Source organism: Ignisphaera cupida, assembly GCF_030186535.1.
GTDB lineage: Archaea > Thermoproteota > Thermoprotei_A > Sulfolobales > Ignisphaeraceae > Ignisphaera > Ignisphaera cupida.
Genome location: NZ_JASNVW010000001.1, coordinates 576,715 through 626,169 on the forward strand (window position 1 = coordinate 576,715; position 49,455 = coordinate 626,169).

At 34.3% G+C, this 49,455-nt stretch carries 50 protein-coding genes (1 of these 50 only partly in view); 18 read left to right on the forward strand and 32 right to left on the reverse strand.

Annotated features, from left to right (window positions below):
• The 9 genes in view from hisI to QPL79_RS03255 are tightly spaced (each overlapping or abutting the next) and all read right to left on the reverse strand, a layout consistent with a single transcriptional unit that may run on beyond the window.
• On the reverse strand, positions 1-194 hold the 5' portion of the coding sequence (hisI, locus tag QPL79_RS03215) for a phosphoribosyl-AMP cyclohydrolase (protein WP_285273336.1). Its footprint begins 163 nt before the window's first position; 194 of the gene's 357 nt are visible here — the first part of the coding sequence; the start codon lies at positions 192-194; the stop codon falls past the left edge of the window.
• Positions 191-799 carry an imidazole glycerol phosphate synthase subunit HisH gene (hisH, locus tag QPL79_RS03220; protein WP_285273337.1) on the reverse strand — a complete coding sequence of 203 codons (609 nt, stop codon included), beginning with the start codon at positions 797-799 and terminating at the stop codon, positions 191-193. The genes hisI and hisH overlap by 4 nt, the downstream gene beginning before the upstream one ends.
• Positions 796-1,080: a phosphoribosyl-ATP diphosphatase gene (hisE, locus tag QPL79_RS03225; protein ID WP_285273338.1), complete on the reverse strand. Its 285-nt coding sequence runs from the start codon at positions 1,078-1,080 to the stop codon at positions 796-798. The genes hisH and hisE overlap by 4 nt, the downstream gene beginning before the upstream one ends.
• Positions 1,073-2,272: a histidinol dehydrogenase gene (hisD, locus tag QPL79_RS03230; protein ID WP_285273339.1), complete on the reverse strand. Its 1,200-nt coding sequence runs from the start codon at positions 2,270-2,272 to the stop codon at positions 1,073-1,075. Before hisD ends, hisE begins: the two co-directional genes overlap by 8 nt.
• Positions 2,269-3,021 carry an imidazole glycerol phosphate synthase subunit HisF gene (gene hisF / locus QPL79_RS03235; protein ID WP_285273340.1) on the reverse strand — a complete coding sequence of 251 codons (753 nt, stop codon included), beginning with the start codon at positions 3,019-3,021 and terminating at the stop codon, positions 2,269-2,271. The genes hisD and hisF overlap by 4 nt, the downstream gene beginning before the upstream one ends.
• Complete coding sequence (gene hisBd, locus QPL79_RS03240; RefSeq protein ID WP_285273341.1) at positions 3,018-3,602, reverse strand: imidazoleglycerol-phosphate dehydratase; 585 nt, start codon at positions 3,600-3,602, stop codon at positions 3,018-3,020. Before hisBd ends, hisF begins: the two co-directional genes overlap by 4 nt.
• On the reverse strand, positions 3,595-4,290 hold the full coding sequence (gene hisA, locus QPL79_RS03245; RefSeq protein ID WP_285273342.1) for a 1-(5-phosphoribosyl)-5-((5-phosphoribosylamino)methylideneamino)imidazole-4-carboxamide isomerase: 696 nt from the start codon (positions 4,288-4,290) through the stop codon (positions 3,595-3,597). Before hisA ends, hisBd begins: the two co-directional genes overlap by 8 nt.
• Positions 4,287-5,153, reverse strand: a complete 867-nt coding sequence (gene hisG / locus QPL79_RS03250) for an ATP phosphoribosyltransferase (protein WP_285273343.1) — start codon at positions 5,151-5,153, stop codon at positions 4,287-4,289. Before hisG ends, hisA begins: the two co-directional genes overlap by 4 nt.
• Positions 5,150-6,160 carry a pyridoxal phosphate-dependent aminotransferase gene (locus QPL79_RS03255; RefSeq protein WP_285273344.1) on the reverse strand — a complete coding sequence of 337 codons (1,011 nt, stop codon included), beginning with the start codon at positions 6,158-6,160 and terminating at the stop codon, positions 5,150-5,152. The genes hisG and QPL79_RS03255 overlap by 4 nt, the downstream gene beginning before the upstream one ends.
• A gap of 162 nt (positions 6,161-6,322) precedes the next feature.
• Here QPL79_RS03255 and QPL79_RS03260 point away from each other — a divergent pair, with 162 nt between their 5' ends.
• Complete coding sequence (locus QPL79_RS03260; protein ID WP_285273345.1) at positions 6,323-6,607, forward strand: hypothetical protein; 285 nt, start codon at positions 6,323-6,325, stop codon at positions 6,605-6,607.
• Between the two features lie 71 nt (positions 6,608-6,678).
• Here QPL79_RS03260 and QPL79_RS03265 read toward each other — a convergent pair whose 3' ends face one another.
• The 3 genes from QPL79_RS03265 to QPL79_RS03275 form a co-directional block, all read right to left on the reverse strand.
• On the reverse strand, positions 6,679-6,909 hold the full coding sequence (locus QPL79_RS03265) for an ATP-binding protein (RefSeq protein ID WP_285273346.1): 231 nt from the start codon (positions 6,907-6,909) through the stop codon (positions 6,679-6,681).
• A 3-nt stretch (positions 6,910-6,912) separates the two neighbouring features.
• Complete coding sequence (locus tag QPL79_RS03270) at positions 6,913-7,848, reverse strand: DUF362 domain-containing protein (protein ID WP_285273347.1); 936 nt, start codon at positions 7,846-7,848, stop codon at positions 6,913-6,915.
• 101 nt (positions 7,849-7,949) lie between these two features.
• Complete coding sequence (locus QPL79_RS03275; RefSeq protein ID WP_285273348.1) at positions 7,950-10,127, reverse strand: DEAD/DEAH box helicase; 2,178 nt, start codon at positions 10,125-10,127, stop codon at positions 7,950-7,952.
• A 148-nt stretch (positions 10,128-10,275) separates the two neighbouring features.
• On the opposite strand from QPL79_RS03275, the gene QPL79_RS03280 reads away from it, so the two are divergent.
• Entirely contained in the window at positions 10,276-11,781 is a 1,506-nt protein-coding gene (locus QPL79_RS03280) for an ArsB/NhaD family transporter (protein ID WP_350309059.1), read from the forward strand.
• Here the strand turns inward: QPL79_RS03280 and QPL79_RS03285 are convergent.
• Both QPL79_RS03285 and QPL79_RS03290 read right to left on the reverse strand, forming a co-directional pair.
• Positions 11,776-12,180 carry a hypothetical protein gene (locus QPL79_RS03285; protein WP_285273350.1) on the reverse strand — a complete coding sequence of 135 codons (405 nt, stop codon included), beginning with the start codon at positions 12,178-12,180 and terminating at the stop codon, positions 11,776-11,778. The genes QPL79_RS03280 and QPL79_RS03285 overlap by 6 nt on opposite strands.
• Before the next feature lie 10 nt (positions 12,181-12,190).
• Positions 12,191-12,523, reverse strand: a complete 333-nt coding sequence (locus QPL79_RS03290; protein ID WP_285273351.1) for a hypothetical protein — start codon at positions 12,521-12,523, stop codon at positions 12,191-12,193.
• Positions 12,524-12,595: 72 nt separating this feature from the next.
• On the opposite strand from QPL79_RS03290, the gene QPL79_RS03295 reads away from it, so the two are divergent.
• The 4 genes from QPL79_RS03295 (at position 12,596) to QPL79_RS03310 (ending at position 17,232) form a co-directional block, all read left to right on the forward strand.
• Entirely contained in the window at positions 12,596-12,913 is a 318-nt protein-coding gene (locus tag QPL79_RS03295; RefSeq protein WP_285273352.1) for a hypothetical protein, read from the forward strand.
• A 48-nt stretch (positions 12,914-12,961) separates the two neighbouring features.
• On the forward strand, positions 12,962-13,420 hold the full coding sequence (locus QPL79_RS03300) for an Lrp/AsnC family transcriptional regulator (protein ID WP_285273353.1): 459 nt from the start codon (positions 12,962-12,964) through the stop codon (positions 13,418-13,420).
• Between the two features lie 62 nt (positions 13,421-13,482).
• Positions 13,483-16,584 carry a DEAD/DEAH box helicase gene (locus tag QPL79_RS03305; RefSeq protein ID WP_285273354.1) on the forward strand — a complete coding sequence of 1,034 codons (3,102 nt, stop codon included), beginning with the start codon at positions 13,483-13,485 and terminating at the stop codon, positions 16,582-16,584.
• A gap of 75 nt (positions 16,585-16,659) precedes the next feature.
• A complete protein-coding gene (locus tag QPL79_RS03310) occupies positions 16,660-17,232 on the forward strand; it encodes a hypothetical protein (protein WP_285273355.1) in 573 nt (190 codons plus the stop codon).
• On the opposite strand, the gene QPL79_RS03315 is transcribed toward QPL79_RS03310, so the two are convergent.
• The 4 genes from QPL79_RS03315 to QPL79_RS03330 all read right to left on the reverse strand — a co-directional run bounded on the left by QPL79_RS03315 (position 17,229) and on the right by QPL79_RS03330 (position 19,074).
• Complete coding sequence (locus tag QPL79_RS03315) at positions 17,229-17,684, reverse strand: Lrp/AsnC family transcriptional regulator (protein WP_285273356.1); 456 nt, start codon at positions 17,682-17,684, stop codon at positions 17,229-17,231. The genes QPL79_RS03310 and QPL79_RS03315 overlap by 4 nt on opposite strands.
• Positions 17,665-18,003, reverse strand: coding sequence for a hypothetical protein (locus tag QPL79_RS03320; protein WP_285273357.1), 339 nt, complete (start codon positions 18,001-18,003; stop codon positions 17,665-17,667). The genes QPL79_RS03315 and QPL79_RS03320 overlap by 20 nt, the downstream gene beginning before the upstream one ends.
• A 235-nt stretch (positions 18,004-18,238) precedes the next feature.
• Positions 18,239-18,517, reverse strand: a complete 279-nt coding sequence (locus tag QPL79_RS03325) for a hypothetical protein (RefSeq protein ID WP_285273358.1) — start codon at positions 18,515-18,517, stop codon at positions 18,239-18,241.
• Positions 18,514-19,074, reverse strand: coding sequence for a hypothetical protein (locus QPL79_RS03330; RefSeq protein WP_285273359.1), 561 nt, complete (start codon positions 19,072-19,074; stop codon positions 18,514-18,516). Before QPL79_RS03330 ends, QPL79_RS03325 begins: the two co-directional genes overlap by 4 nt.
• A 287-nt stretch (positions 19,075-19,361) precedes the next feature.
• Here QPL79_RS03330 and QPL79_RS03335 point away from each other — a divergent pair, with 287 nt between their 5' ends.
• On the forward strand, positions 19,362-19,730 hold the full coding sequence (locus tag QPL79_RS03335) for a hypothetical protein (RefSeq protein ID WP_285273360.1): 369 nt from the start codon (positions 19,362-19,364) through the stop codon (positions 19,728-19,730).
• A gap of 51 nt (positions 19,731-19,781) precedes the next feature.
• Here QPL79_RS03335 and alaS read toward each other — a convergent pair whose 3' ends face one another.
• The 4 genes from alaS to twy1 form a co-directional block, all read right to left on the reverse strand.
• Positions 19,782-22,523 (reverse strand): alanine--tRNA ligase, encoded by a 2,742-nt coding sequence (gene alaS, locus QPL79_RS03340; protein WP_285273361.1) that lies wholly within the window; start codon positions 22,521-22,523, stop codon positions 19,782-19,784.
• Positions 22,524-22,610: 87 nt separating this feature from the next.
• Entirely contained in the window at positions 22,611-22,937 is a 327-nt protein-coding gene (gene rpl12p / locus QPL79_RS03345; RefSeq protein WP_285273362.1) for a 50S ribosomal protein P1, read from the reverse strand.
• A 101-nt stretch (positions 22,938-23,038) separates the two neighbouring features.
• The gene (locus QPL79_RS03350) at positions 23,039-24,043 is read right to left on the reverse strand and encodes an MBL fold metallo-hydrolase (RefSeq protein ID WP_285273363.1); all 1,005 of its coding nucleotides are present in this window, start codon (positions 24,041-24,043) and stop codon (positions 23,039-23,041) included.
• A gap of 50 nt (positions 24,044-24,093) precedes the next feature.
• Positions 24,094-25,152 (reverse strand): 4-demethylwyosine synthase TYW1, encoded by a 1,059-nt coding sequence (gene twy1, locus QPL79_RS03355; protein ID WP_285273364.1) that lies wholly within the window; start codon positions 25,150-25,152, stop codon positions 24,094-24,096.
• 168 nt (positions 25,153-25,320) lie between these two features.
• Between twy1 and QPL79_RS03360 the strand changes: the two genes are divergently transcribed.
• The 5 genes from QPL79_RS03360 to QPL79_RS03380 are packed head-to-tail and all read left to right on the forward strand — an operon-like array spanning position 25,321 to position 29,150.
• Complete coding sequence (locus QPL79_RS03360; RefSeq protein ID WP_285273365.1) at positions 25,321-26,316, forward strand: hypothetical protein; 996 nt, start codon at positions 25,321-25,323, stop codon at positions 26,314-26,316.
• 5 nt (positions 26,317-26,321) lie between these two features.
• Positions 26,322-27,086 carry an endonuclease NucS gene (nucS, locus tag QPL79_RS03365; RefSeq protein ID WP_285273366.1) on the forward strand — a complete coding sequence of 255 codons (765 nt, stop codon included), beginning with the start codon at positions 26,322-26,324 and terminating at the stop codon, positions 27,084-27,086.
• 27 nt (positions 27,087-27,113) lie between these two features.
• Entirely contained in the window at positions 27,114-27,527 is a 414-nt protein-coding gene (locus QPL79_RS03370; protein WP_285273367.1) for a hypothetical protein, read from the forward strand.
• 2 nt (positions 27,528-27,529) lie between these two features.
• Positions 27,530-28,450, forward strand: coding sequence for an MBL fold metallo-hydrolase (locus QPL79_RS03375; RefSeq protein ID WP_285273368.1), 921 nt, complete (start codon positions 27,530-27,532; stop codon positions 28,448-28,450).
• Positions 28,443-29,150, forward strand: a complete 708-nt coding sequence (locus QPL79_RS03380) for a metallophosphoesterase family protein (protein WP_285273369.1) — start codon at positions 28,443-28,445, stop codon at positions 29,148-29,150. The genes QPL79_RS03375 and QPL79_RS03380 overlap by 8 nt, the downstream gene beginning before the upstream one ends.
• Here QPL79_RS03380 and QPL79_RS03385 read toward each other — a convergent pair.
• The 4 genes from QPL79_RS03385 to ppdK all read right to left on the reverse strand — a co-directional run bounded on the left by QPL79_RS03385 (position 29,134) and on the right by ppdK (position 37,308).
• Positions 29,134-29,523, reverse strand: a complete 390-nt coding sequence (locus QPL79_RS03385; RefSeq protein WP_285273370.1) for a hypothetical protein — start codon at positions 29,521-29,523, stop codon at positions 29,134-29,136. The two genes, QPL79_RS03380 and QPL79_RS03385, sit on opposite strands and share 17 nt — an antisense overlap.
• Before the next feature lie 5 nt (positions 29,524-29,528).
• Positions 29,529-32,000, reverse strand: a complete 2,472-nt coding sequence (locus QPL79_RS03390; protein WP_285273371.1) for a tRNA(Met) cytidine acetyltransferase TmcA — start codon at positions 31,998-32,000, stop codon at positions 29,529-29,531.
• A gap of 120 nt (positions 32,001-32,120) precedes the next feature.
• On the reverse strand, positions 32,121-34,334 hold the full coding sequence (locus QPL79_RS03395; RefSeq protein ID WP_285273372.1) for a CDC48 family AAA ATPase: 2,214 nt from the start codon (positions 34,332-34,334) through the stop codon (positions 32,121-32,123).
• A 115-nt stretch (positions 34,335-34,449) separates the two neighbouring features.
• Complete coding sequence (gene ppdK, locus QPL79_RS03400; protein WP_285273373.1) at positions 34,450-37,308, reverse strand: pyruvate, phosphate dikinase; 2,859 nt, start codon at positions 37,306-37,308, stop codon at positions 34,450-34,452.
• A 198-nt stretch (positions 37,309-37,506) separates the two neighbouring features.
• Here ppdK and QPL79_RS03405 point away from each other — a divergent pair, with 198 nt between their 5' ends.
• The 4 genes from QPL79_RS03405 (at position 37,507) to QPL79_RS03420 (ending at position 42,098) form a co-directional block, all read left to right on the forward strand.
• Positions 37,507-38,253, forward strand: coding sequence for an N-acetyltransferase (locus QPL79_RS03405; RefSeq protein ID WP_285273374.1), 747 nt, complete (start codon positions 37,507-37,509; stop codon positions 38,251-38,253).
• 102 nt (positions 38,254-38,355) lie between these two features.
• Positions 38,356-41,190, forward strand: coding sequence for a DNA-directed DNA polymerase I (locus QPL79_RS03410; RefSeq protein WP_285273375.1), 2,835 nt, complete (start codon positions 38,356-38,358; stop codon positions 41,188-41,190).
• A 160-nt stretch (positions 41,191-41,350) separates the two neighbouring features.
• Positions 41,351-41,599 carry a hypothetical protein gene (locus QPL79_RS03415; protein ID WP_285273376.1) on the forward strand — a complete coding sequence of 83 codons (249 nt, stop codon included), beginning with the start codon at positions 41,351-41,353 and terminating at the stop codon, positions 41,597-41,599.
• Positions 41,600-41,666: 67 nt separating this feature from the next.
• Positions 41,667-42,098, forward strand: a complete 432-nt coding sequence (locus QPL79_RS03420) for a DUF2286 domain-containing protein (RefSeq protein ID WP_285273377.1) — start codon at positions 41,667-41,669, stop codon at positions 42,096-42,098.
• A 5-nt stretch (positions 42,099-42,103) separates the two neighbouring features.
• Here the strand turns inward: QPL79_RS03420 and QPL79_RS03425 are convergent, their stop codons facing one another.
• From QPL79_RS03425 to eno, 3 genes are all read right to left on the reverse strand, one after another.
• Positions 42,104-42,415: a hypothetical protein gene (locus tag QPL79_RS03425; protein ID WP_285273378.1), complete on the reverse strand. Its 312-nt coding sequence runs from the start codon at positions 42,413-42,415 to the stop codon at positions 42,104-42,106.
• A 58-nt stretch (positions 42,416-42,473) separates the two neighbouring features.
• Positions 42,474-43,631 (reverse strand): OBG GTPase family GTP-binding protein, encoded by a 1,158-nt coding sequence (locus tag QPL79_RS03430; protein WP_285273379.1) that lies wholly within the window; start codon positions 43,629-43,631, stop codon positions 42,474-42,476.
• Between the two features lie 209 nt (positions 43,632-43,840).
• A complete protein-coding gene (gene eno / locus QPL79_RS03435) occupies positions 43,841-45,130 on the reverse strand; it encodes a phosphopyruvate hydratase (protein ID WP_285273380.1) in 1,290 nt (429 codons plus the stop codon).
• Positions 45,131-45,253: 123 nt separating this feature from the next.
• On the opposite strand from eno, the gene QPL79_RS03440 reads away from it, so the two are divergent.
• Positions 45,254-45,574 (forward strand): chromatin protein Cren7, encoded by a 321-nt coding sequence (locus QPL79_RS03440; RefSeq protein WP_285273381.1) that lies wholly within the window; start codon positions 45,254-45,256, stop codon positions 45,572-45,574.
• A gap of 9 nt (positions 45,575-45,583) precedes the next feature.
• Complete coding sequence (locus QPL79_RS03445; protein WP_285273382.1) at positions 45,584-46,102, forward strand: signal peptidase I; 519 nt, start codon at positions 45,584-45,586, stop codon at positions 46,100-46,102.
• Here QPL79_RS03445 and QPL79_RS03450 read toward each other — a convergent pair.
• The 3 genes from QPL79_RS03450 to QPL79_RS03460 form a co-directional block, all read right to left on the reverse strand.
• Positions 46,092-48,170, reverse strand: a complete 2,079-nt coding sequence (locus QPL79_RS03450) for a DNA topoisomerase I (RefSeq protein WP_285273383.1) — start codon at positions 48,168-48,170, stop codon at positions 46,092-46,094. The two genes, QPL79_RS03445 and QPL79_RS03450, sit on opposite strands and share 11 nt — an antisense overlap.
• A gap of 114 nt (positions 48,171-48,284) precedes the next feature.
• Complete coding sequence (locus QPL79_RS03455) at positions 48,285-48,659, reverse strand: DNA-directed RNA polymerase subunit K (protein WP_438839344.1); 375 nt, start codon at positions 48,657-48,659, stop codon at positions 48,285-48,287.
• Between the two features lie 114 nt (positions 48,660-48,773).
• Positions 48,774-49,455 (reverse strand): TCP-1/cpn60 chaperonin family protein (locus QPL79_RS03460; RefSeq protein ID WP_285273385.1); only part of this gene is annotated, 682 nt, incomplete at its 5' end.

Genomic DNA, 49,455 nt, shown 5'->3' on the forward strand with positions numbered 1-49,455 from the left:
TTTTTTCTAGATGTTGACCAAAGGTGAAGATATCCTGTTGTAACTGTTTTTATCAAAGCTTCTCTATTCATAAATGCAACTGATAAAACCTCTTTTGTTTTATAGTCTTGCACAACAGCTATTACAGTATTATCCTCATGTCTAAACTTCAATTTATTAGCTAGTTTCTCTGCCTCTTCAATACTAAGTCTCATGTTTTCAACCACTTGGCTATTCTCTTAAGAAATTCAATACCATTTTTACTACTTTTCTCTGGATGAAACTGTACACCTATAACTCTATCCTTTAATATCATTGAAGGAATTATAGCAGAGCCATATTCGCTAATGAAACATATATTGTTATACTCATCAATGTAAGCTGTGTAGCTATGCATAAAGTACATGTATTTTCCATCGAAATCGAGAAATGGTCTGCATTTCTCATTATTCACATACCTTATTTTATCCCAGCCTATGCGAGGCAACTTTGAATTTGTTTTAATTTTGTCTATATAGCCTTTAAACCATCCCAAGCCCTTATTTTTTTCTCCACCTTCCAGGCCATACTCGAACATTACCTGCATTCCTATGCAAATACCTAAGAATGCTACACCACTTTTCTTAAGCTCATTTATAACATCAACATATCTTGTCATATATGTTGAAACAGCCTTGAAAGTACCAACACCTGGAAAAACAATTATATCAGCATGTCTTTTAGGCTCGAGCTCTATGGAAACTTCGAATCCTACTTTCTTCAATGCATTGTATATGCTATATATGTTTCCAACACCATAATTTATTACTACTGCCTTCATTTTTTCATCCTCGCCTCAAGCTCCGTACAAACATCATCTATAGAAACGTTGTTTATAGCCATGAATACTAGCATGTGGTATATAAGATCTGCTAATTCTTCAACAATCCTTTTCCTATCTTCCGATAGAGATGCCACTATTGCTTCTACAGCTTCTTCTCCAAGCTTTCTAGCAACATAGCCTCTGCCTTTACTAGCCAGTTGAGCAGTATAGCTTCCAACAGGTTTCTTCTCTAACCTGTCTAATATGATTTTGTATAGTTTTTCAATTGTTTCACACATGTCTCATCACAATACTTTTTGCATGAAAATCAAAACCCTCATACCTGGCCAGAGTTTCTGCAGCTCTTAGAATCTTTTTATCAATGTTTTTATCATCAAATAAAATAGCTATTGGCTTAAGAAAATCATAAACTGTTAAAGCTCCTCTAACTCGTGACCATCTATTCGTTGGTAGAATGTGATTAGGACCTATATAATCTATTAGTGCTGGTGGAGAGGTTCCAGCAGAAATAGCACCTGCATTATCAATACTACTAAGAACCTTGTATGCCTCATTTATATGCAGAGATAGATGCTCTGGCGCAAGTTCATTCGCAATTGCAAGTGCTTCTTCAAGTGATTCAACAACATGTATATAGAAAGTCCCTTTAGAATCTTTAATCAAATTTTCAACAGCTAATGCTAGTTTCTGCGATGTTGTTATAAGCACTATTGGGCTTTCTAAACCATGTTCAGATTGTGCCATCATGTCTAAGGCAACTTGATTTGGATCGGCAGATTCATCAGCAATAATAACAAGTTCTGTAGGACCCTCAACACCATCTATTCCAACAACATCTCTAACTATTATTTTTGCTGCTTGAACATATATGTTTCCGGGTCCAACAATCTTGTCTACTTTCTTTACGGTTTCAGTGCCATAAGCCATAGCAGCTATTATTTGAGCTCCACCAACTCTGTAAATGCTTTGAGCATTTATCAACTGAGAAACGTATATTATGGCAGGATCTACGCAACCAATTTTATTTGGGGGCGAAGCAACATATATTCTATGTACCTTTGCTACTTGAGCTGGAACACCAGCCATTAAAAGAGTTGATGGATAGGGCTTTCTACCTCCTGGAACATATATTCCGACACTACCAATAGGTTTCCACATTATCCCTAGCTTTACACCACCTAATTCTACCTGAAAATCCCTTGGCTTAAACTCTTCATAAAATTTTGTGAGAAGCTCATATACCGTATCTATAGCGTTTTTTACTTCATTATCTAAACCTTCAAGGCATTTAATCTTTGCATCAGAGCCTAATTCAACACTATCAATGTCAACTCCATCAAATTTCTTTGTGTACTCAATTAATGCTGTATCACCTCTCCTCCTAACATCATCCACTATCTGCCTAACATAACTTAAAACACTACTAACATCGTACTGACTTTGCTTTGGAATACCATGAACAACAGTCATAGTCTCACCTCAACACCTTTTCCATGAAGATACATTTTCAAGTCCCTAATTCTTATAACACCATCGTGAAAAACTCCTGCAGCCAAAGCAGCATCGGCTTTACCAATTGTTAAAACCTCGTAGAAATGCTCCATGACTCCAGCACCACCACTAGCTATAACGGGTATTGAAACAGCTTCTGCTACTTGCTTTGTCAACTCTATTTCGTAGCCGATACGAGTTCCATCTCTATCTATACTTGTTAATAGAATTTCTCCAGCACCTAGTCTTTCAACAGTTTTTGCCCATTCAATAGCATCTAGACCGGTATTGACAGTAGCTGATTTTGTAAATACTAAGTATTTATTTCCAATCTTCTTAGCATCAATAGCTACAACTATTGATTGCGAACCAAATTCGCTGCTAGCTTTAGTTATTAAAGATGGGTTCTCAACTGCAGCAGTATTAATGCTTACTTTGTCAGCTCCACTTGAAAGAGCTTTTGAGATATCATCTAGCGATTTTATGCCTCCACCAACAGTAAGAGGAATTGTTAAAACACTTGCAGTATCTTTAACAACTTTGAATAAGGTTTCCCTATTCTCAAGAGATGCTGAAATATCAAGAAAAACTATTTCATCTGCGCCTTCCTCTTCATATCTTGATGCAAGTTCAACAGGATCTCCCTTATCCCTTAAATTAATGAAGTTAACTCCTTTCACAACTCTACCATTTTTAACATCTAGACATGGTATAATTCTCTTAATCACTTCAAAACACCCTTTAAACTCTTTATAGAGCCTCCAACCACTCTCGTTGCATCATATAAGGCTATGCCAAGACCCTTAAAAATAGCTTCAACAACATGATGATCATTAAGCCCCTTTAACTTAATAACATGAATTGTTATTCCAGATCTCTTGGCCAGGGAATCTATAAAGTGACTAACATTTTCTAGTGACAGCCCTCCAATAGCTTCTCTAGTAAAGTTTAGCTCTATAAAGGATCCACCTCTACCAGAGATATCAACAGCTATAAGTATTAGGGCATCATCCATTGGTATTATTTGATGTGAAAACCTTTTCACACCTACTCTATCACCTAAACACTTATCTAGTGCGTTACCAATTGTAATAGCTGTGTCTTCCACAATGTGATGATCATCAACACGTTTTTTCTCCTCAGTCAAGATACTTGCCCTTGAATTCATATATACAAACATTGTTTCAAGCATGTGGTTAAAGAATGGAATTGGTGTACTTACCTCAACATCACCTGGTTCATCTAGATTAAACTCAACTAAGACTTTAGTTTCCTTGGTTTCTCTAACATCTTTACAGACCCTAGACACTTTTCACACCCCATAACCTCCTATTATACAACGCCATACCAACAACAGCATAATCTATGCCAAAACTCTTCAGCTCATACAAATCATTTATAGATGAAATCCCACCTGCATATTCCTTAATACCCTTGACTATACTAGCAAAGATCTTCACATTCCTATCTATACCTTTTTCACTGCCTTCATACTCAACATATGTGAATAAAACTCCTTTAACATTGTAATTGCTAACATCATTCAAGGCGTCATAAATTTTCACAGCTTTTCTACTCCAACCACCTATCCTCACACTATAATCATTATCATAATCTAAAGCAATTATCACTTTATCACCTCCAACAACACTTAAAATTTTTTCAAATTCATTTCGATTTGTGAAGAAAATTGTTGAAATAACTACTGCTGATGCACCATATGATATCAACCTAGATGCCTTATCAGCATTTCTTATACCACCACCAACCTGAATCCATTTAAATCCCATTTTGCAAAGCTTTTTCACAATAGACTCGTTGTCTCCACTACCTTCAGCAGCATCTAAATCAACTATATGTATATATTCATAACCTGCCTCAAACAATTTATTTCCAACTTCTAGTGGATTTCCCAAAACAAGTTCTGTACCCTTTACACCTTTAACTCTTTTTACAGCTACACCATTACTTATATCTATGCTTGGCACTACAATCATTTAATCACCTTCTCAATATCAACTACAACAATGTCTCTTGCACCAAGTTCAAGAACCTTTGATACCACCTCTGGTATAGAGTCTTCGTCAACAACTGTTATAACCTCCCACGCATCACCCTTGCTTAGTCTTGTAACAGCTGGTGCAAGCATTGCTGGTAAAGTTTCTAAAACCTTGTCTAGACTCTCACTAGGAACATTCATGAAAAGCATCTTCTTATTTCTACCTTCTATAACACCTTTAAGCATTGTTATAACAATCTTAATTAAATTAGCATCTTTGCTTAGAATCCAATCCTTTCTTGCAACAACCACAGCTTGAGTTTCTAAAACAGTGTCTATAGGCTCTAAACCATGTATCTTCAATGTAGTACCAGTACTCATAACATCTATAACAGCATCTGCTGCTCCTAAATAAGGCATAACCTCTGCAGCACCGCTAATCTTAACTATTTTAGCTCTTAGATTACGTGACCTTACATATTTAAGAGCAATATTATAGTACTTCGTAGCTATTCTAACTTCTTTACCACTTTTTGCCAACTCTTCAACACTTTTAATGCCTAAAGTCTGAGGTACGGCAAAAACTATTTTTGCTTTCCCGAAGTCAAGCTTTAGAACCTCCTCAACTTCTGCACCACTTTCAACAACATAGTCATGTCCTGTAATTCCCAGTGATGCACCACCACCTTCTATAATGTATGGAATATCCTCTGGTCTAACCATTATAACCTCAACATCTTTCCAATTAGTTGAAACAATCAATGCCCTCTCATCAACAGAGAAAAGCTTTATCCCAGCTGCACTAAGTAATTCTATTGTTGGTTGTTGCAATCTACCCTTATTCGGAATTGCTATTCTCATAGAATCTCCCTCAGAAGCTTAATAATCATTTCAACATTTTCCTCATTTCCAATACTAACCCTATATAAATCATCTGCTACTCTCTTTATGGCTATACCAAATTTTGCAAGATACTTATCAAGCCTTTCGCTATTTTTAACAAGCAAGAAATTGGCATAGCTTCTATAAACCTTAAATCCCATGGTCTTTAATTGTAGATATAGATAATCACGTAACTGTTTAATTTTTTCAATTATATTCATATGATAATCAAGATTTTCTAATGCAGCTATTCCAGCAGCTAAAGAGGGTGTTGATATATCGAATGTTGTCACCACTTTCACAATGTTACTTAAAACATCTTTATCAGCAATTACATAACCTAGTCTAAACCCGGCAAGACAAAATGCCTTACTTAAACTTCTTACTACAATAATATTTGGATATTCATTAACAAAATCAGCAACGGTATAACCACTAAATTCATAATAGGTTTCATCAACAATTACAAAGCCCTTGGTATTTAATGCAATGGCTTCTAGAAACTTCTTGTCTCCTTTAATTATAGCGTTACCAGTTGGATTATTAGGATCAACAAGTACAACTAATGAAGCCTCTTTAGCCAACTCAATTAATTTGTTCATATCCGCAACCCATTCATCACCATATTCAATCAAATCAACGCTTATTCTTCTTAACCCCATAAACTTTGCATAGATTTCAACCATGCTAAAGGTGGGTTTAACAAATAATACACTATCTCCTGGATCAGTAAGAGATAAGAAAAGTGTTCGTAAAGCTGCATCAGCTCCTGGAAATGGATAAACATTCTCAATACTAAGACCGTTGTATTCTGCCAATAATTTTCTAAAGTAATTAAACATGTGCTTATTTGGATAGTAATTGCATTGATTTAATACATTTACAACAGCTTTAATTACATGTTCTGGTGGATTATAAACACATTCATTTAAATGTAATCTAATAGGCTCTTCAACTTCTTCATACTGATAGTTTTCAGCATTCAAAACTCTTTTCTTTAATTTCTCATAAATATTTATATGTGCAATCCAAGACCCCTTTCAACTAAAACTTTATCAATTTATGTTTTGCTCTAATTTAAAAGCTTATAGCAAGCAAAAGTCATAAAAGTATATATTCTAGAACGAATTATTATAATCTGTGAGAAAATGTCTTCTAAGGAGATATCTCGTGAAGAATTAATAGATTTAATACTTGCCAATAATATGCTCGATCAATTTATAGCCTGGTTAAGACTAAGGGGTTTAGATAGTGATCCTGTATCTCTAAGAGATATAGACTTGAAATATTTATACGAGTTTGCATTAGAGAAAAAACTTTTAACAGAGGATGAACTTGAACAAGATGAGAAGGATTATAATTCAGAGCTTGAATATTCTATAGAGAAGAAAATAATTAATGTAAAGCCTAGAAAAATTAGAAGAAAAACATAAACAATTTCCATATCATCTTGATTTAACTTTAGACGTGAAAAGATATTCTATGTCCTACATTAATTTGAGTATTATGTTCTTTTGTAAAATCTCGTATAAAATGCATAAACATCTCTAGGGGTAATAGTGATAGCATTAGTTGAACACTTAACTATACATGCTCTACATCCAACACATGCATCTTGATTTACTGGTACAGCTTTTTTATTTATAATTGCAAATACCTTGTTAGGACATGCTACATAGCATTGCGCACATCCAATGCATTTGGATGTGTCTACATATACCTTATAACCTGCCAAAGACTATACCTCCACGAGATCATATTCCATGTTACCAAGACCTTTTCTGTGAGCAGCTTCTACTTGTATGTATGGATCTTTGCCATGAATTATAAAGAACTTGTTATCACCAGGCTTCAAACCTGCTTTCTCGCCTATAGATCCTGGCACTACTGGGGCATTATTTATCAAGTCAAGCGTTGCTTTCTCTAATGCTACAACATCCTCAGATGCAAGTATTCCTATATCAGGTACTATTGGAATATCAGACCAGGGTGCACAATCACAAGTTGGTTGAACATCAAGGACATAGTTTATGTTGTACACCTTATTTGGCTTGTTTAAAATTACAGCATGAAATGCATCTGCCAAACCCTCTTGAAATGCTCTACCTATTTGATCCTCTCTTTCAAGGTTGTGTATAGCTGATCTTGTATTTGGTCCTGTACACCCCATCGAAACATTCTTTATAGCTCCTCCATACCCAGATGATGGATGACCTTTTGAATGAGCAAAGTTTATCAAGACATCAGCATAGTAAACAGCAGAACCCACTTCAATTTCTGAAACTCTCAAAGGATTTGGTACACGTACCTTTACCAAGTCTGTTTCCTTTATTCCCGATACAGGTAGTGCTACTGCCCCAATAGTTTCATAGTTATAGCCGTTTTCTAAACCAACTATAATATGCCTTAGTCCCCATGTATCTGTTATAAATGGTATTCCACCAAGTTTCTTCACGTAATCAACTAGTACTCTAACGAATATTGGTCTGATTGTCCTATAACCACCATGCTCCATGTCGCCAACATGAATCTTTATAGCTACAATGTTTCCTGGAGTAATCATGTTTTTTAATGGACTTGCTTCTAAAAGATTCATAAATTTGTATGGTAGAGAATAAGCCTTGTCAATTCTCTCCAGCTGTGCTTTGGCAAATAATACTTTTGATTTGGCCATAATATATCACCATAAGATTGAGACTAGTCATGGAAATGTATCTATATTTTAAGATGTGGTAAAGTTAAAAATTTTTCCCTTATAAAACCTTATAACAGAAATCATATTATATCTTTCATTTTTCTTGCTTCTTCAACTATTTTCTTCCCCCAACCATCACCGAATAATCTTATTACTAAGTTCTCCTTGTTTAAAACATCTTCAATGCTTTTAATGCCACTATTTATCATCATTCTTGCCCTGACTCTGCCAACGTATCTTATTTTTACAAGTTCTAAAGCATCTTCTTTAACACCATGTTTAACTCTTTCAACTAGTTTAAAGAGCTCTTTGGAATGTGTTACCATGTTAAGTGTTTTTGCTATTACAGCTGCAGAATACGTTAACCATTCACCATTTTCTCTAATCACTCTTAAATCACCTGCTTCTATACCATACTTTTCTATAATTCTTCTTTCCGGAACCTCATTAACCCAGTCAGTCAGTATAAGACCTATCATAACTCCTCTCATCCAATCTATTCTTTGATCAATGAATACCTGCTCCAAATCTTCATCAGGTAACTGCTTCAAAAGAACATAACTATCTATCAAGTCGTAATAGGCTTTTCTCACACCTCTACCAATATTCACATCACTGAAATCAGGTGTCATGCCAATTAATGAAAGATAGTACAGCTCTGATGCTTTCTCATTTCTTTTAAGACCTTCAACAATTATAGTTGTTGTCAATGGGTCTATATAAAGCATTGTTGTTACTAAACCAAGTTTTGTAGCCTCATAAACAACATTGTTTACAACTTTTCTTTTTGTAATCATGCTAAGATCTTCAAGAAGTTCTAATATGTTGTTTATTTTTTTGTTTAAAATCTCTTTACCCATCTTCATGGCTGCAAAAGTATTTGAAAAGAATAGCTGTATATCATTCAATGTGTTAGCCTCTTTAGATGCTATAACAGCTAGAACATGTTTTCTTAAAGCAGATTCGCTTAATAGAGTAGAATTTATTGGTTCTGGAAATCCACGTATATAATATTCGGATTCTCTCATACTCTTAACATCTTTAGCAGTAACAACAATTCCATAGGGATCATACTGAGGTCTACCAGCTCTACCAGCAAGTTGTTTATATTCTAAAACGCTTATCTTCTTTCTACCACCCCCACTATAGTAATAAACATTTACAATAACTACTCGCGCAGGTAGATTAACCCCCATTGCAAGTGTTGGTGTAGCAGCAAGATATTTTATTATTCTCTCCCTAAATGCATTCTCAATTATTCTTCTAGCTTCTGGCGTTAACCCAGCATGATGATAGGAGACACCACATTTAATCAAGTGTTCAAGCTTCTCATACTCAAAATCTGGCAACTCTACTTTCATTAACTGAACCAACTCCTCTAACCTATTTCTGTCATCACTAGTCAAATACTCACACACAACACTGCTATACTGCTCAGCAAGCTCTTCAACACCTCTTCTAGAATATTTGAATTCTAAAACATTGAAACCCTCTTTAACTGCTTTTTCAATCCAATAACGCGTAACATCACTAACAACAATAGGTGAGCTAGCATTATTTATGTTCCCTGGCAAAAACATTGCATATGAGCCATCACTTAACCTATAAGTAATCACTTCATATAATTTCACAGGTCTCCAAGAAGACTTTACAAGTTTTGCTTTTAACCAAAGAGCAATTTCTTCAGGATTTCCCACAGTTGCTGAAAGTCCAATTACTTGAATGCCAAGAGTCTTAGCCCTTGTAAGTATCATTTCAACAATATGTCCCCTACTTTCATCACCAAGCATGTGAAGCTCATCAACAACAATAACACCAACGTTTTTTATCCAATAAGGTCTTCTTCTCAATATAGAGTCTAACCTTTCATATGTAGTAACTATGATGTTGTATCGACCAAGTCTCTCAACCTCTTCCTCAGTAACTTCATAGTCTCCCATCGATATTCCTACTCTAGCACCATACCTCTCCCAAAAAGAAAACTCAATGTATTTCTCATAAGCCAAAGCCTTTAAAGGTGTTGTATAAACACCTTTTAATCCATTCAAAAAAGCATTAATAAGAGCCATTTCTCCAATCAAAGTTTTTCCACTAGCTGTTGGAGCACACACAACAATGTTATCTCCTTTTAGAAACCCAGATTCCAAAGCCTCTACTTGAGGAGGTGTAAGCACCCTATACCCTTTTTCCTTTAAACCCTTCACCATAATACTTCCAAGAACATACTCGTAATTATCTATTGTTACCGATTCCAGCACCTTCTTCACTTCAGCTAAGTTTTTAACTTCTCTTAAGATTTTTAAGTTACAACCTTATAAATTCGAAAATAAATTGAGTGAACGTCTACGTGATCAGCATATGAAAGTGACACATAAAATAATTGTTATACTTGTCTTAGTGCTTCTAATGTCTTTTGTATTCATGTATTTTATTCGCATAGGAAACGATGAAATAGGATTGAAAATGGTGAAGCAATGGTGTAACGAGCGAGGTGAAAGTAGTACTACTGAAGTTTCTTGCTTAAATATGATTAATTCTCTTCATGAAATAATTAAACAGACAATAGCTTTGGCGCTTTTCTTCTTTGTTATAGCATTAACAATTATTAGAATGGAGTGGCGTACAAGTGCAGCAATACTAGCTTTAATTCCATTGCTGGTTACCGGTGTAGCACCACCACAATATCTTATAAATGCTGTTGCATGGGATTTAATAGTATTCCTAATAGGTTCAATGACCCTTGCAGGTATTTTAAGGGAATTAGGTGTTTTTAGATATTTAGCTTTAAGAGTTTTGGAGATTTCAAAAGGTAATGCTATTATTCTAATCTTGCTTATTTCACTTATGGCCTTCTTTCTTTCAGCTGCATTAGGTGAAGTAACAAGTATTATCTATGTTACTATGCTTGTTTTCGAAATTAGCAGAATTGTTCATGTGGATGCTGTACCATTGATTATCTTATCAGTTTTAGCCACAAACACAGGTAGCACCGCCTTGCCTATAGGCAATCCCATAGGTGTGTACATTTTATTTGAAACGAATATGAGTGTAACTCAATTCATAAAAAATGCATTTCCACTAGCATTAATAGATTTAATTGTGTTAGTATTAGTTCTACTCTTCATTGAGAGATCAACCATGAAAGAATTGATTGAAAAGATTATGAGGTCTAAACATAGAATAGAAGCTTATATATCAAGTCAAAGAATTGAATTTGGCTCTAATAACAAAGCATATTCTCGATTAAAAAGAATATATATAGGTTTAGTAATACTCATCTTATTTATATTGACCGTAGCGTTAAATGATGTTATCACCCAAGGCTTGTCAAATGTACTTAAAATTTTTGTAGATCCACATGCTTCTCTATCCTTTATTCCATATGTATTCATAGCAATAACTTTAATCTTGGCAATTCCTATGGAGGAAATATCGAGATTTATTGAAAGATCTGTGGAGTGGTCTTCATTATTATTCTTCATATTCCTGTTTATGTTTGGCTATACACTTACATATACTGGTGTTATGACTAAGCTAGCCTATGCTTTTTCCCATATAGGATTGGCTCCTCTTACACTTTTAGCCTTGATGCTATTCTCATCAGCTCTTCTCAGCTCTGTTCTCGATAATCTTTCTGTTATAGTAGCGTTTACACCAATAGCTATGACTTTTAATGGCATAGGATTGATAGGTAATCAAATATACTTTGCGCTGCTTTTTGGTGGTGTTTTTGGAGGTAACTACACACCTGTAGGCTCTACAGCAAATATAATTGCTGTTTCTCTTGCTGAAAAGAGGAGAATCAGAATTACTTGGGGTAAGTGGCTCAGAATTGCCTTAGCAACAACAACACTGCAAATTATAGTGGCACTTTCATGGCTTTACATAGCAAGTTATGTTCTACATCTATAGATGGTAGTCAATGGGTTTTTGTTGTGTCTGTTGTGTTTGTGGCGGTGGTTGCACCGGCGGTGGCAAGCCCATTTCTCTTGAAAGTAATGAGATTATTGGTAGCGCATAGCTGTAGACAGCAAGTATTAGTGGATATGGTATAGAACCTTTTTGAAATTCTTCACCAAGCACCTTAGCTTCATCAGCATTTATTGGAGATACCATTACAACACCTTTTACATCAATAGAAGCTACTGGTGGATTACAATCAATTTTTATTACAAAGCCTAGGACATAATTATTATCTCTCTTCTCCGGTTTGCCAAACATCAAATTCATGTTTATGTTTAGTTGAGGTACTGGTTCTAAGCTATACCTTTCAGCTCTAACACCATCAATTCTAAACCCAAGATTTGGCAAAAACATCACCCTACTTACTAGCTACATCCTTATTTCGCTGGTTAATGGGTATAAATGCTATTGCGTAGACATCGTTTCTAGGTGACTCAGCTTTTAACACAAGTCCTTTGCCAAGCTCAGACCTCAATATTATATCATTTAACATTTTTATATCTGAAAATTCCACATATTGTGGAGAACTATTAGTACATACAATATCAAAATAGTTCTTTAACTTGCTATCACTAATTATATTGCTACACCCATTAAGATAATTTATTATTCTCTTCAATATCTCATTTATGTTTTTTCCGTAGATTATATATGCCTGAAACTTTGAAACATCATCATCATTAATTATCATAAGTGTTCTATCCCATAAACATAGTTTGTATAAGGATATAAAGCTTTATTTGAAAATTAGATATGTGAGATGATGCAAGAAGATCTTAGTAAAAAGCTTTTAGAAGTTCCAAGTGATGTGCTAAAGGAGATTGAAGAATATGAGGAAACTATGCATAGTCGTAGAACTAGCAAAAGAAGAAAGTATCCAAGCAATGAGGATATTGTTAATGCTATAAGGAATGTTACAGGTGGTGTTGTGAATAGACACAATATTGATTTAGTATTTGATGCAGTGAAGCAATATTTAGAGGAGCAAGGTTTTGATACTTCAGCATTAAATGAGTCGAGATTCTGGAGACTTTTATCGAGTTTAGTTAGAAAAAATGTTATAAGAACTGAATTAGAATAAGATTCAAAATTTAAATAACTGCTATATTTTGCTCATTGGCGTGAAACCTTGGGTATAGAACTTGATGATTTAGACAAAAATATTATAAATATGCTTATAGAGAATTGCAATAGAAGTGTAAGAGACATTGCGAAAGCCGTTGGAAAGTCTCCATCACTTATTTTGAAGAGGGTGAAGAGACTTTATGAAGCTGGTTTAATTAAGCGTTGTGAGGCTTCTATAGATTATTCTAAGCTTGGATATGATTTGATGGCGCTTATACTTTTCAAGGTTGATGGTGCACATATAGAAGATGTTGAACAAGAACTAGCTAAAGAACCTAGAGTCAGAGGTGTATATGATATAACAGGAGAATTTGATATAGCAGTGCTAGCGTTGTTTAAGAATGTGAATGATTTGAATTCATTTATAAAAAGAGTTCTCAAAAACCCATATATTAAGGAAAGTGTAACCAGCATCATATTTAAAGCTGTTAAAGATGAGAAAAACATAGAGTATTTTAAGTGATGAGTGTGGTGGGCTCTGATTGGTGATGTCATGAATCCTCTCTGATTCGAGGCGATTTTAATATGAACATTGTTGATAGTGAGGAATTTCTCAAAAACCTTGGATATGAGTACATCAAAAAAATAGAGCCTTCTGAAGAACCTGCAACAATGAACATACTATTCAAAGACATTATACCAGAATTTGAAACACATGGTATTTGGCTTGCAAACAAGTCTTTGTACGATCATCAACTTAAAGCACTAGAGGCTTTGATGAATGGCAATAACCTGGTTTTGATCTCTGGAACAGGTTCGGGTAAGACCGAGGCTTGGTTTCTTTACTTCTACAAAAAATTCAAGAATGATGATTTTACTGTAGTAGCTGTTTACCCAACACTGGCTTTGGCCAATGATCAAATAAATAGAATATCAATGTACTGTAATGCTATAGGAGCTAAAACTATTTTGCTCGATGCTGTTAATAGAGATGAAATGCTTAAGAAACTTGGACCAAATGGTCTTAGAAAAGCTATTGCTGAAGCTGATATAGTTGTTACGAACCCTGCTTTTCTTTTTCATGAGTTCAAAAAGTATTTGATTAAACCACAAACTTCACTTCTTCATAGCTTGTTTAAGAAAGTTGATATGATAGTATTCGATGAACTTGATTTTTATACTCCAAGGGAAATTTCTTTATTGCTCGCTTTAATAGAAATTCTTGTTGAAACCTGTGACAAGAAACCACAGATAATTGTTTTAACAGCTACACTAGCTAATCCAGATGAGATGTGTACATATCTTAAAGATAAAACTGGCAGGGATTGTATCGTTGTTGAGGGTAAGCCATTCAAAGTTGAAAACAGACTTTATGTAATACTTGGCAAGAACATACAAAGTATTTGGGAAAAGATACGAAGTTTGAGAAATTCTATTGTTAAAAGAGATGTTCCAGAGGATGTTATAAAAGCTTTAGATGATTTTGATTATTTCAAGAAGAATGCAATCAAAGTTTTGCAATTTCTTGAAGCCCTAGGAGTAGAAACTCCTTCAATTTCTGTAAACATATATGAGATTTTGTCTAGGTATATAAATGATGATGGTGTAACACTGGTTTTTACAAGAAGTATTGCAAGAGCAGATGAAATTGCTAAGGCAATGAAAGAAATTGTTGGCAATAAAATTGCTTCGCATCATCATCTAATTTCAAAGAATCTTAGAAAAAATATTGAGGAAAAGGCGAGAAAAGGCGAAATTAAGATTATTGTAAGTCCTAGAACGCTTATGCAAGGAATAGACATAGGAACAATAGTTAGAGTTGTACACATTGGTTTGCCAGAAAATGTTAGAGAATATCTACAAAGAGAAGGCAGAAAAGGAAGACGTAAAGAAATACCATTTACAGAAACAATAGTAATACCATCTTCGCGGTGGGACTGGGAGCTTTTTTCAAAAGGTTTTGAAGCATTTGAAAAGTGGGTTTCACTACCACTAGAAAAGGCTATTATAAACCCTGAAAATAAATACATCAAGTTGTTTAAGGGCTTAGCAAAAATTTTAACGCCTTGGTATAGACAAAATCTTACAGAAGAAGAACATGAATCTCTTGTAAATGTTGGTGTAATTAAGAAGGATGGTTCAATAAATATTCAAAAAGCTCAGTGGATTTGGGAGAGAATAAATTTCTATGAATTTGGCCCTCCATATGGCATTAAAAGATATTTAGAAGTTGAAGAAGGATTTCTCAAACCTATAGAGCCTATAGGGCATTGTGACCTTGTTGAAAGATTTCAAATTGGTTGTATAGATCCTTCAGAGGATGCTATGGTTATTAAAATTAATGGGGGGAGAAACTCAAGGATTGTGAGAAGTGTTGTAGAAAGACCTTTGTCAAAAATAAATATTTTCTCTCATGATGCTCTTGCTGAAGCTTTTGAAGAGTATAAATACATAAAGATGAAGTGGGGAGAAGATATATCTTTTTTAAAAGATATTGCTAGGGGAAAACTCCACAGCTATGTGCTAGCAACAGTATATACTCCTAGAAATGGATTTGGAGAATTAAAGAAAATTCCAAACAGAGTTTTGTGGCATCTAATTTCAAGTAAGCCAAGAATTGTTAAAATTGGTGAGAAATATTATGTAACCTATGACAGAAAGGTTATTTACGTTCCTGTTACTACATTTGGTGAATACAGAGATTATACTTATGGCATGTTATTTGATGTTGATGATAGAGAGGATTCTGTGTTGCTGAGGCTGGGGCTAGCATATCTCATGATAGTTCTTAGAAGAATTTTTGGAATACCTTTTGAAACTATAATGTATAGTGTAGAGAAAATAAGTGAAAAGAAGTTTTTCTCTCTTCACGAGCCAGAATCCGCAGGTATTTTAGAGAAAATGGATTGGAACAATGTTAGAAAGGTTCTTGAGCAGTACAATTCTGATGATCTCGACTTCGTGCTGCTTTCACAACTTGATGAAATAGCTTATAGTGATTTGATCAGCATGGGAATAGACTTCTCAACACTGAAAGAAATCGCCATGAGAATTATTGATTATATCACCTTAAAAGATAGAATAGAGGCTGTATTTAATAATAAAAAAGTTGTTATTCCTAAGCCAAGCAAAGCACTCAAATATATTGCTTTAGAGGCTACATCAATTATCTTAGATGATGAGCCGTTGCCAAAGGTTTTAACAAGCGTAGCATATTTTGATGGTGAAGAAGAAAAAGCTGTTGCTGATTTTTATGTGAAATACCCCTTCACACCACCACCAATATCTCTTAGAGAATTCGAAGAGAAAATTGAAGAAGCAATATACTATTCTGATTTCAGACTTCTGGTATTTGATAAAGAGACTTTAATTAATGAACTAAATACGGCTAATTTGAAGAGGTTGGCTAAAATTGTTAAGGAGAATGCCATTGAGACTAGACAAGAGTTACTTAAACTAGGTTTTAACACACCATCTTTGCTCACAATAATAGATAACATAAATATTGAAGACCCAAAATACAAAGATCTTGCCACAAAGTTATTGAATTCTTATAGAAAGTTTCACGAAGAATATACAAGGGACAAGAAAGGTGTCTCTATGGAAAGCCTTAGAGATTTCACCATGGTAAGATCTAAAATGGTTTATATAACCTATTTAATTGCTTTATCGATAAGTACTTCATAAACTTAAAACTTATAGACTTTGTAAATAAACATATAGTATGTACATAGCCATGGATAGTGGAGCAGGTGAAAAATAGTGAGCAAAGACCTGTTTTTTAAACGTCTTGATAGTTCATCTCCACATGGAATATACTTTTATGATGATAGAATAGGTATGTGGAAATTGTTGAGAAGTGATGGAGGTGCTTTTGAACCTTTCGAAAAAGGTGTGTATGTGATATACTTTGACAACGCTAAGTGCTCTGCATGTAGAAGATATGATGAAATTTGGTACCCATTTGTAGATAAATGGATAAAGGAAAAGGATAAGGGATTTAAATTTGTGATAGTTTTTTGTGATTGGTTTGCACGAGAATGCAGGTCAAGTGCTGCTGCAGAAACTTTTAAGAAATTTGATGTGCATGCATCACCTACAACAATTGTGCTTTATGTTGATAACAACAATACTGTCAAGTATCAAGAAAAATATGAAGGAGTTATGTATGAATTTGAGCTTAAGCTAATTCTTGAAAAATTTGAGGAAAGAGCTTTGAAGGCTATGAAGGGAGAAAAAGTGTCTCCTCCAATATCAAAAGAGAGTGGAAAATCTTTAGAGGATCTTATAATGCAGATATTGAAAGCTTTGACGTTAGGTGAGAAGAAGGATTAGTCTATGTAAAATCCCTTATCAAGTTCTTTCACAGTTTTCAATACAATAGCAGGACAAACTCTTTTTACACCATCGATATTTGCAAGCTCTTTATGTATCTTGGCCATCTCAACTTCATCTCTAGCCCATATAATTGACATTAATGGATGATCGCCTGTTGTAAGCCATAAACCCCTTATATATTCCTTATTTTTAATTACTTCAATTACATTGAATAACTTATCAGGATCAACATCAATTCCAGTAATGGATACAACTCTAAATCCTAGATTGCGAGGATCAACAACTATGGTATATCTCTTAATGATTCTACCCTCTAACTTTTTAACCCTTTTAATAACTGCTACATCACTTAGTCCAAGTTCTTTTGCAAGTTCTGTATATGTTGCTCTAGCATTTTCAGATAATTTTTCAATTAATTTTTTATCTTTCTCATCGAGTTCTTCTGTCAAGAGGCTTCACCTCTTTTATCTTAAATACACCAATTCTCCAGGAGCTCTCACTATCCTCAGGCTCTAAAATTTTATCTAAATCCGCTTCAATACCAACATCTTCAAGAGTATATTTAAAATCTTCTATCCAATCATTAACTCCACAGGTATAGCAGAAATGCCCCTTAAACAAAGCCCACACTTCATTATCATCGCTTTTCAGTATCTCTATGTGGGCTTCTTTACCTCGATAGCTATTATACAATTCAGCTGCTTCACTTACCAAATCTGATATATTTTTAGATTCTTTGCTTATTCTAAATTTATTACTTTGAAACATTTTATTTCAATATTATATTTTTCAGCTAGTTTATAGTCTTTTCCAATTTGACATATTTAGTTTAAAGAAATTATGTAAAATGAGTTTTGATATGTCATAAAATGTTTTATTAACAATATTTTATAATGTTTTTCTGCTACAAGCATTGATGTAACAAAATAAATTAAGTTCTAGGCATTACAACACTAAACAGTATTGATATATTGATATAACTGAAAATGAAAATGCATCTGTGTTAGTCACAGCTACACCTACATGTTTCAATTATTTTTATAAAGGAATCCAATTTCTTTTCAGAAAGTTTCTCTAAAACTATTGGTATATACTCCAGTGGAAACATGTATAAAGAGCCACTAATTTTTATTCCTTTCATATCTTTTACCATTCCCTTAGATCTATATCTTCTGCCCTTTATTGTAACAACAGCTCCATTCATGATCCTATATATCTTCATTTTAACATTTCTTGGAGTATCTCGAGCCACTTGTATCAAGGCATATCCATAGCACTTCAATGTTTTTCAACCTCTTCTAAACACAAATCCTCCCGACAACGCATACTTGCTTCAGTTAAGATATTTGCAGCTACCTTACTTCTTTGTAACATGTTCATTATTCCCCTCAACAAATTTCCACGAACCCTTAAAAGTGTTTTTATATATTCCATCAACTCAACGTTGTTACTATCTTTTAATTTCTTCAACAATTTCTCTATACATTCATCAACATGAATAAGCGCTGTTGTTGAATGTTTCAAGGCACACCATATGCTTTCCCACGACGATCTAATATTAACATTACCACTCTTCATAGCCTCTAGCTTCTCTATCACAAACATTACTTGACCAACAATCTTTCTCTGCTCTCTAAAGCTATCAATAATGTCTCCAAATATCGGTGTCCCAACATTAGAATCAGATTCTATCAGATGCTGCTCAACATGGTTGAGGTGGGCAATAGCATAAATAAATTCTTGTATTAGAGCCTCCTCCCAAACAGCCAAATCTTTTTTCTCCTCAACGACTTTTTGCAATTGTTTTTGCTCAGATTGTGATTCAATTTGCAAACTCATAGTATATACCTACATTTTTATGAAAAAGTTTGCATAAAAAATTTGTTGCTAAGTTAATATATTTAACTGCACTCGACTCTAATAACCACTAAAAATTTGACAATGATCTTAATGCTTATCTTTACTCAATTATATTTCTATTCATGTAATAATACTGATTTTTCATTCACTATATACAGATGGATTTCCTAAATAACAGAACCACGGCTACAACTTATTTGCTGATAATTGTAGCAAGAAAAAATAATAACTGGGTACGTGTTTTGGTTACTCCAAGGTAGATTTAAATGGACATAACCACAATTTTAAGTGCTAAAGGAGGTATTGAAAAGACTATGGGTGATGTTCTTAGGGTTTTATGGTTATATAAGCGTTTGTGGTTAACAGAAATTTGTATGGAGATAGAAGGCATGAATGCAACACTAAAAGAGAATATACCCAGCTACGATGATGTGAGAAGTGCTGTGAAGGAGTTAAGCAATAAAGGATATGTTCAAATGGAAAAAGGCATTAGAGGCTCGTTGCTGCATGTTCGTGGTGTAGAAGACTATCTTGTAACACTCAATGAAAATCCAGAAATTGTTAGTGCCTTGACTGAAGATAAAAAGCTTTCTGAGTATATAAGAATAAAGTATAGCATGTTTAAAGCAACATAGAATACAATGTTTTTGTAAAACCATAGAATATTTTCTTTTAATAAACTTCTATCATTTTGTCATCTCTTTAATAGCCTCTCTTACGATATTTTCAGCATCTTTTACTGAAGCCTCTACCACACCAGTTACATGATCTCTTTTTCCTCCTGCTTTTAGCAAAACCTTCTTAGATATAACCTTAGCAAATTCTCTTGCATCAACATATTTTTCTGCTTCCCTGCCAAGTGATATCTCTATAAACGTTCTATTATTCCTAGGCTGTAAAACAATAAGCACAAGCTTAGGGTCTTTCTCTATAGCCTTTACAATAACACTTTTTAGAAGTTCCTCATCGGGAATTTCTGGCTTCAATATAAATACTTTAAAGTTACCCAAATCTTCACTATTCTTAATTATTTGCTCTATTAACAAACCCTCATACATTATTCTATAAGATCTAAGCATATTTTCTAGCATCTGAACTTGCTTTACTATACTTTCAGCCCTTTTATCAACATTTTCAATACTTGCATCTAGCATGCTAGAAATACTTGAAAGCTTGTTTTCAAGTTGTTTTGCGTAATCCGATAATGCTGTTCCTGCTACAAACTCAAATCTTATTACACCATCAGCTATTTTCTCTACATTTACTATCTTTATTGCCCCCACCTCCATAGTGTTCCTAACATGTGTACCAAAACAAGCTTCTACATCCCAGTTTGGTATTTCAACAACTCTTATCGTTGGTGTCATGGGTACTCCACCTTGGTATAGAACAAATCCATATTTTTTCTCAGCCTCATTTCTATCCATATATTTTACACTAACATTCAATCCCATATCAATAACACTATTTGCAATTTTTTCTATTTCTTCAATTTCTTTTGGTGAAGGCATTTTATAATGAGTTACATCAAGTCTTGCCTTATATTCTGTTTTTTCTGCTCCAGCTTGCCAAACATGATCTCCTAGAACATTTCTCAATGCACCAAGAATTATGTGAGTAGCTGTGTGATGTCTCATTCTTCTGTATCTCACACTCCAATTGATTTCACCTACAACTTCCATACCACTTGTCAATCCTTTAGAATCTTCAACAATGTGTATAACCACATCCCCAACTTTTTTAGTATCAACAACTTTGTATATGCCCTTATCTGTCTTTATGTAACCAATATCACCTAGCTGACCACCACCCTCAGGATAAAAAGCTGTAGCATCTAGAACAACATAGTTTTTATAAACATCTATGACCTTAGCTTTAAACACTCTTTGATAGGGATCCTCATGGAAAAGTTTCCTAGTTGGTGGTAGCTTCTCAGCCCATTCAACAACATCCCTAGGAAGCTTAACTTCTTCAAATTCTCGGACAACCCTTGGTTTGCTGTGACGAGAAGCTACAAGAGAATAGAAGTTGCTTGGAATTTCAATTTTCACTCCATATCTTTTCTCAATTTCTTGAGATACAATATCTGGTGGTAAGCCATGAGAATCATAGAGTTCTACAAGTTCATCTATAGATGGAGTTCTTTTAACATATTTTTCAACAATTGAAGAAGCCTTTGCTATTATTTCTCTAAACTTCTCCTCCTCTATTTGAATAATTTCAATTATTCTATTCTTATACTTAATCATATGCGGATACATATCTCCCCAGTAATGTAATTGCTTAGCAACAAGCTCAGCAAGTGGAATGCCAACACCTAATTTGCTTAATCTTCTAAGGGTTCTTCTAATAACTAGTCTTGCTAAATATCCTTCACCACTATTGGAAGGTACAATACCATCTGCTAACATCAATGCAATGGTTTTTGTATGATCTAGTATTGCATAGACATCAAATACGTTTCTTAGTTGATCCCAAGCATCATTTTTATTAATGCCAAGACTTGTTGAAACAATTTCTAATACCTTGTTAAAATCCTCCTTCTTGGTTAGGTCATAACGTCCTGATGCCTTGACTAAGGCATATAAAATCTCTTTATCTGGTTCTAAAATATTTAATGCTTTATGAAAGTCTTTAACAAGATCTCCATAAACAGCATGAAAAGCTGTTGGAGTTTTTTGCAAAAACCAAGCTATTCTCTCTATGCCATATCCCGTATCAACAATTTTTAAAGGCAATTCCACGTAATTGCCATTCTCATCAACCTTAAACATCATAAACACTAGTGTAGCAAGTTCCAGCCCCCCAACAGCAACCTCAAAACTAGGACCTGCATTTCCTCCACCTTCCCACCAAGACTCTTTAAATGTTATCTCATCCTCAGGTATTCCAAGCTCATCAACAAAGAACTCCTTAGCAAACTCAACTGTTTCATCAACCCAATAAATCTGTTTAGTTGGATAGTTAAATGCATGGTGACCACCCATTATGAAATTTGTTAGATGTCTCCCCATGGTATATCCAACAGCATCAATATCTTCTAGTCTTATACATGGCTGTGCAATTACAAGTGGATTTGCTGGTGGATCCACAATTCCTGATGTGACATGAGGCTGAAAAACAACAATACTTGCAATTGTTAAATATAGATCCTCTCTCCACCTTGCTACAACAGGTCTAGGCTCTACAATTTCATGCCCTCGTTTTTTGAAAAATTCTATGAATAAATTTCTTGCTTCTCTGTAACTCAAAGTTCTTTTAGTCTTTATATCGAAGAATGTATAATCTGTACAGGGTGCATCTCCGCAGTTGTCTCTATCTACTACGCTCCAAAAGTCAACCTTGCAATACTTACATTGCCTCCTTCTATATCCTCTTTCATTAAACATTTTAGTGACATAAATAGATGGATTTATAGGCTTTACCATAAATGCTTCATCAACTAAACATTATTGTCATAAATAAAACACATTGTTAAATTTTATATGACTCTACTTCGTAATTAATTTCTTGTTTTAGCCAAAGAGCGCTGATAAACCCTCAGCCAACTGCTCCTCAGAAACACCCTCCTTCTTCTCCTCCTTCTCCTCAACCTTCTGAGGCTGCTGAGCCTGCTGAGCAGCTGCAGATTGTGTAGCCTGTACTGTTACAGGTGCTACTGGCATGGCAAATGAGGATTTTAGCACATCATCTATGTTTATCTCCTTTACTGCAGCAACAAGTGCTTTGAGTCTTATATCATCTATTGCTATACCTGCTGCCTCTAAAACTCTTTTGATATTATCTTCTGAAATATCTTTTTTTGCTGCATGAAGCAGGAGGACTGCATATATGTACTCCATTTCAAGCACCTCTTAATTACATCTCAGCTTATTATAGTGACCCGCTCTTATAAGTTATTATTAAGCTTTCAAAGAATTTTTATTTATTGTAATTAAGTATCCTAGAAAATTGTTTTTGGCATAACCATAGATTTAATACCTAGCTGCTCCTCAACAATGGATGCAAACTTTTCTGCATATGAGCTTCGAGAAGCATCTACTATTAAAAGATGTGGTTTTGATTCATCAACATAATAGATAATATCATTAAAATCTGCATGCCCACTTATTCCAACAATCCACGTGTTACTGGAATTTAGTCTATATATTGTTTTTGCGAATCTTCCTGTTAAAATTATGTGGAAAGAGGTATTTCTGTAGTTTTTTGCAGATGAAATATGGTTTACCTCTATGAACCACCCAGTTTTTCTAACTTCCTCAGATTCTCTGGATCCTGATGGAAAAACATCTTGAATTCTATATCCATACCTTTCCAAAACCCTATGAACTTTCCAATGCGAATGTGATAAAAGAAATGGTGCGTCAATACCATATTCACGAAGCTTCATCATAACTTCGTGGGCTTTTCCATAGTATGCATACATAGATATAGAGCCCTGACTAAGCAATTTTTTAACAAGCTCTACAAATTTTTGCCATATAATATCTTCCCCTTCCCTAACATATATTGGATCACCATAAGTAGCATCTATAATAAGTACATGAGGCTCCTTTATAATCACTGTTTTGCTTCCAGGATTCTTGAAGTCTCCCGTATAAGCAAGTAATATACCCTCTTTCTCAACACTCACCTGTGCCGAACCTGGTATGTGATCAGAATAATAGAGCCTTATTCTAATGTTTTCAAATTCTAAAAGCTGATCATAGTTAAGTGGTAGTTTCTTAATCTTTGGAATAGAATAGCCGAGAACATCCAGAAGATCAAGCGTTATTGGAGTTCCTGAAATATGTTTACACAGTAATAAGCTTTTGCTTAAATTTACTGTGTGATCACTATGAACGTGAGTTACAAATCTTATGAAGCAACCATTTGAGTGACCATCTATACAAATCTTATTGAAAAATACTATAGCTCCACTAGCATCTATAGCAACATTTTCTAGCATTACAAGAAACCTGCTGTTAGTTTCTTATAATAATCTTATACATTGAAAGTCTATAAAACCTTATCTGCTTCTCCATATTCACCAGAATTTTCATCGCCTATATCAATATCATTCCATGAGATAGGTGGATTGCCATATCTTATAATAGGCTTATCTAATTTTGATAAGAGCACTACCCTGCTTGGAATGCTTTCAGAAACAACATTATAACCTATTTTACTTCCCAAGAGCTTTGCAATTTCTTTAACTTCATTATGAGATGGCATTGCATTACGTGAAAGTCTCGTTATAGAAGCTCCTATGTGCATATATGCCTTAACTTCTACAAAAGTTGGTTGTGCAATGTTTAAAAGCTTGGCCCATGCCTCTACAGCTTTCTCATTCATATTAAAACCTCTTACAACTGTTATTCTCACAACTGTTGGTGATGTGAAACTAGGTAAAAGTTCAAGTGTTTCTAAAGTTTTTTTCCAAAGATTTTTAGATATTGGATTATTGAAATAAGCATAGCTTTCAGAATCATAAGACTCTAAAGAAACATAAAGCTGTGTGGGCTCTTCATCCAAATTCGCTAGAACATCAGGTCTAATACCCCTCGTAACAAGAAACGTTGTTAAACCCTTCTTGTGAAACTCCTTTATTAACTCCCCTAAACGTGGATATAGTGTTGGTTCGCCAGTTAAGCTTATAGCTACATGCTTTGGATTAAGAGATTCCTCAAACATTTTCTTATCAACACCAGGGTATTTTCTATATCCACTTACTGTTCTTCTATGTTCCTTTACAGCCATTTCAACTAAAAACCGAGGATCATCCACATTCTCAGGAAACTTAAACCATATTTCATCCCATTGATCCTTAGATCGATAACGCCAGCAATGAAGACAATAATTCCAGCACCAAAGAACAGATGGCGAGAATTGTATGCACCTATGAGATTCTATTCCATAGAATTTAGCCTTGTAGCAAAATGCTTTTTCTGTTAGAGCTTTATGAACCCAGTAACACTTCTTTACAGCGCTATGCGCACCTATAATATGATATTTTTGTTTTCTAAGCACATTTAGGGCTTCTGAAAGTGGATTTAAAGTCCTATAACTTGCTTTCATTCTTGGATTCACTTTAATAATTAATACTTAAGTTACTTTAAATCCCAATGTGCTCTATACTATAGCGTTTTAGAAAATCTCATCTTCATTATTATACGATAATTGTTTATAAGGTCTTAATATTGTATAGTATTATTAGAGGTATAATAAGCGTTTATAGGTGCTATAATGACTGTAAGAGCTGTGGTGATATATCATGGTGATTGTGATGGTGTTATTTCAGCAGGTCTGTATATAAGGCATTTTCTACTTGACTATGTGCCAAACAATATTATGCTGAAATTTTCGCATCCCTGGCGTTTAAATGAAGATTTAGAAAAATCAATTAAAAATTTGAATACAATAGAAATTCTCATACTACTCGACTTAGCCATAGGGGTAAATATTGCTAATAAGCTTAGAGAAATTGTGAAAAGAAATCCAAGCATAAATATTGTTATCGTGGATCACCACTTATCATCTACATCAGTGTTGAAAGAACTTCAAGAACTTAGCCCAAGAATTAAGGTGTTGTGGAATAAGGTTCAGTCAACGCCAGAGGTTCTAGCAATAAATGTAATAAGAAATCTAAATGAATTCGAGCAGGTTTTAATCAAAGTAGCAAATGTTTGTGAAGGTGGTTCTACAAATGAGCAGCATGTTCGTGAAATTGCTGATAAGATAAAGCTTGTTTTAGCAGTTGAACCAACTAATGAGCAGTTAATTAGGGGTGCTGTTGAGGCTATTGTAAAAGGAATTGAATTCTGGAATTCCAGAGAATTCAATGAGAAGTACTCTAAAGCTAAGTGGCTTTTACATACTCTTTTAAAGAGGATTGAGGAAAGGGTAGAAAATGTGTGTAATTGGAATATAGCCATCTTTCGTGCAGCAGAATCGATTATATATGCAGGTCTTTTTGGAATAGCTTCATCTGAATTCATTAAGAAAATTAGACAAAATATGTTGATAATAAGAGAAGAAAGAGAGAAAATAGTATTAACTGTTCGTACAACAAACGATCAGGCGCTAGAATTTTGCAAACTTTTTTCATCAAAGTATGCTAATATAGCTCATATTACTTATGGAGGACATAAAGAGGCTGCTTCCATGACTATAAAAATTGATAAATCCTTAGATGACTTTGCTACAATAGTTAAAAACTTCATCAGGGAAAAGTTTTGTTGATGTAAATGAGTAAGTGCATAAGTATTGATCCAAAAGATTCATGTCTAGAGACAATCATAAAATTGAATAATGCTAAGAGCAGAAATGTTATAATTATTGTTGGGGAAATGAATATAGAATATGTTGGAAGAGCTTCATCTTATGCACCATCTGGAACAAGATTGCTTATTGCAAAACCTGATGGTAGTCTAATTATACATGAAGCTTCAAAAGTTGAGCCATTAAATTGGCAACCCCCAAAATCACAAATACACTTTGAATGTCGAGATAATAAAATATTCGTGAAATCGAGTAGAAAAATACCGCCAGAAGATGTATTTATTGAAATTAACAATGTATATCTAATATCAATTTGCCAACTTGTTACAACAAAACTTGTTGTAATTGGAAGAGAAAGTGATATTGTTAAAATGATAGTTTCAAACCCTGGTATTATTGAGCCAGATGCTAAAGTGGTAGGAACAGATATTGCGACAACGTATGGAAAAATAGATATTTTGCTTAGGAAAGAGAATGGAACATTAATTGTAGTAGAGGTAAAGAATGAAAAAGCAGGAATTTCTGCAGCTCTTCAGCTAAAAAGATATGTTGATTTTTATAGAGAAAAAGGCTTAGAAGCTAAGGGAATACTTATAGCCCCTTCAATAACTTCTGAGGCACTTAATTTCCTAATAAGAGAAAATATAATATTCATAGATTTAAATAGAATGCTTCAATTGGTTAACATAAACAATGTGAAAAAGCTCGATAAATATATTAAGGGTAGTTAAATAATTTAGAAAGAGGTTGTGTTGATAATGTCATTTAATAGTTATGTTCATATAGAGGGAATTCCTTCACTATTTAAAGACACAATTAGAATAAAAGAATTTAGAGAAGATAAACAAAATAAATGTATTGAGATATTACATGAGCTAGTGCCAGATTTTTTAGACCAGTATAGCAATGTCCATGGTTCAGCACTAGCTTTGTTATCAATTCTAGCTGCAGAAAATGTTGCTAAAACCCAAATATCTGACGATGAGTATTTAGTAGCTATTTCTCATACAATTAACTTTATCTCACAACCAGAAACTTTTGGTGATTTAGAGATAAAATCTTGTGTTATTGGCAAAAGTGATAGAATTATACATGTTCAAACAACTATAGCGTGCAATGACAAAGAACTTGCGAATGCATTAACAGTGTTCATTACAGAGAAAAGTGTGTAACAATGAATATTGTTTTAATAGGTTTTGAAAGTTTTGGTGTAAGATCTCAGGCAACATTTATTCAAACAAAACATGCAAATATTTTCATAGATCCATCAGCAGCACTAGCTCCTAAACGATATGGTTTACCACCACATAAATTAGAGGTTAAGAAACTTATAGAGACCTTTAACAAAATAGAGAATTTTCTAAGAGATTCCGAATATATCATAGTTACACATTATCATTATGATCATCACGATCCTGGAAAATTTTTAGATCCAACGTTTTTCAAAGGGAAAACAATATTGATAAAAGATTTTGAAAAGAACATAAACTTTTCACAAAAATTACGAGCACAACGTTTCATAAGTATAATCAAAAATTTTGCAAAAAACATTGTAATATGTGATCAAAAAATAATTGAAATGGGAACAAACAAAATAGTATTTAGCAAACCCCTACCACATGGTATTAATACAAGACTTGGCTATGTAATTTCGGTGTGTATCAAAGATGAATATGAATTTCTCTTTACATCAGATATAGAAGGTGGTACTAATGAAGAACATTCTTATATATACGATTTCTGTAAACCTTATGTAGCTATAGTAGATGGTCCACCAACATATTTAATGGGGTATGCATTTTCAGAAAAAGATTTACATCATTCGCTAAACTTTCTCAAAACATTCATAGATAAGAATAGCAATGTTTTAAAGTATCTTATTCTTGATCACCATGCATTTCGCGATGAGAATTACGCATCTCTAGTTCAAAATATAAGAAACTCACACATCATTATAGAAACAGCTGCTGAGTTTATGGGCTTTGAACCAAAACCTCTTGAAGCTTTAAGAAAAGGTTTATACATGGTAGATAATGAAAGTGGCTTAGATTTGTTACATGATGTAGTGAAACATGGGGTGGAGCCAGATGAGTAACACTATTAGTTTAATCATCTTTAGTGATGCTCATGGGAAATTAGAGTATGTAAAAAAGATATTGAGCAGTGTTAAAGAAAATGTTGATGCAATTGTTTTTTGTGGCGATATTGCACCATATCGACAACACATTAGCACGTTACAATACATAACCATGTTCTTGAGCTATGTAAGCAGCTTTAAAGTGACAAAAGTTATTGCTGTGCCAGGAAATGTTGATTATTTAGAGCACTATATTGAGGCTAGTAAAAAGAGTGATATGTTTATAAATATTCATGAAAACATCTATGTGTACAAAGAGTATCTTTTTGCTGGATTTGGAGGTTCAAATATAACTCCTTTCAATACTATTCTCGAGACCCCAGATGAAATTATAGAGCAAAAACTTGAAGCTTCTCTACAAAGAGCTAAGAACTTAAACAAGAATCTAAATAAACTTATCCTAGTTACTCATACTCCACCATACAACACAAAATGTGATCTCGCCTATAATGGACAACACATAGGCTCTACTGCAGTAAGGAAAATCATTGAGAAATATAAACCCATAGTTGCTATATCTGGTCATGTTCACGAATCTCGATGTATAGATAAAATTGAAGAAACTGTAATAGTTAATCCTGGACCTTTGTCAAGGGGATTCTATGCTATGATCAAAATTAATGATAATGTAAAAGCTGAGCTTAAGCAAGTTTATTAGCAATTAGGTTTCTAATGATATTTGCTTTTTCTGAATCCAGCTCCTCTATACTTTCAATATACTCATTTATTTTGTCTAGAGGTACTACAACGACATTATCCTCTGTTACATCTAAAAACACATCATCTAGAATATAAAATGATTCATTGTCATCTCCAGAGCCTATAAAGTGGAACATTACCACATTAGGAGTGTTATCAAGAATTAATTGTAAGAGACAAGCACAGCAATTATTTAACGAGATTATATTGAATGGTTTTTCTGGTTCTAGATAATCTGTGCAATAGCTTGGGGTTGAACATGTAGGACACTGCATGTAAATATCTTCACTCTTTTTATATAATTCCTCTACTATGTTGCTCCATTTCACCATTAATCTTACCCACTTCCATAATTTTCTAATGATACCTTACCCAAAAGCGTGTCTATATTTTCTTCATTTATCATGAAAAACTGTTTAAGAAGTTTTATCACAATTTTTCTCATATCCTCTATGAGTTTAACTTTCTTAACACCCAATATATTTGCACATTGTTCCCAGGATAAGCCTTGCAATGTTTTCAGAATGATTAACTTTTCTTCTAATGGTTCTAATATTCTACATTTATCTGAGGATTTCCAATAACTCTTTATCAGAGTTGTTATAACATCGCAACAAGTTTCATAGGTCATATACCCTTCTACATAGCTTAATAATCTATCTAATTGAATTTTTGATAAAGTTGGTTTTTTGCAATCATCCTCTTGCCTTTTAAATGCTTTTAGTAGTTGTAATGCTACATCAATTTCTAAATCTCTGTAAGTATCATGTAAACTATCAATTATTTTCTCAACAAATTCATTATAAAGGATGTTAACAATTTTTCGCCACTTATCATTTAAAGGCTTCAAAACAAGTACTGTATATTCCGCACTAACAGGATTTCTATCAGGTGAAATGTGTAAAGGTATGAAACCATTCTTTATCCAAAAACGTAATAACTCATCCGTTGCTCCAAAACCACTTCCTATCCAGTCATATCCTCTTTCAATAGATTCCTTAACAAGCTCATTTAGAAGATAGGATCCTATTCCCCTACCCTGTACATTAGGATGAACAGCTATTCGAACAATTCTCCATCCCTTACCAGCTGCAATATCTCTAAGCCTACCATGTTTCAGCAACCTATCGGGTATTATATTACCTGCTATTTTACCACCTCTAAGTAGAGAATCTATGTATTCATTAGGTATTGGACCTTCTTCAGCTAGTTGCGCAGCTGCAACTATTTTACCATTTTCGAGAGCCAATGCTCTTATACTGTGATGAGGTGCATCAGCCATCATTGCAAGATCGTCAGGCTCGTTTCTGTAATGAGCCAAAACGTAGATTCCAAAAAGACTTTTCAGAATCTTCTCATTTTCTAAGCTGAATAGAGTTTCAGGCTGCATTTTTAAATAAATGAATTTTTTCTCTTCAATTAATTTCAAGTCCTCATCTGTTAACTCCTCTGGTTCAGCATCAAGCAATAGTGTTCTAAACTGCCATTTTTCAGCAGGATCATCAATGGCGTATCTTATAGGCTCTTCCATTTCAAGTATTAAGAGATTTGTTGATTTATCTTCTTTAATTCTTTTTAGAAACCTCACTGAAAATCCTCTACCAGCACCTTCATAACCATGTATCGTTGTGGCAAAGATTGTTCTTCTGAATTTACTCCATATATTATGGAGAAGTGGAACAGGTATTCCTGCAGCTTCATCAACAACAGCAATATCCACATCAAGTTTTGGTATGATTGCCGGTTCCCAATACTCAATACTAAATCTGTCACCTCTAATCTCATACACCATATCATTATTTTCAAGTTTTTTGTATTCTAGTCCTATAGATTCAAGAGATTTCATAGCTAGTTGCATCAATGACTGAACATTAGTTAGAGAAGGAGCTGTTACTGCTATCCTAACTTTGTTTTTAAACTCCAATAAGGCTTTGATAAGACCTGCTAATGCAATTCCAATTGCACATGACTTCCCCCTACCCCTATCAGCAATAAATATTGCAGTTATTCTTTTAAAAGGCTTTTTTGGAAGGTCAATGAAATTCTCTAGAAGATGAATAGCTTCAACCTGGTCTTGAGTTAATGCAAGTTTATATAATTCAACTGGGAATCGCGTCTCGTTAGGTATTTTCAATTCTTTTCTTTCATAACCCTTAACATATACTTTATCCGCCTTTAAAACTTCGTTGAAATCGGTATCATAAATAAAAACGCCATTACTATTCATAGTAACATCTTTAAACCACTTAACAAACACCTTTCTAGGCTCTGGATGCTGTGGAACAGTTAATGACATCTGAAATAGGTTTTTTCTTTCATGCCACTCACTCCATTTAGGAACCAATAGAACTATTACACCACCTCCTTCAACTATGCCAACAAGTCTTCCAATATCCAAAGGTCTCAAGCTATTTACTAAGTCCATAATAAGAGTTTGATATGTTGTTCCCAAATATTTATCAGAATTTTCATATACTGAAAACTCTAGTTTAGCATTTATCTTCTTTTTCTTTATATAACTCATAACTAAAGATTTTACTATACTCTTTCTAGTATTTGCATCGTCAAATTCATCATGGTAAGTATATAAAATTTTAACATGTTCTCTATATTGTAAAAGTTTTCTCAAAAAATTTATAAGAATATCTGATAAGATTATGGATTGCTTTTTGCTATCATCACCTGCTAGTATTAATACTAATCTGTGCCGATTTTTAATGGCCTTATCTAGCTCATCTAGAAACAATCTTCTGAATTGTCTATATTTTTCATTTTTAATGAAATATGCAATTTCCTTCTTTCTAATCACTATTGCCACCTTGCATTGTTGATGAATATATCAAAAAAATGTTATGGGTATTTATTTACCTTGCTTATAGACAAAACATTGATTTTATTGATTTTTATAAAAGATAGAATGTCGAGTTCTTTACATATACATTATTTTTCTAGTCAGCTCTTCTTGAATCTTTTCATATGCATCAAGTCTGTCTTTTGTAAGACTTGGCTTTACATACTCCATGGCTTTTATAAAGTACTTGAATGATATTGGTCTTGGACTTAGATCCTCTCTTAATGCAAGCATTACAGCCTCTCTTATTAATGCTTCCAAATCTGCACCACTATAACCTTCAGTTCTTTTTGCAAGCTCGATTAAATCTACATCTTCAGCTAATGGTATTTTTCTTGTGTGAATCTTTAAAATTTCGTATCTTGCTTTAAGGTCTGGTGGAGGTACAAATATTATTCTATCAAATCTTCCTGGTCTTAGCAATGCAGGATCTAGAAGATCTGGTCTATTTGTTGCACCAATTACAACTACACCTCTCAAAGCTTCAATGCCATCCATTTCTGTAAGTAATTGATTAACAATTCTATCTGTAACCCCTGATACATCATGCCCTCTTACAGGTGCTATTGCATCTATCTCATCGAAGAATATTATTGCTGGTGCAGCTCTTCTAGCTCTCCTAAAGATTTCTCTTATAGCTTTCTCAGATTCGCCAACCCATTTACTAAGAACTTCAGGACCTTTAACTGCAATGAAATTAGCGCCACTTTCTGTTGCAGCTGCTTTTGCAAGAAGTGTTTTTCCACAGCCTGGAGGGCCGTAGAGAAGAATGCCCTTAGGAGGTCTTATACCCATTTGCTCAAATATTTGGGGATATTTAATTGGCCATTCAACTGCTTCTCGCAGTTGCTGTTTCACCAAATCTAAACCTCCAATATCATCCCAGTGAACCTCTGGAACCTCAATTAAAACTTCTCTCATAAGAGACGGTGCAATATTCTTCATAGCTTTGTAGAAATCTGACATTGTAACCTTTAGCTTCTGAAGCAGTTCAGATGGAATTGGTTTATCAAGATCTATTGCATGCTCCTTTAGAAAACGTCTAAGAGCATTCATAGCAGCTTCCTTAACAAGTGCAGCCAGATCTGCACCTGTATAGCCATATGTCATCTCAGCTAATTTATCAAGGTCAACATCTTCAGCAAGTGGAACATTGCGTGTATGTACTGCAAGAATTTCTCTTCTTGCTTTTTTATCTGGTGGGGGAACTTCTATTTCTCTATCAAATCTTCCTGGCCTTCTTAACGCAGGATCTACTGCATCTGGTCTATTTGTTGCACCAATAACTATAACCTTTCCTCTTTCTTCTAGACCATCCATCAATGCTAAAAGCTGTGCAACAACTCTTTTCTCTACTTCGCCAACAACCTCTTCTCTTTTTGGCGCTATTGCATCTATCTCATCAATAAATATTATTGCTGGAGCATTCTTCTTAGCTTCTTCAAATATTTGTCTAAGTCTTTGCTCAGACTCGCCATAGTATTTAGACATTATTTCAGGTCCATTAATTGCTAGAAAGTAAGCACCAGTTTCATTTGCTAATGCCTTTGCAAGAAGGGTCTTTCCAACACCTGGAGGGCCGTAGAGAAGAATGCCCTTAGGAGGTTCTATGCCAAGTCTTTCAAACAACTCTGGATGTTTCAATGGCAATTCAACAATCTCCCTAATCTTCTCCTTGACCTCCTCTAAATCTCCAATGTCCTCCCACGTTACTCTAGGAACACCTGCAGGAGCACCTTTCACAGGCTCTGGTCTTATAACAATCTCCGTAGATTCAGTAACATAAACTATTTGAGAAGGGGTTGTAGAAACAACCCTCAATCTAATGGGATTTCCAAAGTAGCCAAAATAAGATAAAACTACTATGTCCCCCCTAATCAACGGCTTTTGAAGAAGTTCTCTCTTCAAGTATTGAGCCAAGTTACGAGCGTAGTACTCTCTATATCTAGGATCGTAATCAGCACCTAGAAAATCACTTTCATCAAATGCTAAAATAACTCTTTGTGCCGGAACTGCATAAGCCTTTCTAACAAAAACCACATCACCCACACTTACACCAAGTGTTTCCCTCATGAACCCATCTATTCTTATTATTTCATAGCCCTCATCCTCGGGATAGGCGGGCCATGCCTGCGCAACCGAAGCCCCCTTATTGCTTCTAACCTCAATATAGTCGCCAACTTCAAGTTCAAGCTCTTTAAATACTTTCCTAGGCACTCTAGCAATTTTTTTACCAACATCGCGTTGCTTAGCAGACTCAACTCTTAATGCAATTTCCTTGTTGCCTGACATGAAAAACACTCTTAGCAACATTGCTTTAAAGCTTTAAAAGCATTAAAAGCTTTTTTGTTATTAATAATAGAAAGTTAAATAAAAAAGACTGTGTTTTAAAATTAGTAAAACTACATTAGCTCTTGTATTTTAGAGCTGCTTGTGCAGCTGCTAACCTAGCCACGGGCACTCTAAATGGCGATGCACTAACATAGTCTAAGCCAATCTTGTGAAGGAACATTATCGATGCTGGATCACCACCATGCTCTCCACAAATCCCTATTTCTATCTTTGGATTGCTTGCTCTAGCCATTTTTACTGCCATCTCAATTAATTTTCCAACACCCTTAACGTCTAGTGTTTCAAATGGGTTTGCCGGTACTATTTTCTCTTGTAGGTATAGAGGTAGGAACTTGTTCTCAGCATCATCTCTACTAAAGCTGAATGTTGCTTGTGTTAAGTCATTTGTTCCAAAGCTTATGAAATCAACTTCCTTAGCTATTTCATCCATTGTTAAACATGCTCTAACAGTTTCAACCATAGTTCCTATTTTAACGTCTAATTCAACACCATACTTCTTCTTAACATCTTCTAATGCTGGCAAAATTGCTTTCTGCTTCACATATCTAATCTCATTGACTTCAGCTACTTGTGGAATCATTATTTCGATTACTGGCTTATATCCCTCTTTCTTAAGCTCAGCAGCAGCTTCTAGTATAGCTGTTGATAGGTAGTAGTAGAACTCTGGATATGTCACACCTACTCTAACACCTCTATGACCCAGCATCGGATTTGCTTCCTGCAAAACTGTAACTCTCTTGTATAGCCACTCTTTCTCTTTGATAACATTTTCTGGTGCATTCTTCATTCTAAGCTCATAAATTTCTCTCAAAACCTCCTCAGGCTTTGGCAAGAACTCGTGAAGTGGCGGATCAATTAATCTAACTATTACAGGCTTTCCATCCATTATCTTGAATATCTCTTTGAAGTCCTGCTTTATCATTTCAGCTAAAGGCTTTAGATGCTTCACCCTCTCCTCTGTGTTCTCAGCCAATATAACTTTTCTTAGCAACTCTAATCTCTCAGGCTTTCTAAACATTCTCTCTATTCTCAGCAAACCAATACCTTCAGCACCAAACTTCAAAGCCATTTCTGCATCTGCAGGCACATCAGCATTTGCTCTTACACCAAGCTTTCTAATCTCATCAGCCCATGCAAGAATTTCTGCAAGCTCTGGTATTAACCCAGCTTCAACAGTTGGTACAACACCTAGATAAACATTACCTGTGTTGCCATCAATTGTGACCCAGTCGCCCTCTTTAACAACAATGTTACCAACTCTGAAGTACTTCTCCTCTTCGTGTACATCAAGAGCTTCTGCACCAACAACAGCTGTTTTGCCTATAGCTCTTGCCACAACTGCTGCATGACTTGTCATACCACCTCTGCTTGTCAATATTCCAACCGCTGCATAGAATCCGTGAACATCATCAGGCTTAGTCTCTGTTCTAACTAGTATTACCCTCTTACCCTCTCTCGCCCATCTCACAGCATCATCAGGATGGAACACCACCTGACCACTTACTGCTCCAGGCGAGGCTGGAAGTCCTTTTGCTATTGGTGTTGCCTTAGCTTTTGGATCGATTCTTGGGTAGAGCAATTGAATAACATGTTCTGGACTTACCTTTAGTATTGCCTCCTCCTTTGTCAATATACCCTCTTTAACCATGTCAACAACTGTTTTAACTCTTGCAAGAGGAGTCATCTTTGCATCTCTGCACTGTAGGAAGTATAGCTTACCTCTTTCAACAGTAAACTCTATATCCTGTACATCCTTATTCACTTTCTCTAAAAGCTTTGAAGCTCTGTAAAGCTCCTCATAAAGCTGTGGACTTATCCTCTTTAGCTCTGATACTGGATATGGAGTTCTTATACCAGCAACAACATCCTCTCCCTGTGCATTAGGTAGAAACTCACCATACAAAACATCCTCTCCAGTTGCAACATCTCTACTAAACACAACACCAGTTCCACTGTCCCATCCCATGTTTCCAAATACCATTGTAACTACATTAACAGCTGTACAATGTGCAATATCTGGTGTTACCTTATTCATTATTCTATAGAATATTGCTCTTGGATTCATCCAAGATCTAAACACAGCTTTAATTGCAAGCTCTAGCTGTTTCCAAGGGTCTTGCGGAAACTCTCCCCAGTTCTTCTTAACAACCTCTTTATACTTTTCAACAAGTTCTTTCAAATACTCTACAGATCTTTGCCACAATCTTGGAGCTATGTCTCTAGGTGGTTGAGCATCGAGTCTAGGTGTGTAAAGAGGTATCTTCTCTCTAATTTTCTGTAGTTCATCAGCAAACTTCTCTTCAGCTTCCTTCTTGAATTTTTCATTAAGCTCCTCAAAAACACTGTTAAACTGTTTTTCATCAATGCCCAACACTATTTTTCCAAACATGTTTATGAATCTTCTATAAGCATCATAAGCAAACCACTCATTATCTGCAAGTTTTGCTAATCCTACAACTACTTGATCATTTAGACCTAGGTTCAAAACAGTATCCATCATGCCAGGCATTGAAATTGGTGCTCCACTTCTCACTGAAACTAGTAATGGGTTATTTGGATCACCAAATTTCTTGCCAGTTTTCTTCTCTAAAATCCTCATGTTTTCTACAACTTGTTCCCATAAACCTTGAGGAAGCTGCAGAGAATCTATTATGCTCCATACTTTTTCAATAAGCCTATCTCTAATCTCTGGTGGTGGATTCTTCGATAATTCAGCCTCTATAGAATCAATTTCAGCTTTTCTAGGTGCATAGAAGTCTACGCAGGTGTCTGTAGTTATTATGAATCCTGGTGGTACTGGAAGTCCAAGCTTGGACATCTGTATTAAGCTTACTCCCTTACCACCAAACAACTTCTTATTATGCTCATCTGCTTCTTCAAACTGATAGACATATTTCTTCACTGTTGCTGACATTACATCTACACCTTTTTTGAACACTCATGGACAAGCTAAAAATATGTGATCTAGTTTATAAATGCTACTCACTATATTTGTGTAAAGTTAATGTAAATATAATAAACAGGTAAAGGCTAGTACCTAAAGTGATTCAAGCATAATAATAGTTTAGGCATTCAACTAAATAAGAAATTCATGTGCAAAGGGTGTATGGAATTGAGTAGATATATTGGAAAGAAATCATTTATAGATCCTTCAGTAATTATAGGTGTCAACACGTTTATATATGGCCCATCAAGGATAGGCAATGAAACAATTATTGATACAGATGTGGTAATTGGGTATCCAACAAGGAAAAAGCTATTTGAATCTAGATATACTAAACAAAGCCATGGCATTTTTGAATTGGACGAGATTTTTGATGAGTTAAGTGAAGGTAGTGTGATAGGAGGGCATTGCATTATTAGACGTGGAACAATAATATATGAAAGAACTGTAATAGGGGACTACACTGAAACAGGTCATAACGTTCTCATAAGAGAAGATACAAAAATTGGTGAAAAATGTAGAATAGGCTCATATACAATAATAGATGGTATGGTCACTATTGGTAGTAACACAGTCATACAGTCAAATACATATATACCCCCTAAGACAGTCATAGGATCTCAAGTATTTATAGCACCTAGAGTTGTGTTTACAAATGATAGATATCCACCAAGCAAAAGATTGATAGAGACTATTGTAGAGGATGATGTTGTTATAGGTGCTAATAGCACTATTATTGCAGGTATAAAAATTGGAAAAGGTGCTGTAATAGCAGCAGGTTCAGTAGTAACTAAAAGTGTTGAACCCTACACAGTTGTTGCTGGGGTTCCTGCCAAACCAATAATGAGTAGAGAAGAATATGAAAAGAGGAAAAAGAATTACGAAAACCTTGTAAATCTATTTCCATGGAAATAATCTATTCATTTAGCACCGCATACTTTTATAATCTAGATTAATATTAATTATCTCTAGGATGTAGTCAGCGTTAACTAGCCTTAGTTATAATTGGGTTGAAGAATGGGAAAGAATAAGTCGCTACTAGACTTCATTTCAAAAAAGAGTAGTTTAGATACTTCTAAAAAAGACAAAGCCTATGACACACCCTCAAACAGCTCTGATTCTTTTCAGGGAACAAACAACAAATTTGAGTCACAATCACAAGCTGAAACTATTCACAAAGAGTTGCAAGAACGAAGAAGTGATGAATACATTAGTAAAGACGAGTCTCAAAAAGTTTTAGGTACTTCAATATTGAATATTGTTATTCCAAGTAATATTAATATCAATGAGCCTATTAAAAAGACATTCTTTAAGAGAAGACTATTTGTTGACACTATTTCTTCTGCATATTTGCTTCAAGTTGATTATGATGGTGATGCTAAAAAAGCACTGCTTATATTCTATGATCCACAATCACACAAGTTAATGTTTCTTTACGACAAAACTGGTCATAAACCATATTTCTTAACTGATATAAGCATAGACAAATTCAATGACAAAAACAATCCCATTATCAAGAAAATTATTTCTCACCCTTCCTTTGATCATGTTGAAGTTGTTGATAAAATTGATCTTCTATACAATGTGAAGAGAACCCTAACAAAAGTTGTTACAAAGGACCCCCTAGCGGTAAGAACTCTAAGGGAAAGAGTTGCAAAAGCGTGGGAAGCTGATATACGCTATCACATCAATTACATCTACGATAACCTCCTAGTACCTGGTTTTCCCTATTCCATAACTGGAGCAGAGTTTAAGGAACTTAGCACTATAGATAATGAATCAATAATCGAAAATCTTAAAAAAGATTTAGGAATAGATGATGAAGAGTTAATGGATGTTGCAATACATTTTCTAAAGCTTTTTGAAGTTAAATGGTTTTCGCCTAGAAGACTGGCTATAGATATAGAGGTTTATACACCATTTGAAGGAAGAATCCCTTCCCCTGAAGCAGTGGAATACCCTATAATGTCAATTGCTGTTGCTTCTAATGATGGTCTTAAAAAAGTTTTTGTTCTCTACAGAGAGAATTTAAAAGCAATTACAGATATTCCTAATGACATCGAAATTGAAATTTATGATAGCGAAAGAAACATGATTTCAGACTTCATATATCTAATTCAGGACTATCCAATTATTTTAACATTTAATGGTGACAACTTCGATTTTAGATACCTCTTTGCTAGGGCAATAAAACTTGATATTGATAAAGAGTTGCTAGGAATAGAAATAAGAAAAGTGGTTAAAGGCAGTAAAACAGAGTTTGAAGCAAAATTAAGAACATCACTTCACATTGACTTGTATAAGTTCTTCAGCAATAAAGCTATTCAAACCTATGCATTTGAAGCACGATACAAAGAAGCAAACTTAGACTCTATTGCTCAGGCATTACTTGGGGTAGGGAAGGTGCAATTGGATGAGGATTTAAGTAAGGTTAGTCTTGGTGATTTAGTTAGGTATAACTTCAGAGATGCACAAATAACATTAGAGCTAACAACATTTTCAAATGAGCTTGTGTGGAAGCTCATATTATTGCTCATGCGTATAAGTAAACTTGGATTAGAGGATTTAGTTCGTTCAACAGTTTCCATCTGGATAAAAAACTTGTTTTACTGGGAGCATAGAAGAAGAGGATACTTAATACCAAGAAAAGACGATATTCTTAGGCTGAAGAGTAAGAAGGTGACGGAAGCTATAATTAAGGGAAAGAAGTATGCGGGAGCTATAGTAATGGAGCCGCCACAAGGAATATTCTTTAATGTTGTTGTGCTAGACTTTGCATCTCTATACCCATCAATTATGAAGAGATGGAACCTTAGCTACGAGACTATAGATCCCGATAAAAGCTCTTGTCATAGAATTGGTAATATTGTTGATGAAAACGATAAAGTAATTCACCAAGTGTGCTTAGATAAATCGGGTATTACAGCTGCAATAGTTGGTATGCTTAGAGATTTTAGAGTTAAAATATATAAGAAAAAAGCTAAGGATAGAAATCTTGATGATGCAACCAGAAGCTGGTATGATGTTGTTCAAAGAGCTATGAAGGTATTTATCAATGCTGCTTATGGAGTTTTTGGAGCTGAAACATTTTCATTGTATGCACCATCAGTAGCAGAAAGCGTAACTGCAACTGGGAGAAGGGTTATTATAGCTACAAGAGATAAGGCATTGGAATTAGGATTACATGTATTATATGGGGATACAGACTCTCTATTTATATGGAACCCAGATGAAAATAAGCTAAATGAGCTTAGGGAATGGGTTGAAAAAACGTTTGGGCTTGAATTAGAAACAGATAAAACATATAAATTTGTTGCCTTTCCTGCACTAAAGAAAAACTATGTTGGAATTCTAACATCTGGAGAAATAGATGTTAAGGGTATGGTTGGTAAAAAGAGAAATACTCCTAACTTCATAAAACAGCTGTTCTCTTATATATTAAAACAGCTATCAACAATAGAAGAGCCTGAGGATGCTTTCAAAGTTATTAATGAAATTAGAAATGAGCTAGAGAAACACTATATTCTGCTAAAATATAAACTTATTACTTTAGATGAGATAGCCTTTCAAACAACACTTTCTAAACCACTAACAGAATACAAGAAGAATACTCCACAGCATGTAAAAGCAGCATTAATGCTTCAAAGATATGGCTTGCAAATATCATCAGGAGATGTAATAACATATATCAAGACCAAGACAAAAGAAGGTGTTAAACCCATTCAATTAGCTAAGATAACAGAACTTGATGTGCAAAAATATGTAGAGGCTATGAAAACTTCGTTAGAACAATTATTTACAGCATTGAATATTTCTTGGGAAGAAATAATTGGTGGAACCAAAATAAGTTAACAAGAAAATATTGTCTAAAATTTACATAACCACATAAAAACTGCTCAGCTGTGGGCCTTCATCATAATTTATCAGCGCTTTTAACCTTCATCACAATTTCTAAAAGCCTCACTTTTTATATTATGTGCTTTCTAGAACAAAAGTTTTTGGGAATATCAATATGGGGTTAGAAGAATTAAGCGAAGTATTTAACCATTTTACAGTATTGTTTAGCAATGGTAATAATGTTATTGCAAAAACATTTGCATGGATTGGCATAGTGTTAATAGTGTTAGTGGCCTTATACTATTTAGCAGTAGGAGTAACAAAGCTAGCAAAAGCCTTTTGGAGAATGAATGTAAAATACCTCGGCCTTGTATTGTTAATGCTAGGAATAGTATTTGTAGCAATCTCATTAATTATACCATAAAATTATTTAAGTTTTTAAATCCTGTGGAACACCATTTTCTTTGAGTAATATAGAGAGGTAATGGTAATTGAAAATACTGGTTCTACGGGCTGAGCTAGGTGAGATAAAGGAGAAAAATGTAGTTGAAGGTGATTTCAATAATGTTTTGAAAGATGTTGTGATGAAAGCTTTGAGTCTTTGGGAGCCACAAAAATCAGATTTAATTGTGGTTAAACATAGACATGAAATAAACATAAAATTACCTATAAAAAAGGAGCAATACGATCTTTATTCACAACTTAATCTTAGGAGAAAGGGAGATGTTGCAACAATTGAGGTTCTAATATATTTGGTTAGTTTTGAAAATCAGTGGATAGATAATGATATTATTGATTCAAAAGTGTTTTTAGTAGCTCCATATATAGATGATTTCATCTCAGAGAAAATAGAGGATTTGGCAAAGGGTATAACATCACCAGAACGTAAAGAAGAAGAGGAAAAAGAAGTTGAAGAGGAGTAGAAAAATTATGTTGTTATTCCTAGAGCTAGCATTGCATCCTTTTTAGCTTTTTCTAAATCAACATCTAATGTTTTCTCATTTATAGGTAAACGTGTCAATATAGGCTTTATTTCTTCATCTATTTGTGCAAATAATTGAGGAAGCCATGCCATTCCAAATTCGTCTTTTTCACCATAAGTGTTTACAAATACGTAGTCCTCTTCAATTATATCCAAAGGCACCTTTAAATAGTTAGCTATATCTTTTGCTATTGTCTCAAAATATTTATGCTGTGGAAGATGTTTTGCAGTAACTAAAATTAATTTCTTAATGTTCATTTTTGAAAACCTTTACTTAGCCAGTTTGAGGGAATAGGGTATTTAAGTTGTTATGAAATTATTTTTTAAGAACTATTTCAACAATATCTCCATCATGTAAAACATGGTCTAAGCCAACTCTTTGACCAGGATACTTCACAGAAGACCCCCATACCCTCGCATAAGCAAATTTTCTTACAAAGTCCTTATGAATTGCCTCTGCAACATTTTGTACTGTAGAACCTTTTTTAAGCACCAATGGCTTTGAAGATGGCTCTCCATTGGGAGGCTTTGTATATATCCTCACAATATTGAGCAACTCAAAAATTTTATTACCTAATACATCCTTATTGAAACCTCTAATTGCAGAAACAAAGAACACAGGTATTTTAAAATTGTTCAAGAAACCAATTTTTAGTGCAGCACCGTTATTGCCTAGAGCATCAATTTTATTTATCAGTATTAAAGCTGGTTTATATATTGTTCTTTCAAATATTGCCTTCTCAACATCGTCTATATTCACCTCTCCATATATTTTAACAATAGCATTGTATATTCTATAACTATTTAGGAGTTTAATCACCTCATCCTCTGTTCCAACAAGTTTGCCATAATTAATTATTCTTATCCCACCTGCATGTCTTTTTTCAAATTCTACAAATCCCTTAGGCTTTTCAATAACAATTCCATGATCATTTAGGAAATCGATGATAAGCTTGAAATCATTCTCATAATCTCTTGTCGCATCCAAAACTATTATAATTCCATCACTATTCTTAGCTAAACCAGCAACTTTTGTGTTCCATCCACCACCATTAGGTATTATAGATGGTGCTTCAACAATTTGAAATTGAATATCCTTATACTGCATCATACCAATGGCAGGAAACTTGGTAGTATAGGGAACATCAGATACTTCAACTTTTGCTCCAGTCAAAAACTTTAGCAATGCACTCTTGCCAGATTTCGTTAATCCTAGTAAAACAAGTTGTGCAGCACCTTCCTTCTCAACAAAGAATGAAAGACCAGAACCTGTTTTTCTCTGTTTCTTCTCTTCAACTTCCTCTCTAAGTTCTGCCATTCTTTTTCTAATCCAACGCACCAAGTTTTCTGTTCCTTTGTGCTTGGGAACAGCTGAAAGAAATTCCTCCAATGCACGAAGCTTTTCTTCAGGTGTCTTAGCTTCCATGTATTTTACAAATTTTGCTTTAGCTTCAGCAGGTAAATTCGTAACCATTTTTAAACCCTAGAAACTAGTAAATTACTGAACCTGCTACATACTATAATATAAGGATAGCCAAATTGATTTAAAAAGATTAATAGTCATTAAACTCCTGACCTCCTCCATACTAAAAGAAAGATTTTCAAACATACTTTATATTAGAAACATTTAATTGCTAAATTAAAATAATTAGGTTTAAAACATGATATTATCTCTACATATTGTTACATCTTCAATAGTTTTCCAGCATATGTAGCATCGGCACTAAGATACTTTTCAATTCTCAATAATTCATTATACTTAGCTGTTCTCTCTCCTCTTGCTGGTGCACCAGTCTTTATAAATGGTCCTTTAACTGCTACCGCTAAGTGTGCTATTGTGTTATCCTCACTTTCTCCACTTCTATGGCTAATTATGGTATAAATGTTGTTGTTTTTAGCTAATGTAATAAAATCAAGCGTTTCTGATAATGTTCCTATTTGATTTGGTTTAACTATAACTGCTGAAACCGAATTATGTTTAATTGCTATCTCAAGTCTTTCAACACTTGTTACTGTTAAATCATCGCCAACAATAATTGTTTTATTCTTCAATTCTTTTTTAAGTTCTGCATATGCTTCGAAGTCTTCTTCATTGAATGGGTCCTCAATACTTAAGATATTAAACTCTATTGCAATTGATTTCCAATACTCCAAAAGTTTTTCTCTAGCTAATTTAGAGCCATCTATTACATATGTTTTGCTGGACTCATCATAGAATTGTGATGCTGCAGCATCAAGTGATATTCTAACCTGCTTTTCTGGATCATAACCACAGTTTTTAATAGCTTTTAAAAGAGTTGAAATAGCTTCTCTAACATATTTCATTGGTGGAGCATAACCTCCCTCATCACCAACATTAACTGCTGAAGCTCCATACATGTTCTTTAATACTGATTTCAATTCTTTGTATATCTCGACAGCAGCCCTCATAGCCTCTGAAAATGTTTCAAACCCTATTGGAACTATCATAAATTCTTGAACAGCTAACTCATTTCCTGCATGAGCTCCTCCATTAATTATGTTCAAAAGTGGTATAGGCAATATTCTACTGTCTATACCACCTAAATACTGAAACAAAGGAATTTTAGCAGTATCTGCAGCTGCTTTTGCAACAGCCAAACTTGTTGCTAGAATTGCATTTGCACCTAGCCTAGACTTATTTGCAGTTCCATCAACTTGAATCATTATCCTATCTATTTCTCTCTGTCTTCTTGCATCAATGCCTTGTATTGCTGGAGCAATATAATTAATAACATTTGAAACAGCCTTGGTTACACTACGTCCCTTAAACTTTGCGGCATCCCCATCTCTAAGTTCCAAAGCTTCGTATTTTCCTCTAGAAGCTCCTGCAGGTGCTATTGCCCTGCCAATTCCACCACCAACAGTTTCAACCATGACTTCTACCGTTGGATCTCCACGTGAATCTAAAACTTGTATGGCATCTACAAATCTTATTACATATGGATTAGACATTGCTGAAACACCTGTGGCTAACACGTACTAAGCTATATTAAGCAGAGACATAATATACTTTGCTTCTTTATCAAAACACTTTATATACACTAACTAAGCAATGTTACATTGTGTGAGTCAAAAATGGCTAGAAAAGAGAGTCGAAAAACTTTAAACAAATGCCCGAAATGTGGAACAATTGTAGACTCACCAACAAAAACATGGCAATTAATAGCACCAATACCCGATAGTGCTGGAAGAGTTACAATAACTATTATGGGCGTTTTTGAATGTCCTAATTGTGGATATAAGTGGAGAGGTGTTGTATCTAAAATGAAAGTTGGAGGTGGTGATGTAGAAATTGAGGGTGTTAAAAAAACTATTACTTTAGAGGAAAGACCTGAAAGAAGTGAAAAAGTAATTGAGTTGGATTTAAGCGAACTCTCAATTGAAGAAGAGGAATAGGGTAACTAAATGACAAAAATGTTAAAAATTGTGGAAACAGCAATAGTTCTACTCCTCATATTTTTATTACTCTACGCTAACATAGCATACTATGTATGGAAGCAAATAACAATAGCTGTTGTTGAAGGATATAGCATGAATCCACTGCTTCATGATGGCGATATTGTATTGATTTTGCCAGCAAACAAAATAAATTTAGGCGATATCATAGTCTTTAAAAATGATTATAACGAATATGTAATTCACAGAGTTGTTGGCATAATTAATTGTTCCGGAAAAAATTTATACATAACCAAGGGTGATAATAATCAATTCATAGATCAAGTAACATTCATAGCATATAGAAGTAGCATTGAATGTAAAAAACCAAGTAATATAAGAATATTAAACAATAGCAATATTTATACTAAAGACATTGTACAAATTATAATTAATAGTAATAGAGGTATTGATAATTCGAGAATTGTTGGAAAAGTTTTGCAAATAAATGGTATAGTAGTTAAAATTTCAGGATTAATCACAAGGTAAATTTATTTTTAGATCCATTATTTAAAATGTAATATGCAACCTCCTTCACATAAACCCCTGTAAGTTTTAAAGTCATTATTTTTCTTAGATAATCCATCCAATCAAAACCAAACTTTCTCCATTTTTCAAATTCATTTACAATATTTTCATAAGCCACTCTATGAAAAATACAGAAACCACTTTCATCTGCAAATCTTCTACAAACACTACAATACCTCTTGTTTGCGTCAATTACATCCATACCTACATTAGATGGATATGGTATAAAAGAAAATACTTCATGTATTATTTCAGGTTTAAGCTTCACTACATTATTAATATTTTTATGCAAAATATTTTTAGCTTCTTCAATAACTTCATCGCATTTGATTTTACCATTTCTTATAGCTTCTAGATATTCTTCAAATTTTCTAGTTAATGAAACACTAACTAATTCACTTACATATTTTCTAAGCAAAAAAACAATAAAAAGTCCTATGTCTGATATGTCTATAGATCTTGACCTTGATTTTATGTAACCTCTTTTAAAAAGAAGTTCTATTATTTCAGCTCTTGTAGACTCCGTACCTATATTTACTTCCTCCATCCATTTTAATAAAGATATTCTTGAAGGTGGTTGAACAGGTTTTGTATATCTAATTCTGATGCTGGACTGTTTTATGGGGATTGCCTCGCCTTCAAGAAACTTGTAATCTGTTAAGTATAAATTCTTTTCTAAAGAGATGTAGGGGTAGTACTTAAACCAGCCTTGTTCTAAAATTTTATCTACTGTTATTGAGTATTGAAGTCCATGAACATCCAATACTATTTTCATATGCATAACCTTTAGAGGAGTAGAAAAGGTTGCTAGAAATCTTCTGACAATTAAATCATAGACTTTTTCATGAATAGGTTTTATTTTTTGAGGAGCTTCTCCAGTTGGGTATATTGCTGGGTGTGCAGGGTCATCTAATGGACCATTATTTGGTTTAAGAATGCCATTGGATTCTTTAAAGAGCTGTGTTACAAGACTTCTATACTTTGTGTTTAAAGCAATTCTATTTAGAATATCTTCAACATTCAGTGTTCGGGGTAGTTTCTGACTATTTGTTCTTGGATAACTTATTAATGCATCTAGGTAAAGATCCTCAGCTATTTTCTGTGTTACTTGTGGATTTAACTTGTGAATTCTATATGCCTCTTTTTGTAGATCTGGTAAGTTAAATGGGTGAGGGGGGTTGTAAACCTTAATTTCCTTATAAATTTTTTTAATGTAAGCAAAAGGCTTTACTTTAATTGCTTCAATTATTTGTTTAGCCTTATCTATAGAGTCTATTGGCTCTCCTTCAAAATCTGGTTTAACCAGTTTATTGCCGATTTGTAGTGTAATATCGATTACTGCATATGGGCTTGGAACATGCAAGCGTCTTTTAAGTACAATGTCTAAGGCATAAGATAGTGTAGGTGTTTGCACCCTACCAGCACTTAACACAATTCTTTTCCTAAACACCTGCTTATATAAATCCATTAACATTCTCGATACATTTATACCCCATAGCCAGTCCAATACATGCCTGCAATACCCTGCCTCAACCATATCATAGTCAAGACTTGAAAGCATTGAGAAAGCCTTTCGAATTTCGTCAGGAGTTAAACTTGAGAACTTAGCTCTCTTAGCTTTCCTAATATCGCCAAAGTGTTTAATAATCAAATAGCCAATTAATGAGCCTTCAACATCATAATCACAAGCATTAACAAACCCAATAGCTCCGCGTGAAAGAATCTTCAGAGCATCAAAGAACCTCTTAACATGACTACTACCTTTCTCAACAACATGTCTAGGAACCCACTTAAAATTAAATGTTGGATATCCAACATCATCTGTTGATAATGTAAACAGATGCCCTGCAGCTGGGGCAATAACATAGTCAACACCATTCCATTTAGCAATCCAAGCAATAACTCCATTAACAATAACTTTTCTTTTAGCATTCAACGCCTCAGCAATTTTTTGTGCAGCCTTGGGTTTTTCAGCTATTACAAGAATATAATCATTCAAGGCTATACTTCCATTGTCATTTTTATACATTTCAGCTTTAACCTTTTTATTAATACCAAATTAAAATTAAAATAAGCACTTTGTGGTTTACCTGAAATTCTAGTTAAAATTACAATGTTTTTTATGCCTTATATCGATTACTACTTAAATAACATATCTCATAACTTCCCTTTCTTCAATACCAAAAATTTTTGTTGCTAACTCCTTCACCTTCTCTATTCTCATGTTTTCAACATCTGATAATATGCGTACTGGTATAAGTTGATATTCTCCATTTGGCTTTACTCTTTTTATTAGTAATGGCAATACCCCTGCAAGTAATTCGTAATAAGCAATTATAACAGGGTCCTTAGACTCTAGCATGGAAACATCAATTAATGGAGGAGCACCTGCAGCTAGTTGCAAAGCTCTTGCAGAAATTATTCGTGCTTTCTCATATTTAGTTAATCTTTTTGGACCTATTTTAATTTCATTGAGAGACTTCACTAGTACACTAATTTGTTGCTGTTCCTCACCCATCCCAATAACCTTAACACATTTTTAGTTTATTAGCTACTACTAAAAAGTTTTACGTAAAAATAGTTTGAGCTGTGTAAAAACAAAAATTTTGTTATTAATTATCGTAAGCAATGTTTAGTCGAGAGAAGGTGTCTTTGTCTCTTCCTCTTCCTCCTTCTTTTCCTCTTTCTTACCTTTTTCCTCCTTCTTTGGCGAAGCAGCTATAACATCATCTATCTTAAGTATAGTTGTTGCTGTTTCTGTAGCACTCTTCAATACTTGCTTCTTCACTATTACAGGCTCTATAACATTAAGCTTTTCCATACTTTCAGCAACCTCTCCATTAATAACATCAATACCTGCAGCCACCTTTCCTTCTGCATGCAACTTTCTTAGCTCCATTAAAGTTTCTAGAACATCCATTCCAGCTGTTTGAGCAAGTACTGATGGAATTTCCTCTAAAGCATCAGCAAATGCCATTATTGCTAGCTGTTCTTTTCCTCCAACACTCTCAGCCCATTTTCTTAACCTCATTGCTACCTCGACCTCGACTGCCCCACCACCAAAAACAATTTTTGGATCACGCAATATGTTTCTAACAGTATTGAGAGCGTCATTTAAGCTCCTCTCTACTTCATCTAATAGCATATCATTTGCTCCTCTTAGCAATATTGTAACTGCTCTTGGGTTTTTGCAGTTTTCAACAAAAACCATCTTATCATTTCCTACCCTTCTCTCTTCGACAAGTGCGCATTCACCAAGATCTTTCTCAGTTAGGTCTCTAATACTTGTAACTATTCTTCCTCCAGTAGCTTTC

Excerpts from the sequence above, each read along its gene's own strand:
- hisH (WP_285273337.1), bottom strand. The coding sequence starts at position 799 with ATGAAGGCAGTAGTAATAAATTATGGTGTTGGAAACATATATAGCATA.
- hisE (WP_285273338.1), bottom strand. The coding sequence starts at position 1,080 with ATGTGTGAAACAATTGAAAAACTATACAAAATCATATTAGACAGGTTA.
- hisD (WP_285273339.1), bottom strand. The coding sequence starts at position 2,272 with ATGACTGTTGTTCATGGTATTCCAAAGCAAAGTCAGTACGATGTTAGT.
- hisA (WP_285273342.1), bottom strand. The coding sequence starts at position 4,290 with ATGATTGTAGTGCCAAGCATAGATATAAGTAATGGTGTAGCTGTAAAA.
- hisG (WP_285273343.1), bottom strand. The coding sequence starts at position 5,153 with ATGAGAATAGCAATTCCGAATAAGGGTAGATTGCAACAACCAACAATA.
- QPL79_RS03260 (WP_285273345.1), top strand. The coding sequence starts at position 6,323 with ATGTCTTCTAAGGAGATATCTCGTGAAGAATTAATAGATTTAATACTT.
- QPL79_RS03270 (WP_285273347.1), bottom strand. The coding sequence starts at position 7,848 with ATGGCCAAATCAAAAGTATTATTTGCCAAAGCACAGCTGGAGAGAATT.
- QPL79_RS03280 (WP_350309059.1), top strand. The coding sequence starts at position 10,276 with ATGTCTTTTGTATTCATGTATTTTATTCGCATAGGAAACGATGAAATA.
- QPL79_RS03290 (WP_285273351.1), bottom strand. The coding sequence starts at position 12,523 with ATGATAATTAATGATGATGATGTTTCAAAGTTTCAGGCATATATAATC.
- QPL79_RS03295 (WP_285273352.1), top strand. The coding sequence starts at position 12,596 with ATGCAAGAAGATCTTAGTAAAAAGCTTTTAGAAGTTCCAAGTGATGTG.
- QPL79_RS03305 (WP_285273354.1), top strand. The coding sequence starts at position 13,483 with ATGAACATTGTTGATAGTGAGGAATTTCTCAAAAACCTTGGATATGAG.
- QPL79_RS03320 (WP_285273357.1), bottom strand. The coding sequence starts at position 18,003 with ATGTTTCAAAGTAATAAATTTAGAATAAGCAAAGAATCTAAAAATATA.
- QPL79_RS03330 (WP_285273359.1), bottom strand. The coding sequence starts at position 19,074 with ATGAGTTTGCAAATTGAATCACAATCTGAGCAAAAACAATTGCAAAAA.
- QPL79_RS03335 (WP_285273360.1), top strand. The coding sequence starts at position 19,362 with ATGGACATAACCACAATTTTAAGTGCTAAAGGAGGTATTGAAAAGACT.
- alaS (WP_285273361.1), bottom strand. The coding sequence starts at position 22,523 with ATGGTAAAGCCTATAAATCCATCTATTTATGTCACTAAAATGTTTAAT.
- rpl12p (WP_285273362.1), bottom strand. The coding sequence starts at position 22,937 with ATGGAGTACATATATGCAGTCCTCCTGCTTCATGCAGCAAAAAAAGAT.
- QPL79_RS03350 (WP_285273363.1), bottom strand. The coding sequence starts at position 24,043 with ATGCTAGAAAATGTTGCTATAGATGCTAGTGGAGCTATAGTATTTTTC.
- twy1 (WP_285273364.1), bottom strand. The coding sequence starts at position 25,152 with ATGAAAGCAAGTTATAGGACTTTAAATCCACTTTCAGAAGCCCTAAAT.
- QPL79_RS03360 (WP_285273365.1), top strand. The coding sequence starts at position 25,321 with ATGACTGTAAGAGCTGTGGTGATATATCATGGTGATTGTGATGGTGTT.
- nucS (WP_285273366.1), top strand. The coding sequence starts at position 26,322 with ATGAGTAAGTGCATAAGTATTGATCCAAAAGATTCATGTCTAGAGACA.
- QPL79_RS03370 (WP_285273367.1), top strand. The coding sequence starts at position 27,114 with ATGTCATTTAATAGTTATGTTCATATAGAGGGAATTCCTTCACTATTT.
- QPL79_RS03375 (WP_285273368.1), top strand. The coding sequence starts at position 27,530 with ATGAATATTGTTTTAATAGGTTTTGAAAGTTTTGGTGTAAGATCTCAG.
- QPL79_RS03380 (WP_285273369.1), top strand. The coding sequence starts at position 28,443 with ATGAGTAACACTATTAGTTTAATCATCTTTAGTGATGCTCATGGGAAA.
- QPL79_RS03385 (WP_285273370.1), bottom strand. The coding sequence starts at position 29,523 with ATGGTGAAATGGAGCAACATAGTAGAGGAATTATATAAAAAGAGTGAA.
- QPL79_RS03395 (WP_285273372.1), bottom strand. The coding sequence starts at position 34,334 with ATGTCAGGCAACAAGGAAATTGCATTAAGAGTTGAGTCTGCTAAGCAA.
- ppdK (WP_285273373.1), bottom strand. The coding sequence starts at position 37,308 with ATGTCAGCAACAGTGAAGAAATATGTCTATCAGTTTGAAGAAGCAGAT.
- QPL79_RS03410 (WP_285273375.1), top strand. The coding sequence starts at position 38,356 with ATGGGAAAGAATAAGTCGCTACTAGACTTCATTTCAAAAAAGAGTAGT.
- QPL79_RS03415 (WP_285273376.1), top strand. The coding sequence starts at position 41,351 with ATGGGGTTAGAAGAATTAAGCGAAGTATTTAACCATTTTACAGTATTG.
- QPL79_RS03425 (WP_285273378.1), bottom strand. The coding sequence starts at position 42,415 with ATGAACATTAAGAAATTAATTTTAGTTACTGCAAAACATCTTCCACAG.
- QPL79_RS03430 (WP_285273379.1), bottom strand. The coding sequence starts at position 43,631 with ATGGTTACGAATTTACCTGCTGAAGCTAAAGCAAAATTTGTAAAATAC.
- eno (WP_285273380.1), bottom strand. The coding sequence starts at position 45,130 with ATGTCTAATCCATATGTAATAAGATTTGTAGATGCCATACAAGTTTTA.
- QPL79_RS03440 (WP_285273381.1), top strand. The coding sequence starts at position 45,254 with ATGGCTAGAAAAGAGAGTCGAAAAACTTTAAACAAATGCCCGAAATGT.
- QPL79_RS03445 (WP_285273382.1), top strand. The coding sequence starts at position 45,584 with ATGACAAAAATGTTAAAAATTGTGGAAACAGCAATAGTTCTACTCCTC.
- QPL79_RS03450 (WP_285273383.1), bottom strand. The coding sequence starts at position 48,170 with ATGTATAAAAATGACAATGGAAGTATAGCCTTGAATGATTATATTCTT.
- QPL79_RS03455 (WP_438839344.1), bottom strand. The coding sequence starts at position 48,659 with ATGGGTGAGGAACAGCAACAAATTAGTGTACTAGTGAAGTCTCTCAAT.